The sequence below is a fragment of the Luteimonas sp. RIT-PG2_3 genome, assembly GCF_054902115.1.
The window spans coordinates 1-57,671 of sequence record NZ_JBUBPF010000003.1; the positions used below are offsets into that span (position 1 = coordinate 1).

43 protein-coding genes (1 of these 43 running past the window's edge) are annotated in these 57,671 nt (G+C 67.5%); 16 read left to right on the forward strand and 27 right to left on the reverse strand.

Annotated features, from left to right (window positions below):
- Positions 1 to 263 precede the first annotated feature (263 nt).
- Positions 264 to 923, forward strand: a complete 660-nt coding sequence (locus ACYX7E_RS05005; RefSeq protein ID WP_462079473.1) for a thiopurine S-methyltransferase — start codon at positions 264 to 266, stop codon at positions 921 to 923.
- Between the two features lie 78 nt (positions 924 to 1,001).
- On the opposite strand, the gene ACYX7E_RS05010 is transcribed toward ACYX7E_RS05005, so the two are convergent.
- The 10 genes from ACYX7E_RS05010 to bfr all read right to left on the reverse strand — a co-directional run bounded on the left by ACYX7E_RS05010 (position 1,002) and on the right by bfr (position 16,987).
- Entirely contained in the window at positions 1,002 to 2,513 is a 1,512-nt protein-coding gene (locus ACYX7E_RS05010; protein ID WP_462079474.1) for a serine hydrolase domain-containing protein, read from the reverse strand.
- Between the two features lie 151 nt (positions 2,514 to 2,664).
- A complete protein-coding gene (locus ACYX7E_RS05015) occupies positions 2,665 to 4,008 on the reverse strand; it encodes an amidohydrolase family protein (protein ID WP_462079475.1) in 1,344 nt (447 codons plus the stop codon).
- Positions 4,005 to 5,396: an amidohydrolase gene (locus ACYX7E_RS05020; protein ID WP_462079861.1), complete on the reverse strand. Its 1,392-nt coding sequence runs from the start codon at positions 5,394 to 5,396 to the stop codon at positions 4,005 to 4,007. The genes ACYX7E_RS05015 and ACYX7E_RS05020 overlap by 4 nt, the downstream gene beginning before the upstream one ends.
- 26 nt (positions 5,397 to 5,422) lie before the next feature.
- Positions 5,423 to 6,958 (reverse strand): serine hydrolase domain-containing protein, encoded by a 1,536-nt coding sequence (locus ACYX7E_RS05025; protein WP_462079476.1) that lies wholly within the window; start codon positions 6,956 to 6,958, stop codon positions 5,423 to 5,425.
- A 61-nt stretch (positions 6,959 to 7,019) separates the two neighbouring features.
- Positions 7,020 to 8,825: a serine hydrolase domain-containing protein gene (locus tag ACYX7E_RS05030; protein WP_462079477.1), complete on the reverse strand. Its 1,806-nt coding sequence runs from the start codon at positions 8,823 to 8,825 to the stop codon at positions 7,020 to 7,022.
- Positions 8,826 to 8,847: 22 nt separating this feature from the next.
- A complete protein-coding gene (locus tag ACYX7E_RS05035) occupies positions 8,848 to 10,719 on the reverse strand; it encodes a CocE/NonD family hydrolase (protein ID WP_462079478.1) in 1,872 nt (623 codons plus the stop codon).
- 153 nt (positions 10,720 to 10,872) lie between these two features.
- Positions 10,873 to 12,483 (reverse strand): M20/M25/M40 family metallo-hydrolase, encoded by a 1,611-nt coding sequence (locus tag ACYX7E_RS05040; RefSeq protein ID WP_462079479.1) that lies wholly within the window; start codon positions 12,481 to 12,483, stop codon positions 10,873 to 10,875.
- Between the two features lie 178 nt (positions 12,484 to 12,661).
- The gene (locus ACYX7E_RS05045; protein ID WP_462079480.1) at positions 12,662 to 13,714 is read right to left on the reverse strand and encodes a hypothetical protein; all 1,053 of its coding nucleotides are present in this window, start codon (positions 13,712 to 13,714) and stop codon (positions 12,662 to 12,664) included.
- Between the two features lie 205 nt (positions 13,715 to 13,919).
- Positions 13,920 to 15,452: a serine hydrolase domain-containing protein gene (locus ACYX7E_RS05050; RefSeq protein ID WP_462079481.1), complete on the reverse strand. Its 1,533-nt coding sequence runs from the start codon at positions 15,450 to 15,452 to the stop codon at positions 13,920 to 13,922.
- 1,037 nt (positions 15,453 to 16,489) lie between these two features.
- Positions 16,490 to 16,987, reverse strand: coding sequence for a bacterioferritin (gene bfr / locus ACYX7E_RS05055; RefSeq protein WP_462079482.1), 498 nt, complete (start codon positions 16,985 to 16,987; stop codon positions 16,490 to 16,492).
- Between the two features lie 255 nt (positions 16,988 to 17,242).
- Here bfr and ACYX7E_RS05060 point away from each other — a divergent pair, with 255 nt between their 5' ends.
- Together ACYX7E_RS05060 and ACYX7E_RS05065 are read left to right on the forward strand one after the other, a co-directional pair.
- Positions 17,243 to 19,741 carry a penicillin acylase family protein gene (locus ACYX7E_RS05060; RefSeq protein WP_462079483.1) on the forward strand — a complete coding sequence of 833 codons (2,499 nt, stop codon included), beginning with the start codon at positions 17,243 to 17,245 and terminating at the stop codon, positions 19,739 to 19,741.
- A 190-nt stretch (positions 19,742 to 19,931) separates the two neighbouring features.
- Positions 19,932 to 20,636 carry a PP2C family protein-serine/threonine phosphatase gene (locus ACYX7E_RS05065; RefSeq protein WP_462079484.1) on the forward strand — a complete coding sequence of 235 codons (705 nt, stop codon included), beginning with the start codon at positions 19,932 to 19,934 and terminating at the stop codon, positions 20,634 to 20,636.
- 219 nt (positions 20,637 to 20,855) lie between these two features.
- Here ACYX7E_RS05065 and ACYX7E_RS05070 read toward each other — a convergent pair whose 3' ends face one another.
- The 7 genes from ACYX7E_RS05070 to prmB all read right to left on the reverse strand — a co-directional run bounded on the left by ACYX7E_RS05070 (position 20,856) and on the right by prmB (position 28,870).
- Positions 20,856 to 21,572 (reverse strand): phosphoribosylanthranilate isomerase, encoded by a 717-nt coding sequence (locus ACYX7E_RS05070; RefSeq protein WP_462079862.1) that lies wholly within the window; start codon positions 21,570 to 21,572, stop codon positions 20,856 to 20,858.
- A 2-nt stretch (positions 21,573 to 21,574) separates the two neighbouring features.
- A complete protein-coding gene (truA, locus tag ACYX7E_RS05075; protein WP_462079485.1) occupies positions 21,575 to 22,363 on the reverse strand; it encodes a tRNA pseudouridine(38-40) synthase TruA in 789 nt (262 codons plus the stop codon).
- A gap of 5 nt (positions 22,364 to 22,368) precedes the next feature.
- A complete protein-coding gene (locus ACYX7E_RS05080; RefSeq protein ID WP_462079486.1) occupies positions 22,369 to 24,504 on the reverse strand; it encodes a FimV/HubP family polar landmark protein in 2,136 nt (711 codons plus the stop codon).
- Between the two features lie 49 nt (positions 24,505 to 24,553).
- A complete protein-coding gene (locus ACYX7E_RS05085; protein ID WP_462079487.1) occupies positions 24,554 to 25,582 on the reverse strand; it encodes an aspartate-semialdehyde dehydrogenase in 1,029 nt (342 codons plus the stop codon).
- A 144-nt stretch (positions 25,583 to 25,726) separates the two neighbouring features.
- Complete coding sequence (locus ACYX7E_RS05090; RefSeq protein WP_462079488.1) at positions 25,727 to 26,794, reverse strand: 2-hydroxyacid dehydrogenase; 1,068 nt, start codon at positions 26,792 to 26,794, stop codon at positions 25,727 to 25,729.
- Positions 26,787 to 27,902, reverse strand: a complete 1,116-nt coding sequence (gene aroC / locus ACYX7E_RS05095) for a chorismate synthase (protein WP_462079489.1) — start codon at positions 27,900 to 27,902, stop codon at positions 26,787 to 26,789. The genes ACYX7E_RS05090 and aroC overlap by 8 nt, the downstream gene beginning before the upstream one ends.
- Positions 27,899 to 28,870 carry a 50S ribosomal protein L3 N(5)-glutamine methyltransferase gene (gene prmB, locus ACYX7E_RS05100; RefSeq protein WP_462079490.1) on the reverse strand — a complete coding sequence of 324 codons (972 nt, stop codon included), beginning with the start codon at positions 28,868 to 28,870 and terminating at the stop codon, positions 27,899 to 27,901. The genes aroC and prmB overlap by 4 nt, the downstream gene beginning before the upstream one ends.
- Positions 28,871 to 29,030: 160 nt before the next feature.
- On the opposite strand from prmB, the gene ACYX7E_RS05105 reads away from it, so the two are divergent.
- Both ACYX7E_RS05105 and asd read left to right on the forward strand, forming a co-directional pair.
- Positions 29,031 to 29,672: an SCO family protein gene (locus ACYX7E_RS05105; protein ID WP_462079491.1), complete on the forward strand. Its 642-nt coding sequence runs from the start codon at positions 29,031 to 29,033 to the stop codon at positions 29,670 to 29,672.
- A 10-nt stretch (positions 29,673 to 29,682) separates the two neighbouring features.
- Positions 29,683 to 30,525 (forward strand): archaetidylserine decarboxylase, encoded by an 843-nt coding sequence (asd, locus tag ACYX7E_RS05110; RefSeq protein ID WP_462079492.1) that lies wholly within the window; start codon positions 29,683 to 29,685, stop codon positions 30,523 to 30,525.
- Positions 30,526 to 30,571: 46 nt separating this feature from the next.
- Here asd and ACYX7E_RS05115 read toward each other — a convergent pair whose 3' ends face one another.
- Positions 30,572 to 32,143, reverse strand: a complete 1,572-nt coding sequence (locus ACYX7E_RS05115; RefSeq protein ID WP_462079493.1) for a lytic transglycosylase domain-containing protein — start codon at positions 32,141 to 32,143, stop codon at positions 30,572 to 30,574.
- 223 nt (positions 32,144 to 32,366) lie between these two features.
- Here ACYX7E_RS05115 and ACYX7E_RS05120 point away from each other — a divergent pair, with 223 nt between their 5' ends.
- The 3 genes from ACYX7E_RS05120 (at position 32,367) to ACYX7E_RS05130 (ending at position 35,449) form a co-directional block, all read left to right on the forward strand.
- Positions 32,367 to 33,881, forward strand: a complete 1,515-nt coding sequence (locus tag ACYX7E_RS05120; protein ID WP_462079494.1) for a helicase HerA-like domain-containing protein — start codon at positions 32,367 to 32,369, stop codon at positions 33,879 to 33,881.
- Positions 33,882 to 33,885: 4 nt separating this feature from the next.
- Positions 33,886 to 34,392: a transcription elongation factor GreB gene (gene greB / locus ACYX7E_RS05125; RefSeq protein WP_462079495.1), complete on the forward strand. Its 507-nt coding sequence runs from the start codon at positions 33,886 to 33,888 to the stop codon at positions 34,390 to 34,392.
- Between the two features lie 130 nt (positions 34,393 to 34,522).
- Entirely contained in the window at positions 34,523 to 35,449 is a 927-nt protein-coding gene (locus ACYX7E_RS05130) for a siderophore-interacting protein (protein WP_462079496.1), read from the forward strand.
- Between the two features lie 53 nt (positions 35,450 to 35,502).
- Here the strand turns inward: ACYX7E_RS05130 and rimO are convergent, their stop codons facing one another.
- A complete protein-coding gene (rimO, locus tag ACYX7E_RS05135) occupies positions 35,503 to 36,912 on the reverse strand; it encodes a 30S ribosomal protein S12 methylthiotransferase RimO (RefSeq protein ID WP_462079497.1) in 1,410 nt (469 codons plus the stop codon).
- A gap of 260 nt (positions 36,913 to 37,172) precedes the next feature.
- Between rimO and ACYX7E_RS05140 the strand changes: the two genes are divergently transcribed.
- Entirely contained in the window at positions 37,173 to 37,844 is a 672-nt protein-coding gene (locus ACYX7E_RS05140) for a dienelactone hydrolase family protein (protein ID WP_462079498.1), read from the forward strand.
- Positions 37,845 to 38,009: 165 nt separating this feature from the next.
- On the forward strand, positions 38,010 to 38,441 hold the full coding sequence (locus tag ACYX7E_RS05145) for an HIT family protein (RefSeq protein ID WP_462079499.1): 432 nt from the start codon (positions 38,010 to 38,012) through the stop codon (positions 38,439 to 38,441).
- A gap of 126 nt (positions 38,442 to 38,567) precedes the next feature.
- Here ACYX7E_RS05145 and dcd read toward each other — a convergent pair whose 3' ends face one another.
- Positions 38,568 to 39,158: a dCTP deaminase gene (gene dcd, locus ACYX7E_RS05150; protein WP_462079500.1), complete on the reverse strand. Its 591-nt coding sequence runs from the start codon at positions 39,156 to 39,158 to the stop codon at positions 38,568 to 38,570.
- Between the two features lie 135 nt (positions 39,159 to 39,293).
- Complete coding sequence (gene apbC, locus ACYX7E_RS05155; RefSeq protein ID WP_462079501.1) at positions 39,294 to 40,142, reverse strand: iron-sulfur cluster carrier protein ApbC; 849 nt, start codon at positions 40,140 to 40,142, stop codon at positions 39,294 to 39,296.
- Positions 40,143 to 40,474: 332 nt separating this feature from the next.
- On the opposite strand from apbC, the gene ACYX7E_RS05160 reads away from it, so the two are divergent.
- From ACYX7E_RS05160 to rnfB, 5 genes are all read left to right on the forward strand, one after another.
- The gene (locus ACYX7E_RS05160) at positions 40,475 to 43,258 is read left to right on the forward strand and encodes a TonB-dependent receptor plug domain-containing protein (protein WP_462079502.1); all 2,784 of its coding nucleotides are present in this window, start codon (positions 40,475 to 40,477) and stop codon (positions 43,256 to 43,258) included.
- Positions 43,259 to 43,360: 102 nt separating this feature from the next.
- Entirely contained in the window at positions 43,361 to 45,352 is a 1,992-nt protein-coding gene (locus ACYX7E_RS05165) for a S9 family peptidase (protein ID WP_462079503.1), read from the forward strand.
- Positions 45,353 to 45,615: 263 nt separating this feature from the next.
- Complete coding sequence (locus ACYX7E_RS05170; RefSeq protein ID WP_462079504.1) at positions 45,616 to 46,050, forward strand: DUF2147 domain-containing protein; 435 nt, start codon at positions 45,616 to 45,618, stop codon at positions 46,048 to 46,050.
- 188 nt (positions 46,051 to 46,238) lie between these two features.
- Positions 46,239 to 48,329, forward strand: coding sequence for a methionine--tRNA ligase (gene metG, locus ACYX7E_RS05175; protein ID WP_462079505.1), 2,091 nt, complete (start codon positions 46,239 to 46,241; stop codon positions 48,327 to 48,329).
- Between the two features lie 10 nt (positions 48,330 to 48,339).
- A complete protein-coding gene (gene rnfB / locus ACYX7E_RS05180) occupies positions 48,340 to 48,762 on the forward strand; it encodes an Rnf electron transport complex subunit RnfB (RefSeq protein ID WP_462079506.1) in 423 nt (140 codons plus the stop codon).
- Between the two features lie 205 nt (positions 48,763 to 48,967).
- Here the strand turns inward: rnfB and ACYX7E_RS05185 are convergent, their stop codons facing one another.
- The 6 genes from ACYX7E_RS05185 to ACYX7E_RS05210 all read right to left on the reverse strand — a co-directional run bounded on the left by ACYX7E_RS05185 (position 48,968) and on the right by ACYX7E_RS05210 (position 56,647).
- On the reverse strand, positions 48,968 to 49,990 hold the full coding sequence (locus ACYX7E_RS05185; RefSeq protein WP_462079507.1) for a TraB/GumN family protein: 1,023 nt from the start codon (positions 49,988 to 49,990) through the stop codon (positions 48,968 to 48,970).
- Between the two features lies 1 nt (position 49,991).
- Positions 49,992 to 50,948, reverse strand: coding sequence for a DUF1684 domain-containing protein (locus ACYX7E_RS05190; protein WP_462079508.1), 957 nt, complete (start codon positions 50,946 to 50,948; stop codon positions 49,992 to 49,994).
- Between the two features lies 1 nt (position 50,949).
- Entirely contained in the window at positions 50,950 to 52,803 is a 1,854-nt protein-coding gene (gene mutL / locus ACYX7E_RS05195; protein WP_462079509.1) for a DNA mismatch repair endonuclease MutL, read from the reverse strand.
- 118 nt (positions 52,804 to 52,921) lie between these two features.
- Positions 52,922 to 54,478: an N-acetylmuramoyl-L-alanine amidase gene (locus ACYX7E_RS05200; RefSeq protein WP_462079510.1), complete on the reverse strand. Its 1,557-nt coding sequence runs from the start codon at positions 54,476 to 54,478 to the stop codon at positions 52,922 to 52,924.
- A 115-nt stretch (positions 54,479 to 54,593) separates the two neighbouring features.
- Positions 54,594 to 55,055, reverse strand: a complete 462-nt coding sequence (gene tsaE, locus ACYX7E_RS05205) for a tRNA (adenosine(37)-N6)-threonylcarbamoyltransferase complex ATPase subunit type 1 TsaE (RefSeq protein ID WP_462079511.1) — start codon at positions 55,053 to 55,055, stop codon at positions 54,594 to 54,596.
- 26 nt (positions 55,056 to 55,081) lie between these two features.
- The gene (locus ACYX7E_RS05210) at positions 55,082 to 56,647 is read right to left on the reverse strand and encodes an NAD(P)H-hydrate dehydratase (protein ID WP_462079512.1); all 1,566 of its coding nucleotides are present in this window, start codon (positions 56,645 to 56,647) and stop codon (positions 55,082 to 55,084) included.
- Between the two features lie 26 nt (positions 56,648 to 56,673).
- Between ACYX7E_RS05210 and queG the strand changes: the two genes are divergently transcribed.
- Positions 56,674 to 57,671, forward strand: the 5' portion of a protein-coding gene (gene queG, locus ACYX7E_RS05215) for a tRNA epoxyqueuosine(34) reductase QueG (protein ID WP_462079513.1). It continues 103 nt past the right edge of the window; the window shows 998 of its 1,101 coding nt (coding positions 1–998); its start codon is at positions 56,674 to 56,676; the stop codon falls past the right edge of the window.

The window sequence follows — 57,671 nt, forward strand, 5'->3', positions numbered from 1 at the left end:
GGCAGAAGGTGGATGGACTGGATGTCCAGTAGTTCTCCATCCCGGCGCGCTGCGGCGCGTTCGTGATCGCATTCGCCACATGCTATGGAGGCGCGGCAGAAGGTGGATGGACTGGATGTCCAGTAGTTCTCCGTCCCGGCGCGCTGCAGCGCATTCGTCATCGCGGCTAGCACGCGCCACGTTGCCACGATGACCGCCGGCCGATCGGACCGGATCGACCGGACGGCGTCTACGCATCGGACTGAATACAATGGAGCGTTCTGATGGAACAGGGTTTCTGGCACCAGCGTTGGGAGACAGGCCGCATCGGCTTCCACCAGGACCGGCCCTCGCCCCTGCTGGACAAGCACTGGCCGGCCCTTGCCCTGCCTGCCGGCAGCCGCGTGTTCGTGCCGCTGTGCGGGAAGTCGCTGGACATGGCCTGGCTGGCCGAACAGGGACATGCGGTGCTGGGCATCGAACTGTCGGAACTCGCGATCCGGCAGTTCTTCGATGAGCGCGGACTGTCGCCCGCGACGCACGCATCAGCGTCCGGCGTCCATTTCGTCGCCGGCCCCTATGAACTGATCTGCGGCGACGCCTTCGCCCTGCCGGACACGGTGCTGGCCGGCTGTGCCGGCGTCTACGACCGCGCCGCGCTGATCGCGCTGCCGCCACCGATGCGCGCCACCTATGTCGACACCGCCTGGCATCGCCTGCGGCCGGGCTGCCGCGGCCTGCTGATCACGCTGGAATACCCGCAGGCGCAGAAGGACGGTCCACCGTTCTCGGTGGAGGCGCCGGAAGTGCGAGAGCGATTCGCCGCCGACTGGACGGTCGACCTGCTCGAACGCCGTGACATCCTCGATCGCGAACCGGGCTTTGTCGCCGAAGGCGTCACCGCCTTGTCAACCTGCGCCTGGCGACTGGATCGACGCGACTGAGCGCGACCGCATCGGCCGCGTTTGCCGGGCGTAGTGCGCGGGACATCCGCGCCCCTGCCGGGCGACCTGCCGGCGCGATCATTCCTTGCGCAGGTGCACCCAGTACGTCATCGCCTCGCCGCGTGGCGGGTGCATCAGCTCGGAGTTGACCTCGAGCCCGCCTTCGAGCACGCCCGGGCGCTGCTTGAGCAGGAACTTCAGCCTGTAGGGCCAGTTGCGGTTCGCATCGGGCGTACCGATGTCACCGATCGTCGTGCCCTCCAGCCAGCCGTTCTCGAAGCTGGGCTTGTCGAGCAGGGTCATGGGCTGCTCGCCCAGCCTGGCGCGCACCTCGCCGGTTGCGAGCACCTGCAGCGTCAGCGGGACCTCGGCGACATGCGTGTGCACCGCGCCACGCCAGGTGCCCGCCAGGTCCGAGACCGGCGCCTGCTGCTTGTCGACCCGGGGCAGGCTGGCGGCGAACGAGCCCGGCGCCAGCGCCTGCTGGATGCCGTTGGCGATCTCGTCGACCTTGATCTTGTTGCGTTCGGGGCCGTACCAGCTGTTGTTGGCCAGTACCACCACGACCAGGCCCGCCGACGGCACGACCTGCAGCACCGTCGCTACGCCGGGCATGCCGCCGTACTTGCTGATCAGGCCGGGAAACGTCGCCAGCGTGTCGATGCCGGCGTCGGAAATGATCCTGGCCTGGCCGGGAATCCGTTGCTTCAGGTGGAACATGCCGAACAGCGCCAGGTCGTGCGCGCTCGAGTAGACATCGCCGGAACCGGGCGTCGGGATCCGGTAGAACGGGATCGGCTTGCCGTCGACCTCGTAGCGGATCGCCTGGTACGGCGCGAGTCCCGGACCGATATCGACCGAGGTATGCGTCATGCCCAGCTTCAGGAACACCTCGTTGCGCATGAAATCCGCGAACGTCTGCCCCGACACCCGCTCGACGCTGTAGCCGAGCAATCCGTATCCGAGGTTGGAATAGATCGAGCGCTCATCCGGCAACGCGATCAGGTTGCCGTAGCGCAGGATGGTCTCGTCCATCGTCGGCAGCGGGTACGGCTCGTCGGTAAAGAAGAACTGCGAATGCACCGGCACGCCCGCGGTATGCGATGCGACCCGTCGCACGGTCGCATCGCGGGCATCGCCGACGCGCGCGGTCAGCTTGGCGTCGCCGAGATAATCGTTGATCGGGCGATCCAGGTCGATCTTGCCCTGCTCGACCAGCACCATGATGGCGGTCATCGTCATCGGCTTGCTGACCGACGCCAGCGAGTACAGCGTATGCGCGTTGGCCGGGATCCGTCGTTCGCGGTCCGCCCAGCCGAAGCCCTCTTCCCAGAGAATGCGTCCGTGCTGGGCCACGGCCACCGCCACCGACGCGGTGCCCGTCTCGCGCATGCGCCGGACGATATCCTCGCGCAGCAGCGCGACCTTGCCGGCGTCGATCCTGCCGGCGTCGAGCGTGGCTGCCTCGAGCGCGCCTGCCTCGAGCGTGCTGCCATGGCCCGCGCCAGGCGCGGCGGCCTGCAAGGCAACAGGCAGGCAGCAGAGCGCGGCAAGCACGAGCAGGAGCGGGAGTGGGAACTGTCTGGTCATGTCTCGATTCCATGGACGTCGCGACAACGACGCCCGGCAAGAAAGGGAAGGTCCAACGTGGACCGGCAGATGCCTGGAGCTGGAACATGGAACGCTGTGACGGCGGACGATGACGCGGCATTCTCGCCGGCGCGGCCGTCCGAGCGTCGCCCTAGTTGGAGCTGGCCTGACCGGAACTGCCCTGCGCCGAAGCCCCCTGGGACGCACGCTCACGCAGATCGCCGGTGCGATCCGGATGCGCGGGATCCCGGTAGCGTTCGCGCAGCAGGCTCTGCCGGGTCTGCAGCGACATCGGCTTTCCGGCGATGAACACCGCCTGCGGTCGGCTCGACAACTGCAACGGATCGCCATTCCAGATCACTACGTCGGCGATCTTTCCCGCCTCCAGCGAGCCAAGGTCGCGCTCGACGCCGTAGATGCGCGCCGGATACAGCGTGATCGCCTTCAGCGCCTGTTCCCAGTCCAGTCCATGCGCGACCGCGTTGCCCGCGTATTGCGCCAGCCGTCGCGAGTTGTGCGGCACGCTGGCGCTGCTGCGCGACAACGGTGCGATCAGCACCATGACGCCGGCCGCCGACAGCCTTGCGGCGGACAGCTGGGTAGACGCCAACTGGTCGAAATCGAGCGGCAGGTTGTCGTAGCTGTCGAGGATCACCGGAATGCCCGCCGCGGCAAGACCGGCCGCGACCTTCCAGGCTTCGTTGCCGTGCAGCAGGCTCATCCGCACGCGTGGATAGCGCTGCTTCAACGCGACGACCTCGAGGATGTCGCTGCGCCGCTGCGCCCGCACCACCACCGGCACGTCGCCACGCACGATCCGGCCGACCACGCGCATGTCCTCAACATTGAGGCCGGCGAAGGCGGCCGGCGATCCGTTTTGGCGGGTGGCTTCGGCCAGCACGCGCTCGACCAGCGCCCGGCTGGCGCCGCGCGCGCCGCCGGCGAGTTGCGCGCCGCGCGCGCCGAGTTCCATGTACGCCGCCGCCTGCTCGACGAAGACCGGCGCATCCGGGTTGCCCAGGTCGATCAGCGCCGCGAAGCCGGCAAACAGCGATCGCGCGGCGGACGGGAATGTCGCCGCCCGCGTAATGCCGCGCTGGCGTGCCGTGGCCAGCAGCATCGAATCGGGATTGACGCCGGCAGCGACTTCGAACGCCGCCGCATCCGGCCCTGTGGCCGCCGACTGGTCCTGCGGCGACAGCACCCACTCCACTTCGGACAGCCCGAGCATGCTCCAGGGATCGAACAGGCCCGGCGTCACCCACGCGCCCGTGGCGTCGACGACCTGCGCGTCGGCAGGCACCGGGACTGTCTCCCCGACCGCGACGATCCTGCCGTTGTCGAGCAGCACGGTGGCGCGCGGCAACGTCCCCGCGGGGCCGGCGGTGCTGACCTTGCCGCCAACAATCGCGATCATCTGCGCCCAACCGGCCTGCGGCAGCACCAGCGCCAGCGCCAGCGCCAGCGATGCGCGACACACCTGCGCGCGGCTCATTGCAGGTCCTCGCGTTCGGACAGGCCCAGCTCGAAATCGTCGAGCGGCAGGCGCACCGGGTCGGTGCGGCTGTAGGCCAGCGCACCATCGATGTAGACCTTTTCGGCGCGTGTGTAGATCGAGAACGGATGCCCGTCCCACAGCACCACGTCGCCCATTTTTCCCGACTCGAGCGTGCCGACGCGGTCGTCGATGCGCAGCAGCCTGGCGGGATTGAGCGACAGCCACTCCCACGCCTTGGCATCGTCGATGGTAAGCCCCATCGCGCGACCGTCCGCCAATGCGGACGCAACTTCCTGGTTGAGATGCTGGATGCCGATCGCATGGTCGGAATGGATCATCACGCACGCGCCCGCATGCTGGGTCATCGGCAGGTTTTCCGGCACCGCATCCAGCGACTCCATCGTGTAACCCCACCAGTCCGACCACAGCGCGGCGCAGACGCCCTCGCGCGCGAGCAGGTCGGCGATCTTGTAGGCCTCGGGGGCATGGTGGAATGCACCGATGCGGAAACCGAAGTCGCTGGCCAGCGTCATCATCAGGGCCATCTCGTCGGCACGGTGGCAGTGGACATGCACGACGACCTCACCGCGCAGGATGCCCAGCAACGTCTGCAGGCCCAGCTCGCCACCGACCAGGGTCCAGTCGATGTCGGCGGCATCGCGCTGCCCATCGCGCCAGCGCTGCGCTTCGATGAACGCCGAACGCACCAGCTTGAAGTTGCCCATCCGCGTGGTCGGTGCGACGCCGAGGCTGCCCCAGCCACGTCCCAGGTTGTAGGTGGTCTTGGGATTCTCGCCGCAGGCCATCTTGACGCCCGGCGCGGCGCCGGGAAACTTCATCTCGGCGACGCTGCGCGCGCCGACGTTCTTGATGACGACGGTGCGTCCGCCGATCAGGTTGGCCGACCCCGGCAGGATCTGCATCGCCGTGACGCCTCCGGCGAGTGCGCGCGAGAAGCCCGGATCCTGCGGCCAGATCGCATCCTCGACGCGCACGCCGGGCTGGATCGGCCCGCTGGTTTCGTTGATGTCGCCGTGGCCGCGCACCGACGGCGACGGCGCCGCCCCCAGATGACTGTGCACGTCGATGATGCCGGGCGTGACCCACTTGCCGCGGCCATCGATGATCTGCGCGCCGGCAGGTGCCGCCACGACCGCGCCGATCTCGGCGATCCGCCCGTCCACCAGCAGCACGCTGCCCGGCCGCAGCATGCCACCGCGGCCGTCGAACACGGTGGCATCGCGGATCAACACCGGGCCGCTGCGCGCTGGCGCATAACGCGTACGCACGTCCAGCGGAACGCCTGCGCGGGCGGCTGCACTGGCACCGGACCCTGGCCTTGCCGCAACGGCGGGCAGCGCCGACACCATGCACACCAGGCCCATCATCAACCACCGCGCGATACGGGGCATCACTGGCGACTCAACTCGATCCAGTGCGTCAGCGCATTGCCGACGCGGGGTTCGTCGCTGCCCATCGCTTCGGCCGCGCCGTTCATGACCTCTCCGCGCAGCTTCAGCGACAGCGCGACGGTATAGCGCTGACGCTCGGTATCGGGGGTACCGATGCGTGCATTCAGGCTGCCATGGAACACGTCGCCTTCCAGATAAGGCTTGTCCACCAGGGTCGGTAACTGGTCGGCGAACACCGCATGCACATCACCGCTGGGCAGGAACCGCAGCTCCACCGGGACGTCGCCGACATAGGTCGACAGCGTGCCCTTCCACGTGCCCAGCAGTTGCGGGGTCATGACGAACGCGGGCGGACTCCACGGCTTGCGCGGCACACCGGTCCAGCCCGGCAACAGTGTGGCGACGACCTTGTCGGCGACCTGGAACGGCAGGTCGTTGCGCGAATTGCTCAGGACCACGACGGCCAGGCCCTGGTCCGGAAACAACTGCATCTGCGTCGAGACCCCGCCCATGCCGCCGCTGTGTTCGACGAGGCGATGGCCGCCGACCGTGCGGACCGCGAACCCGACGCTGTAGCCGCTGTCGGCCCAGCCATCCGAGGTGCGCCGATGCATCTCGTCGATCGAGGCGTCGCTGAGGATCGCGCGCTGGTCCGGCAGGTGCGCCTTGAGGTTGAACATACCGTAGCGGACGAGGTCGTGCGCGCTCGAGAACACCGCCGACGCGCCGGGATGATCGAAGTCGTAGAACGGGATCGGCAGGCCATCGGGGCCATAGCGGGTCGCCGTGAAGGCCCCGAGGCCCGGGCCGATATCGACCGAGGTCCGCGTCAGGCCGAGCGGGACGAACACCTCACGCCGCATGTAGTCGGCGTAACGCTGGCCGGAGACACGCTCGATGATGTAGTCGAGGATGCCGTAGCCGAGGTTGGAGTAGGCATAGCGCTCGCCGGGCGCGGCGATCAGGTTGCCATAGCGGAGGATGGTCTCGTCCATCGACGGTCGCGCGTACGGCTCGTCGGCGTAGAAGAACTGGGCATGCAGCGGCAAGCCGGAGGTGTGGTTGGCGACGCGCCGCACGGTCGCTTGGCGCGCATCGCCGACCCGCGCGCGCAGTTTCGCGCTGCCCAGGTAGTCGTTCGCGGGCCTGTCGAGATCGATCTTGCCCGCCTGCACCAGGGTCATCAGCCCGGTGCCGGTGATCGGCTTGGAGATCGACGCCAGCGAGTACATCGTGTGTTCGTCGGCCAGCCTGCGTTGTTCGCGGTCGGCCCAGCCGAAACCCTCCTCCCACAGGATCCTGCCGTCCTTGGCGACCGCGACGGAGATCGAGGGCACCGACTGGCGGACGAGCTCCTCGCGGATGAACTGGCGGACATCCTCGAAGCGGTCCGCCGCGAGGGCCGGCCCGGCCCAGCCGCAGGCGCACAACAGCAGTGCCAGCGCGCCGGTCGCGCGCGAGGCACGCGAGCTGCCACGGTGGACGCCGGAGGAACGCGCCGGGTGCGCCATGTCAAAAGCGTGTTGCTGGATCACGGGTGGCTCCGGTCAAGGTCATGCTGGATCGATGGCGGGCATCTCCCGGGGTGCGCGCCGGTCATGGCGCCACCCGCGTCAATGCGATGCTGCGGACCCGCGGGCTGTGCATGCGGACGCGATCGGCCCGGCCCTGCGCATCGATGTCGAAGGTGAACGCATAGGGCACGCTACCGCTGCGCAGCGTCGTCGCGGCAGAGTCGAACCTGCCGGCGGTGACCTGCACCAGTACGATCGGTGCGTCGTGCCACAGCAGGCGCGCCACCAGGCGGCCATCCTCGACCGCGAAGGTGTACGTGACGTCGAGCTCATCGCTGTGATACGCGCCGGTCAGCGGCTGCCATGCGGCGGCATCGCCGCGCATGGGCGGCACGCGCCGGTAGCGCGTGGCCGCGCCCGCGACCGGCACGCGCTCCAGCGCCGCGACCGCGGCAGACCCGCCGTCGACGGCCGTCGTCGCGCGGAAGAATTCGCCCGGCCGCTTTCCGGTATCGAAGCTGCCATCGTCGCGCAGGGTCAGCACCTGCCCGGCCTTGTCGCCGATCTGGCGCATGCGCAGCGCGGCGCCATCGCGTTCGAGTACGAGCGCGGGCCGGGTCTCGGCCACGTAGATGCCCGTCAGCCGCTCCAGCATTGTCGCGGCCGGCGCGCGCAGCGCTGCCGGGCCTGCCGGCGCGCTGGCGGGAGGCACCGGTGGCAGGTAGAGATCGGCGACCGCCATCGCGACCTCGACCACCTCGACATCGGAATTGCTCAGCACCGCGATGCCGAGGTCATGCGCGGGATAGTAGACGAAGTAGGACATGACATTGACGTCCACGCCCATGTGGCTGATCGCCTCACGTCCTCCCTGCGGCAGATCGAACAGACCAAAGCCGTAATGCAGCGGACTGCCGTCGCGCAGGGTGCCGCCGCGCGTGACCATCCCGATCAGCGCCTTGTCGCCGACGCGGGGATGCCCGAAGTTGCCCGACCACGCCGCAAGATCCTCGATCGTGGTCAACAGGCCATCCGGGCCGGCGCCGCCGGCCGAGCTGCGCATGCGCTTCCAGCCGCCGCCGGCCAGCTTGTCGTAGTGGAACGCCCTGCCCGGGGTCACCTCGCAGCAGTCGTCGATGAAACCTGTGTTCACCATCCGCAGTGGCGCGAACATCCGCTGCGACGTGAACTCGCGCAGCGTCTTGCCGCTGACGGCATGGACGATCTCGGCCATCAGCGTGTAGGCGGTGTTGCCGTACAGGAAATCCGTGCCGGGTGCGAAGTTCAGTTCGCGCTGGCGGGCGATGACCTGACGCAACTGCGCCTGCGTCACCAGGTCGCGCAGGTCGCGACCGCTGAGCAGGATCAGTTCGTACTGTTCGCGCAGTCCGTTGGTATGGTGGACCAGGTCGCGGGTCGTGATCGCCTGGCCCAGATCGGGAAACCAGGGCAGGTAGCGACGGATATCGGCATCGAGGTCGACCTTGCCGTCCTGCACCAGCAGCGCGATCGCGAAGGCGGTGAACTGCTTGGAGACGCTGGAGACATAGAACGGCGTGCGCGGGGTGATCGGCGCGCCGGTTTCCAGGTCGGCCACGCCAAAGCCCTTGGCATAGACGATGCGCCCCGCCCGGTAGACGCCCACCGCGGCACCGGGCTGCCCCGGTGTCACGTGCCTGGCCATCAACGCTTCGATGGCGGCCGCCTGCGTGTCCGCGTTCGGACCCTCGTCCAACGCGGTGCCGACCGCAGCGCCCGCCGCCGAAGCCTGGACCGGCAGGGCCGCCAGCACGGTCACCATCCACAGCAGCGCGCAGGCGTCAAGGGCACGCCTGCACAGCCACCCGCGACGTGGACAGGTGCGGTCGATCATGGCGGTCGCTGGCATCGCGCGTGTCTCCTCGCCCGGGTCAGCGCGGGATGATCGGCAGCACGATGTGCGACGGATAGTTGCGCGCGTGGTGGATGGTCTGCGTGGCCTTCACCATCTGCGCATCCTCGCCGAACGTGTGCCCCGTGTTGGGATTGCGGTCGAAACGCGGGAAGTTGCTGCTGGAGATGTCCACGCGGATGCGATGCCCCTGCTTGAACAGGTTGCTGGTCGCCACCAGGTCGATCGTGTACTCGTAAACCTTGCCCGGCTCGATCAGCCGGGGCTGCTTCAGCGATTCGCGATAGCGCGCGCGGATGATGCCGTCGGCCAGGTTGTAGGCCTTGCCATCGGGATGCACGTCGATGAGTTTCGCGGTGAAGTCGGTGTCGGGCGCCGTCGAGGCCGCGTACAGGGTCATCGTGATCGGACCAGTGACTTCGGTATCGCGTTGCAGCGGTTCGGTCGAGAACACCAGCACGTCCTGGCGCGACGACAGGTCGCCCTGCTCGGCCGGGCCCGCGCCCAGCGGCACCGGCAGCAGGTTGCCGCCACGCGTCGGCACCGGGTTCGCCGGATCGTAGACGTAGGTGTCGGCGCCTTCGTTGGCCGGCGCGCGCGTGTCCAGGCGTCCGTTGCCCTGCGCGGTATTGGCCTTGCCGTCGCTGTGCAGGTAGTACTTGGTGTACTGCGCGCGTGCCAGCGGCCAGTCCTGCTCGGAGCGCCAGACGTTCTCGCCCATGACGAACAGACGCACCGGCGGCTCGCGCAGGAAGCCGGTGTCCTCGCCCTTGAGCCAATGGTCGAACCAGCGCACCTGCATCTGCTCGATGCCGCCCTTGGCATCGGGACCGAAGTCCAGCGCCGGCGTCCAGTCGCGGCTGACGAAGTGGTTCCACGGGCCGATGACCAGCTTCTGGCCCTGACGCGCCTTCTCGCTGTAGGCCCCGTCGCGCATGCCGGTATAGCTCGCCAGCGTGCCACCCAGGAACGCGTCGTACCAGCCGCCGATGTTCAGCGCCGGCACGTCGATCTCGGGGATGCGCGCCTCGGCATTGAGGTTGTCCCAGTAGCTGTCCTCGCTGGGATGCGCGATCCAGTCGCGCCAGTACGGCAGGTCGTAGCCGAACGCGGTATCCATGTCCTTCAACGGCAGGTGGTTGCGCATGCGCTCCCAATCGAAACCGGTCTGCCCGGTGCGTCCGGCCATGTAGAACGCCCAGTCGATGCGCGAGGCCAGCTGGAACGCGCCACCGGAGTAGGCCACGCTCTTGTAGTAGTTGAACGGCGAGACCATCGGGATCAGCGCCACCAGCGACGGCGAGCGCAGGTGCGCCGACAGCCACTGCACCGACGCGCCATAGGAACTGCCGACCATGCCGATCTTGCCGCTCGACCAGGGCTGGCTGCCGACCCATTGCTGGGTGTCGTAGCCGTCGGCAAGCTCGGCCGCATACGGGTAGTAATGCCCTTCGGAATCGTAGCGCCCGCGCACGTCCTGGTTGACCACGGCATAACCGCGCTTGATCCATTCGGTCGCGCCGGCCAGACCACCCGAACCATTGCCGTACGCGCCGCGTGTCAGCACCACCGGATAGCGGCCGGGCTTGGCCGGACGATAGATGTCGGTCGACAGCCGCACGCCATCGCGCATCGGCACCATGACGTTGTATTGCGCGATGACCTCGGGATCCTTTTCCGGCGCGGTCTGCGCGCTGGCGGGCTGCGGGGCGCCGGGCGCGACAGGCGCGGTCTGCGCCTGCGCCGTGGAGGCGACGGACGCAATCGCCAGGACGGCGGCGCAGGCGTATCGCAATGGGGCGGCCCGGAGGGCGACGGACGGTCCGGCTGCGACGATCGCATCGAACGACGCAGCAGGCTGGCGGAAATGGCGGGCGCTGGAGTGGTTCATGTTCGGTCTCGGTGCGGTTGCCGGCCGGGGGCGGTGGCTGGAACGATCCGGTCAGACCGGATCAGCGCCCATGGCTGGCGATGTGGATGGAAAACCGGGTAGCGACCTGCGTGCAGCATGCGATGCAGGTCGCGGCGTGCGGATCGCGTTGGCTCAGTCTGCGTCGTCCTCGATTGCGAAGGGATCGGTGGCTTTCGGCGTGCGCGGCAGCGGCATGCGCGGCAGCGGCTCGTCGCTGTCGGCGGCACGCAGCAGCATCGTCGCCAGGATCACCGCTGCCTGCTTCATGTCTTCGATGCGCAGGTGGTCGTAGCTGTCCAGGCTGGTGTGGTGGATGCGGCTGTCGTAGTCCAGCGGGTCCTGGATGAACTGGAAGCCGGGAATGCCGACCGCCTGCATGACCACATGGTCGGTGCCGCCGGTCGGTGCCGCCGCCACCTGGGTGGCGCCCATGCTGGCGAACGGCGCCAGCCACTGCTGGAAGATCGGCACCACCGCGATGTTGCCTTCGGTATGGATGCCGCGGATCTTGCCCGAGCCATTGTCGAGGTTGAAGTACGCCGACAGCGCCCGATAGCCCGGGCCCGGCGTGATCGGCCAGCGCGCATCCCAGGTGTAGTAGGGATTGACGGTCTTGAGGTCCGGATTGGTTTCCGGCGGACGGCTGGCCAGATGCTTCTCGACATAGTCCAGCGAGCCGAGGATGCCCTGCTCCTCGCCCGACCACAGCGCGAACCGGATCGTGCGCTTGGGCTTGACGCCCAGCGTGCTCAGGATGCGCGCCGCCTCCATGATCACCGCGCTGCCGGCGGCATTGTCCTGCGCGCCGTCGGACGCAACCCAGCTGTCGAGGTGCGCGCCGGCCATGACATAGCCGGCCTTCGCATCGCGTCCGGGAATGTCGGCGATGATGTTGTAGGCCTTGCTGTCCTCGTCGTGGAAGCGCACGGCGCTGTTGATCTCCAGCGTCGGCGCGAGGCCGGAGACGTAGAGCCTGGCGATCTGGCGGTAGTCCTCGGCGGCCAGTTCCACGCCCGGCAGGCGTGCGGTCTGCCCGACCTGGTAGCCGTAGCCCTCGCCTTGCACCAGGCCGCCATCGCGACGGGCCTTCCTCGCCCAGGCCACGGCGCCCTCGGCAGCCAGGAAGGCGTCGCGTCGCGCGTCGAAGGTCGCCTGGCGGACGCGTTTGGCCAGGGCCGTCGGCGTGACCACACCGCGCGGCTGCTCGTAGGTATCGAGTCCGGCGAGCTCGTCGCCTGCGATGCGCTTGAAGGCAGGCTCGGCAGGTTCGGACCCGGTGTCCGGGCGCGTCACCAGCACGATCTTGCCACGCAGCTGTCCCCGCCATTTGTCGAAATCGCGATCGCGCACCATCGGCGCCACGATCACCGGCGCATTCAAGGCGCCCTGCGTGGCTGGCGTCCATGCGATCGGGATCGCGCGGTACTGGATCGCCCTCGGGGTCAGCAGGCGCACGCTGGAGCGTTCGATGGACCAGCCGCGACCGAACTCGAAACCGTCGGCATGGACGTTCTTCAGGCCCCAGTCGCGATAGCGCTGCTGGGTCCAGCGTTCGGCTTCGCGCATCTGCGGTGAATTGGTCAGGCGACCACCGATGCGATCGGTCAGGTGCGAGGCCGTCTCGGGCAGTTCGCTGTGGTTGAAGCCTTCATCGACGATGCGATTGACGATCAGCAGATCGTCGGCGATGGCGACGCCGGGCAGTATGGCGGACAGCAGGAACACGGAAAGCAGGCGACGCATGTGGGATCTCCATGGAGGGCGCGGGGCGCCGATGTCCGTGCGCCGCCGACCGGCGGCGGCGCACGTCTGGAACACGGAGGGATGGAGGGACGTGCTCGGCATCGGCGGGTCGCGTCCCTGCCTGACCGTCACCAGACGTTCCATCGATCCGCTGTTGCGGTGAACGCCGGGCCCGCGCTTACTCCGGCTTGTAGGTCATGACGACAAAGCTGTCGGGGTGGTAGGTCTCGGTGGTCTTGCCCTCGGCGTCCGGCGCCGAACTGGTGAACGCGGCGTTGACCACGTACAGGCGACCGTCGCGATCGTCCATCGTCATCATCCGCGCGCCCATGTGGGTGCCGACCGTGCCCAGCAACTTGAAATCGTTGGCGCCGTTCTGGCCGATGACGCTCAGGGTGCCGTCATAGTTGGACGTGACGATGCGGTGGCGCTGCTCGTCGACCGCGAAGCCATCGAGGCTGGCGCCGATCGGGAACGTCGTGATCATGCGGCCGGTGTCCGCATCGAGCGCGAAGAACATCGGCTTGACGCTGCCGCATGCGCCCAGCACGCGGTTGGTGCTGGCCTGGTAGCGCACCTTGGAGACGGTGCATCCGACCTCCCAGCGTGCCTTCTCTTCCAACGTATTGGCGTCGAGCACCAGCACGATGCTGTCCCGGCGTGCGGGCGCGAACAGGCGACCCTTGCCGTCCGTGGCCGGGTCGTCCATCTTGCGGAACGGGAACACCGTGGTCTTGAGCAGCTTGCCGGTCGCGGCGTCGAGCGTGAACCAGGTCGATTCCTTCGGGCGACCGCCGACGATGGCGTGGATCTGCTTGGTGTAGGGATCGTAGATGGCGCTGTTGAGGCCACCATCCTTGGCCAGCGGATCGCGCGAGATCGGCCGAAGGGTCTTGAGGTCGACCGTCAACAGCGAGCCGTCGTCCATCGCGATGTAGCCGCGGTTGTACTGCGGCAACAACAGCGGGCCGTTGGCCCCCACCGAGTTCTCGACGGTGGTGATGACCTTGTTGGTATCGACGTCGTACACGGTCAGGCCATCGGCCAGGCGCGCCATGAACAGCCGGCTGGTGCCGGGCTGCATCTTGATGTAGTCGTAACCGGTGTCGGTGCTCGGCAGCGTCGTGGAGCTCTGCTGGGTGTACAGCAGGTCTCCCGCGACAGCCGGGGCTGCGACGACCGCGCAGGCGATGGCCGAAAGCGCCGACAACAGGAGCGGGCGGAGTGTCATGTATTGATCCTTGTCTGGTGCATTGCTGGAACCCGATGGCGACGGCTGGATCCGGATGGAATGCCGGCCAGCAGGCGGGGATGAAGAGACGCGGTCTTTCGAGAGCGGTAGTGGCGGGACGAAGGGCAGCCGGAGAAGTCGCCGGGCGACCCGGACGAGGCCGCGACCTGTTGGCGTCGCGGCCCTGCCCGGCACGTCCGGGAGATCAGCCGCCGTCGGCCACCTTCTGCAGGTCCGCCCAATGCGGCAGGCCGAAGATCCAGAAGCCGTCGAATACCGAGACCGCCGTGGCGGAACCGTTGAGGCGATCGCCACGCAGCTTCAGGTACAGCGAGACGGTATGCGGCTGGCGCTTGGTGTCGGCGGTCTGGATCTGCGCCATCGTGCTGCCGGTCAGCTCGCCGTCCTTGAACGCGACGCGGTTGACCAGTGCTTCCTGCAGGAAGGTACTGCGATTGGGATAACGCGGCTCACCGCCGATGCGCACGTGGGTGTCGCCAGTCGGCAGCACCTTCAGTTCCATCGGCTGTTCGCCTTCGGGCGTCCGCACCGTGCCCTTCCAGGTGCCGACCAGCTCGGGCGCCGGCTTGAACGGCGTGGCGGCGGTGGCGGGCTTGGCCGGCTCCGGCGCAGCCTGGTGGTAGGACGGCAGCAGCGCCTTCAGGATCGCGGTCCGCAGGACGCCGCTGGCGGCGCCATCGGCATTGCCGAGCACGACGATGCCGGTGTTCTCTTCGGGAATCATCGCGAAGTTGGAGCTGACGCCCGAGGTCGAGCCGTTGTGGCCGATGTAGCGGTAGCCGTCTTCTTCCCAGACGATCCAGCCGAAGGCATAGCCCATGCCGTCCTTGGAGACGCCGGTCGGCTGTCCCTCGATGATCGCATCGCTGGTCAGCAGGTCGATGGAGCGGCTGCTGAGGATCTGCTTCTGACCGGGGACCCGGTTCTTCAGCACGAACATGCCGAATTTCGCGAGATCGTGCGCACTCGAGTACACCGAGGCCGATCCCGGCTCGGCCGAGACGTAGAACGGGATCGGGTTGCGGTCGAAGTCGTAGCGGACGGCCTGGAACTTCTCCAGCCCCGGCGCGAGGTTCACCGACGACCGCATCATGCCCAGCGGCTGGAACAGGTCCTGCAGCATGAAGTCGTCGTAGCTTTTACCCGAGACCTTCGAGATCAGGTGGCCCAAGGCGCCATAGCCGATGTTGGAATAGCGGTAGCGCTCGCCCGCGGGTGCGACCAGGATGCCGTAGCGACGGAGCTCCTCGCCCATCGACGGGGCATTGGCCACTTCATCGCCGTAGAAGAACTGGTCCGCACCCGGCAGGCCGGCAGTGTGGTTGGCGACGCGACGCACCGTGACCTGCCTGGGGTCGCCGATCATCGATGTCAGCGTGTCCTGGCCCAGGTACTGGTTGATCGGCGCATCGATGTCGACGCGGCCGGATTGCACCAGGGTCATCAGGCCGGTCGCCGTCATCGTCTTCGACAGCGAGGCCAGGCAGAACATGGTGTTGGCATCGGCGGCGACACCGTTCTCCTTGTCGGCCAGGCCGAAGCCCTCCTCCCACAGGATCTTGCCGTCGCGCCAGACGGCCACCGACATCGCCGGGATGTTGTTTTTCTGCATGTGCTCGCGGACCAGCGTGCGGGCATCGTCGAACCTGTCTGCCCAGGCCAGCGATGGCAGCAGGCAGAAGATCAGCAGGCCGGTGAATCTTGCAAGTGTGCGCATTGCGTGCGTTCCATGGTTCGAAGGGTGGACACCCGGCAGTGGTGGCTGCCTGGCGTGGTGGTGTGATGCAAACGCCCGGCAGGGAGCGCCTGCCGGCATCCGCGCAGCACCGGGGTGTTGTCGCGCGGCACGTCGTCGATGTCTGTTGCCGATGTCTGTTGCCGATGTCTGTCGCAGTGCGATCGCCGATGGCCAGGCGTCCGCTCCTGTTGGAGCAGGACAACCCGCGACGGACGATGGCGGCGATGTCGGCGCCTTCCCTAGCAGCCAGCCCCCGGACCGACCACCGGGAAAATACCCAAAATCCGAAACGTGATGACCAGACCCCAGTCAATCACGGTAATCGCAATGCCAAAATAGGTATCTACACCTGATAATCCCGCCGATTATGTGAACCGCCAAAACCGGCGCACAGCCCATCCACCTGCGCCCTCAACACAGGTGTTTTCACCTATCCCGGGATCGATGCCGCCGGTGATGGAATGCAGCGCATCCTTCCCCCTTGATGCGCGCACCTATCGGCAACGCCTGCGCACCGACAGCGTTGACACGTTATCGGATGAATTCGCATTTCGCGCTTGAATGCGAGTGGTTTTCGTTCCATTCCACGGCGCGCCTGCGTGGCGTTTCGTTGCCAGCAGCCGCTGGAAACGATCGCAGCACCAGCCATGCAGACAGGCCGAAAGGTCCAGATGCCTGCCGCTCCGGATCATGGATCTGTCGCGAAGGTCCCCGTCGGCGGGGAGAAAATCCGGCAGCGCCGCAGGCCTCCGATCGGGACCGGGACCAGGCAGCATTGTTATTATCTACGTGATATCAATAGATAATCTAGTCATAAAGTATTAGATATAAATCCGGCCTCCATGACCGCAGGCACTTGCCGGCGGCCCGGGCTGCCTTGTGGCCAGGCCGCTGGCGGCAGGCAAGGCCCGACCTCCCGCCCTGCTCTCGCCTGCGCGCCCTGTAGAACCCAGAAACGACATCGCCAGCGACGGGCGCTGGCGATGCGGCGGTGAAGCGGGTGGCTGGCGCTGGCCTCAGGCGGTACCTGCGTGGCCGCCGTCGCCCTCGCCCATCCGGCTCTGCTGGTAACGCTCCAGGCCGATCATCTTGATCAGGCGCAGTTGTTTCTCGAGCCAGTAGGTGTGGTCTTCTTCGGTGTCGCTGAGCTGGGTGCGCAGGACTTCACGGCTGACGTAGTCCTGGTGCTTCTCGCACAGCGCGATGCCATTGGCGAGGTTCTCGCGCACGGCGTACTCCAGGTCGAGATCCTTGCGCAGCATTTCCTCGACGGTCTTGCCCGGCTCGAACGCATCCGGGCGCATGTCCGGATCGCCTTCCAGGAACAGGATGCGGCGCAGCAATGCGTCGGCATGCTGGGTCTCTTCTTCCATCTCGTGGTTGATGCGCGCGTACAGCGCGTTCAATCCCAGGTCTTCGTAGCGACGCGAATGCAGGAAGTACTGGTCGCGCGCGGCCAGCTCGCCACGCAGCAGGAACTTCAGGTAGTCGACGACTTCGGGATGGCCTTTCATGGGATGGTTCCTGTGTTGTTGCGATGGCCGGGCCGCATAGCCTGACCACCTGATGTGTCGTCCCGGACCGGCCCGGCAATGCGGCTGGACGACGGGGAGCGGATCCGGTCTGGCGCCTTCGCTGCAACCCGGAACCGCATCGCAGTGGGCGCAGTATGCCGGGATCGAAAAAGCCGTGATCAGATGAGAATAGATGCATTTCGCATTCTCAAAGCGGCATCATGGCGGCAGGCACATGGAACGGACGACCCCGCGATGATCCGATGGTTGAAGCGTCTGGCGCTGCTGGTCGCGGCGCTGGTGCTGCTGGTCGTGCTGGGCGCCTGGTGGTTGCTGCGCGGCAGCCTGCCGACGCTCGATGGGGAGATCGCCCTGCCCGGACTGTCGGCGCCGGTGTCGATCCAGCGCGATGCCCGCGGCGTGGCCACCATCGATGCCGCCAACGAGATCGATGCGATGCGCGCAATGGGCTACTTGCATGCGCAGGAGCGCTATTTCGAGATGGACCTGCTGCGCCGGACCTCGGCAGGCGAACTGTCGGAACTGTTCGGCGACATCGCCCTCGATCTCGACAAGCGCCACCGGGTGCATCGCATGCGTGCACGTGTCGACGCGCAACTGCGCACGATCTCCAGCGACAAGCAGCCTGCGCTCGACGCCTACGTGGCTGGCGTCAATGCCGGGCTCGCCAGCCTGCGCGTGCGCCCCTGGCCCTATCTGCTGCTGCGGCAGACACCGCGCCCGTGGACGGCGGCCGATTCGGCCCTGGCCGGCTATGCGATGTACTTCGACCTGCAGGACGCCGGCAACACGCAGGAGCTGGCGTTGTGGCGGATCAAGCCGCAGCTGCCGCCCGCCCTGTTCGCATTGATCATGCGCGACGGCAGCGATTGGGATGCACCGCTGTACGGCGGTGCGCGCGGCGATGCCGTGCTGCCCACGGCCGACGAAGTGGACCTGCGCGCATTGCCAACGCCCGACATCGCCAACGCCAGCGGCCAGCCCACCGCCGCGCATGCCGACCGGCGCGACGACGCTCGCGACCGGCTGGCGTCGATCTCCGCACCACGCGCCGCCGATCATCGCAGCGGCAGCAACAATTTCGCAGTCTCGGGTGCGTTGACCGCCGACGGCCGCGCCATCGTTGCCGACGACATGCACCTCGGCCTGCGCGCACCCAACCTGTGGTTCCGCGCACGCCTGCGCTATGCCGATCCAGACGCCCCCGACGGCAGGGTCGACATCCAGGGCTTCACCCTGCCCGGCCTGCCTGCCGTCATCGTCGGCAGTTCCGGGCATGTCGCCTGGGGCTTCACCAACAGCTATGGCGACTATCTCGACTGGCGCCAGGAGATACCGTGCGCCGGCGAGCCGGCAGCCGCTGCGACGGCAGCGTCCCCTTCATCCGAAGCGCCGGCCTGCACACCGGTCACCCGCCATCGCGAATCGATCCTGGTCGCCGGTGCCGCGCCGGTCGCGTTCGACGTCCGCGAGACTGCATGGGGCCCGATCCTGCACGACCTGCCTGAAGGCAAGGCCCTGTCGCTGCGCTGGGCGGCGCAGTTGCCGGGTTCGCTGAACTTCGGCCTGTCCAACTTCGCCAAGGCCCGCGACCTCGCGCACGCCCTGCAGATCGCCGACCAGGCCGCGACACCGACGCAGAACCTGGTCATCGGCGACAGCGGCGGGCAGATCGCATGGCGCCTGCTCGGACCGCTGCCGACGCGGGCCGCCGGGTGCGCGACGCCGGCCCTGGTCGACGTGCCTGGGCGTGTCGACGCACAGGCTGCGTCCACGATGCCCACGGCCTGCCCGCCCTGGTCGATCAGCACCTCGGCCTCTCCGACGTTGCGCTCGCCGGACGTCGATCGCCTGTGGACGGCCAACGCCCGCGTCGTCGACGGCGCATTGCTGGCGCGGATCGGCGACGGCGGCTATGCCCTGGGCGCACGTGCGCGGCAGATCCGCGACGACCTGCAGGCCCGGCAACAGTTCAGCGAACGCGACCTGCTGACGATCCAGCTCGACGATCGCGCCGAGTTGCTGAGCCGCTGGCGGACGCTGCTGCAGGCCCGCGCCGAGGCGCAGCAGGGCGAGGCGCTGCCCGTCCTGGCCGCAGCCGCCCGCGACTGGAGCGGCCATGCCCGCATCGACTCGGTGGGATATCGCGTGGTCCGGGCCTGGCGGCTCGCGGTCAATGACCGCCTCCGCGATGGCCTGCTGGCACCGGCCCGCGCCGCACTCGGCGAGGACATCGAGATGCCGGAGCTGCAGCAGTTGGAAGGCATCGCCTGGCCGCTGGTGACCCAGCGCCCGGCGCACCTGTTGCCGCGCCGCTTCGACAGCTGGGAGGCGCTGTTCGAGGACGCCGCCGTCGAGGTCCGCGACGACCTGGCCGCACGCGGGCCCTTGTCGGAACGCACCTGGGGCGAGCACAACACGGCCGCGATCTGCCACCCGCTGGCCGCCGCGGTGCCGCTGCTCGGCAAGCGCTGGCTGTGCATGCCGACGGACCCGCTACCGGGCGACGGCATGATGGCGCGGGTCCAGGGCCCGGCCTTCGGCGCCTCGCAGCGCATGGTGGTCGCCCCCGGCCACGAGGCCGACGGCATCATCCACATGCCCGGCGGCCAGAGCGGCCACCCGCTGTCGCCGTTCTGGGCGGCCGGCCATGCCGACTGGGTGGCCGGCCGCGCCACGCCCTTCCTGCCCGGTGCCGAGCGCAACCGGCTGACGCTGACGCCGGGCCGCTAGCCCGCTCCCCGTGCGCCCCCGACACGGCCCGCAGACGGCCATTGCGCAGCGTGCCTGTGGAACCCGGGAACGGCCGACTTAACCGTGGTTGTCTGGACCGGTCTCCTGGATCACTGCACGCTGTCCTGTGCGCACCGCGTCCAACGTTCTGAGCTATGTCTCCCCCTCTTTCCGCACTTCCGGGCACCCCATGATCGAATTCGGGCACCTCACCCACGTGGGATTGCGTCGCGAACTCAATGAGGACACTTACTACGGCGACAGCGACCTCGGTCTCTGGCTGGTCGCCGATGGCATGGGTGGCCACGAGTACGGCGAAGTCGCAAGTGCGCTGGCCCGCGAGGCGATCGTGCGCGAGATCCGCCAGGGCACGTCGTTGGCGCAGGCGATCCGCATCGCCGACGAGGAGATCATCCGTGCGTCGCGTCACCGCAACGACTCGCTGCCGATGGGCACGACGGTCGTGGCCGCGCGCGTGACCGACAACCGCTTCGAGGTCGCCTGGGTCGGCGACAGCCGCGTCTACCTGTGGCGCGACGGCAAGCTGGCGCAGTTGTCGCAGGACCACAGCTACGTGCAGGAACTGATCGCGCAGGGCACGATCAGCGTCGACCAGGCGCGCAGCCATCCGCATCGCAACGTCGTCACCCAGGCACTGGGCGTCACCGATCCGGAATCGCTGAATGTCGAAACGATGTCCGGCGAACTCAGCCCCGGCACCCAGTTGCTGCTGTGTAGCGACGGCCTGACCGAGGAAGTCGACGACGGCAACATCTCGCGCGTGCTGGCGCATACCGAATGCAGCGCGCAGGAATGCGTGGATGGCCTTGTCGCCGCCGCGCTGGATGGTGGCGGCTCCGACAACGTCACCGTCGTACTGGTGCGCCGCCACTGAGTATCTGGCGTTGAAGCAGGCGGGGCCTGCTTGAACCATGAATCGATGGATGCCGGGATTGCGATGCGCCCGGCACGTCGTTGCGGATCCGGTCGCGATGCTGGTACGCGCGCAGTGGTGCCCTGTGGCATGACTGCAGGTCGTACAGATTCGTGGCCATGGGCACTGCTGCGGGATGACGGCTCCTCATTGCACGGGCGCGTGGCGACGCGTTCGTGATCATCTCAACGGCATGTCCCGCCGGGCGCGATCGGCGCGGCGCACGTGCTCGGCGAATGCGCGCATGCGCCCGGCATCCTTGATGCCCGGGGCGCGCTCGATGCCGCCCGCTTCAGTACCGCTGGCTTCAATGCCACTCGCTTCAATGCCGCTCGACACGTCCACGCCCCAGGGCCGCACCCTGCGGACCGCATCGAAGACATTGTCGGGATCCAGGCCACCCGCCAGGAACCACGGGCGGTCGATGCCCTGTGGAATCTGCGACCAGTCGAAGCGGTGACCGGTGCCGCCACCGGCCCCTGCCGCATGGCTGTCGAGCAGGAACGCCTGCGCACGCGGATGCGCGTCCAGCCTGGCCTGCACGGTCGCCGTATCGGCGCCGGCCATCGCGATCGCCTTCATCCACGGCAGTCGGAAGCCGGCACAGAAGGCATCGTCCTCGCTGCCATGGAACTGCAGCAGGTCGGGACGCACCGCGTCCACGATGGCGCGGACATCATCCTCCGGGTTGTCCATCAGCAGCACGACCGCCGCGACCGTGGCCGGCAGCTGCGACCGCAAGGCGACCGCCTGTGCGATGTCGACGCGGCGCTTGCTGCGCGCGGCGAACACGAAGCCGATCGCATCGACGTCCAGGGCCAGCGCCGCGTCGACATCCTCGGCACGGGTCAGACCACAGAACTTGATCCGGGTATGCCCGGAGGTGTCGTCGAACAGTTTCACAGGCAGACCTCATCGGGCAGGCCGCATTCGCGCGGATAACGCGGCCCCAGGAAGGTCAGGCCGGTCGGCGGCGCGGTGACGCCGGCCACCGTGCGGTCGCGGCCCGCCAGCAGCTCGGCCACCCAGGCCTGCGGGCGACGCGCGGTGCCGACCTCGATCAGGGTGCCGACGATGTTGCGGACCATATGGTGCAGGAACGCATTGGCTTGCACCTCCACCGCGACCTCATCGCCATCGCGCGTGACCGAGATGAACTGCAGATCGCGGCGCGCATGCGGGGCCTGGCATTGCACGCTGCGGAACGCCGAGAAATCGTGCTCGCCCAGCAAGGCCTGCGCGGCCGCATGCATCGCATCGGCATCCAGCGCCGGGCGATACCAGGTCAGGTACTGGCGGTGCAGCGCGGGGCGCATCGGACGGTTGAGGATGCGATAGCGATAACGACGGGCGCGCGCACCGAACCGCGCATGGAAGGCATCGTCCACCGGCACGCACCAGCGGATGCTGACCGACGGCGGCAGATGGGTCGTGGTGCCGAGCATCCATGCGCGCACGTCGCGCACGGCATCGCTGTCGAAATGCACCACCTGGCATTGCGCATGCACGCCGGCATCGGTGCGGCCGGCGCAGATCGTGGCGACCGGCGCGTTGGCCACCGTCGACAAGGCAGCTTCCAGCGCGGCCTGCACGGTATCGGCGGCACCCTCGCCCGGCTTGCTCAGGCGCTGCCAGCCGAAAAAGTCAGAACCGTCGTATTCGACGCCCAGTGCGTACCGCTGCGACATCGGGATCAGGCCAGCGTGCGCAACAGGCGTGCGGCATCGTCGCGCGACGATGCGTCGCCGGTCTCGGCGACTTCCTGCAGCAGGCTGCGCGCAGTGTCGACATCGCCAAGGTCGAGGTAGGCGCGCGCCAGTTCGATCCGCGCCTGGCCGGCAGGCTCGTCGCCGGCGAAGGCGTCCTGTGCTGCGGAGGCCGGCACATCATCCGCATGCGCGGCAAACGTCGGCACGCCATCGCGATAGACGGACTCTGGCGCGACCTCTGCGACCGGGGCGACCTCTGCGACCGGAGCGACTGGCGTTGCATCGATCGTCGGCGCGACCACGATCGCGACATGGCCGCTGCCCTGCCCGGCATGCCAGGTCGGCATCACCGGCAACGGTTCGGACTCAGGCTCGGGTTCTGACTCCCGTACCAGCGCAGGCGCAGGCACAAGCTCGGGCTCGGGCGCTGTCACGTGCCCGGAATCACGCTCTGGAGTGGCCAGAGGCTCAGGCGGCGTCAAGGACGCGGGCGCACGCGCGGCCGGCGTGGCGAACGAGGGTTCCACCTGGTCGACCAGGGGCGCAGGTGTCACCTCGTCGCGCTCGACATCGGCGGCCTCGTCGGCCGGCATCGCCGCAGCCAGTGCGGCGGTGTCGAACACCGGCTTGCGTTCGGTGGGAGCCGCACGGCGACGGCGCCACAGCACCAGCAGGGCCAGCACGACCAGGCCCGCCCCCAGCCAGATCCACGGCAGTCCGCTGACGGGCTGCGTTGTCCCGGGAGCGGCAGCCGGTGGTGCGGGCTCGGCGCTCTGCTGGTTCGTCCCTGCCAGCCGCTGCTGCGCGGCCGCAAGCTCGCTGTCCTTCATCGTGATCAACTGCGCCTGCTGCTGTTGCAGCTGCTCCAGCTCGGAGACGCGTGTCTTCAGCTCGGCCAACTCCGCTTCGCGGGCCGCCAGCGTCTCCTTGGTCTGCACCAGTTCCTGCTGTCGCAACATGTCGCCCTCGCCCCCGGCACTCAGGCCTGACCGTGTTCCCGCGCTGCGCTCGTTGCCGGCCACTGCCGGCACGATCGCAAGGCGCGCATCGTTTGTTCTGGTCGCCGCGGCCGGCACTGCGGTCGCCACGGCCGGACTCGCGCTGGGCGGGCCTGCGGTCGCCGCGTCTGCGGCCAGCACCGTCTCCGGCTGGGTCACCGGTCGCCTCGACTCGCGCCACTGGCTGACCTGCTGGCGTACCAGGGCGTCGGCCTCGGCGACGGAATGCACGTAGTCGTTGGCCGCAGGCACGCGCAGCACCGCGCCCTGGCGGATGCGGTTGATGTTGCCGCCGATGAAGGCATCGGGATTGGCCCGCAGCAGCGCCAGCATCGTCTGGTTGAGGCTGCGGTCCTCGTCGCGCGCCAGATCGCGTGCAATCTGCGACAGCGCCTGGCCGGAACGGACTTCGCGTGGCACCGGCGCGGCAGCGGCAGCGGTCGGCGCAGACGCGTCGACGCGTGCCGGCGCGGCGGGCGCCACCGGGACGCTCGGCCTGGGTGCCGGGGTCGCCACCGATGAGGGTGGTGGCGGCGCAGCGGCACTGGCCGTGCTGGGCGTGCTTGTCTCCGCTGGGGGTGGCGCGGACGATGGCGGTGGCGGCGCCACCGGCAGCGTCGGCTGACGCACGATGGTATTGGGCGCCGACACCTGCGGCGCCTGGATCTGCGGCTGCGACACCGCCGAGACGCTTTGCGGCGTGTCGATCAGGGCCGAGTACTCGCGGACCAGGCGACCTTGGCCCCAGTCCACTTCGACCAGGAAGCTCAGCAGCGACTGCTGCACTGGGGCCTGGCTGGTGATGCGCACGATCGGCTGACCGCGCGCATCGAGCGCCACGCTGAACTGCAGGTCCGACACCAGCCCCCTCGGCGGCTCAAGCCCGATCCGCGCGAAGGTCTCCGGCGAAGCCAGCCGGGCCTGCAGGTTCTCCAGTTCCGAAGGATCGCTGGACAGGATCGGGATCTCGGCCAGCAACGGCTGCCCGTGCTGCGACTTGACCTTGAGCTGGCCCAATCCCAACGCCAGCGCGGGGCCGGCCAGCAGGGCCAGCAGCAGGATCCACAGCAGGCGCACACTGGCCGACACCGTCCTTCCCCCAAGCTTCATGGATGCCTTCATCGCAGGGACTCTAGCGGGCATGCACCACGCTCCGCAACGCTGCGGTCCGTCAGCCTTCCGCCGCGACCAGCTCCGCCAGCTGCACCGCGTTCAATGCGGCGCCCTTGCGGATGTTGTCGGAGACGATCCACAGGTTCAGGCCACGCGGATGCGAGAAGTCCTCGCGGATGCGTCCGACATAGACCGCATCCGAACCCGACGCATGCGTGACCGGGGTCGGATAGCCGCCCGGCTTACGCTCATCGACGACTTCGACGCCCGGCGCGCTCGACAGCAGCTCGCGCGCCTGCTCGGGCGTGATCTTGTCGCGGGTCTCGATCGCTACCGCTTCGGAATGGCCGTAGAACACCGGCACGCGCACCGCAGTCGGATTGACCTGGATGTTGTCGTCGCCGAGGATCTTGCGGGTCTCCCAGACCAGCTTCATTTCTTCCTTGGTGAAGCCGTTGTCGAGGAACTCGTCGATCTGCGGGATCAGGTTGAACGCGATCTGCACCGGGAAGCGCTGCGGGTCGATTTCCTGGAAGCCCAGCAGCTGGCTGGTCTGCTTGCCCAGCTCTTCCATCGCCGAACGACCGCCGCCGGACACCGACTGGTACGTGGCCACGTTGATGCGCTCGATACCGTACTTGCGATGGATCGGCGCCAGTGCGACCAGCATCTGCATGGTCGAGCAGTTCGGGTTGGCGACGATCCCGCGCGGACGCTGGCGCAAGGCCTCGGGATTGACCTCGCTGACGACCAGCGGCACGTCGTCGTCGTAGCGGAACGCCGAACTGTTGTCGATCACCACCGCGCCAGCCGCGGCGAACTTCGGGCCGTATTCCTTGGAGATGCCGCCACCCGCGGAAAACAGCGCGATGTCGATGCCGGCCGGGTCGAAGGTGGCCAGGTCCTGCACCTCGATGTCGCGGTTGCCGAACTTGACGTTTTCACCGGCCGAGCGCGCGCTGGCCAGCGCGACCAGCGTGCCGATGGGGAACTTGCGCTCATGCAGGATGCTGAGCATGACTTCGCCGACAGCACCGGTGGCACCGACGACGGCAACATTGAAACGACGATCCTGGGACGTACTCATGGAGGAAGATCTCTGGGAATTTGACTGGGGGAGATGGGATGCCGACGGGCATCACGCGATCGGAGCACGGAGGCTTGAACGTGGAGACATGGGACGCAACGCTGCCGGATTCGGGGAACCGCCGGATGACGCGACCGGGGTTCCCTATCGTTTGGTCGCAATGATGTTGCCGATCGTCGGCGCGGTCGCGGCTGCGATCATCGGCGCGGCCGGTGCGGTCGTCGTGGCGGGCGCGGCAATCGCGCTGGCAGGTCGACCGGCATTTGGGCCGTGGCCCAGGGCCGCGATCAGGTTGTCGACCGCCAGGGCCACCATCGCGCGCCGGGTGGCCAGGCTGCCACTGGCGATATGCGGTGTCAGCACCACGTTGCGCAACGCAAGCAGGCGCGGGTTGATCGCCGGCTCGCCTTCGAAGACATCCAGGCCGGCCGCCGCCAGGCGGCCGCCGGCGAGCGCATCGGCCAGCGCGTCCTCGTCGATCAGGCCGCCCCGCGCGATGTTGACCAGCGTCGCCGTTGGCTTCATCTGCCCCAGGGCCGCAGCGTCGACCAGGTGGTGGTTCTGTGCCGAATACGGCAGCACCATGACCAGGTGGTCGGCGCGCGCCAGCAGCGTCGACAGGTCCACGTATGCCGCGCGGCATTCCTGCTCGATGTCGGCCGGCAGGCGGCTGCGGTTGTGGTACAGCACCGGCATGCCGAAACCACCCGCGCGCCGTGCGATGCCCTGCCCGATCCGGCCCATGCCGAGGATGCCCAGCGTGCTGCCATGCAGGTCCGCGCCCAGCAGCGACTTGAACGACCAGCCCTGCCACTGGCCGTCGCGCAGCCAGCGCTCGGCCTCGGTGATGCGGCGCGCGGTCGCCATCAGCAGCGCGAAGCCGAAATCGGCGGTGGTCTCGGTCAGGACGTCCGGGGTATTGGTCGCCACGATACCGTGCGCATGCAGGGCCGACACGTCGAGATTGTTGTAGCCCACGCCGACATTGGCGATCGCGCGCAGGCGCGGCGCGTCCGCGATCTCGGCCGCGCCGATGCGGTCGTTGAGCGTCACCAGCGCGCCATCGACATCGCGCAGCGCGGCGGCGATCTGCGCCGGGCTGCGGTTGCTGACCGCAGCGGTGGGGATCACATCGAAATACTGCTGCAGCCGTTCGACGACATCGTCGAACAGGGGCTGCGAAACCCAGACCTTTGGCCGGGTTTCAGCCATCGGCACGCCCCGGCGATGCCACGGCGGGAACGCGTGGCACGACCTCGCCGACGTCGCCGCACTGGGCGCGATGGCGCAACGCCTGGTCCATCAGCACCAGCGCCAGCATCGCCTCGCAGATCGGCGTGGCGCGGATGCCGACGCAGGGATCGTGGCGGCCGGTGGTGACCACTTCGATGACATTGCCGTCGACGTCGACGCCGTCGACAGGCAGGCGCAGGCTCGAGGTCGGCTTGAACGCGGTCTGCACGACGATCTGCTGGCCGGTGCTGATGCCACCGAGGATGCCGCCGGCATGGTTGGACAGGAAGCCCGCGGGCGTCATCTGGTCGCGATGGTCGCTGCCCTTCTGCACGACGCTGGCGAAACCATCGCCGATCTCGACGCCCTTGACGGCGTTGATCGACATCATCGCCGCGGCGAGTTCGCCATCGAGCTTGCCGTAGATCGGCTCGCCCCAGCCGGGCGGCACGTTGTCGGCGACGACGGTGACGCGGGCGCCGACCGAATCGCCGGACTTGCGCAGCGCGTCCATGTAGGTTTCCAGTTCGGCCACCTGTGCGGCGTCGCCCCAGAAGAACGGGTTGTCCTCGACCGCGCTCCAGTCGTGCGAACGCGGCAGCACGTCGCCGATCTGCGACATGAAGCCGCGCACGACCACGCCATGGCGCTCGGCCAGCCACTTCTTGGCGATGACACCGGCCGCGACCCGCATCGTGGTCTCGCGCGCCGAAGAGCGTCCGCCGCCGCGCGGATCGCGCAGACCGTACTTCTGCCAGTAGGCATAGTCGGCATGGCCCGGACGGAACTGGCGGGCGATATTGGCGTAGTCCTTGCTGCGCGCATCGGTATTGCGTACCAGCAACGCGATCGGCGTACCGGTGGTCCGGCCTTCGAACACGCCACTGAGGATCTCGACCGCGTCGGTCTCGCGCCGCGCCGAGGTATGCCGGGTACGACCGGTCGCGCGGCGCTCGAGGTCGTGCACGAATTCCTGTTCGGAGATCGCGATGCCGGGCGGGCAACCGTCGATGACGCAGCCGATCGCCGGGCCATGCGACTCGCCGAACGTGGTGACGCGCAGCAGGCGGCCGAAGCTGTTGCTCAAAACAGCGCTCCGGCGGCGGCCGTCTGCGCGGACGCAGTCTGGGCCGGCGTCGCCTCGCGGGCGGCGGCCAACTGGGTGATGCGTGCGTTGTGGGTGACCAGGTCGTGGCGCTCGACGACGAACACGCCCATCTGGCCGACCTTGAACTCGACCCAGAACAGCGGAAGCTCTGGCAGCAGGTTGACCAGCGCCTGCTCGGCCTCGCCGACTTCGCAGATCAGCAGGCCGTCCTCGGTCAGGTGCAGTGGCGCATCGCGCAGGATGCGCAGCACCAGGTCCAGGCCATCGTCGCCGGCACGCAAGCCGAGTTCGGGCTCGAACGAGTATTCCCTGGGCAGCGCATCGGTCTCGTCGTTGGTGACGTACGGCGGATTGCTGACGATCAGGTCGTAGTGCTCGCCCTGCAGATTGGAGAACAGATCGGACTGCACGAAACGGGTATTGCCGACATGCAGGCGCGTTTCATTCTCGCGCGCCAGCGACAGCGCGTCCTCGCTGAGGTCGGCGCCGTCGACATGCCAGTCGGGATTGTGGTGCGCCATCGCGATCGCGATGCAGCCCGAGCCTGTGCACATGTCCAGCGCGCGGCGCACTTCGCGGCCGCCCAGCCAGGGCTCGAAGCCCTGCAGGATCAGCTCGGCGATCGGCGAACGCGGCACCAGGGCGCGCGCATCGCTTTTGAAACTCAGTTCGGCGAACCAGGCCTCGCCGACCAGGTAGGCGGCCGGCTGGCGTTCCTCGATGCGGCGCAGGAACAGGCCCAGCACATCTTCTTTCTCCGCCAGCGTGACCCGCGCCTGCCCGTAGACCGGGCTCAGGTCGTGCGGCAGGTGCAGCGCATGCAGGGTCAGCTGCGTGGCTTCGTCGATGGCGTTGTCATAGCTGTGACCGAAGGTCAGCCCGGCCGCATTGAAGCGGCTGGCACCGTAACGGATCAGGTCGATGATCGTCTGCAGTTCGTCGGTCATGGCGTGGCGCGGGGGACGGCAAGGGCTGAACGGGCAACCGGACCCGCAAGTATAGGGCAATGCCAACGGGATTCAGCGCCCCGGGCGGGCGGCCCGGGTATCATGGCTGCAGTCCGGCTGCCGCAGCCGTTCAAGCACCAAAGGCACAGGTAAATCCTCAATGTTCAATCGCACTACCCTCATTGTCCTGCTGGTCGCGCTCTGCGGCGGCCTCGGCCTGCTCGCGGCGCAGCGCTTCTTCGACGCGCCCGAAGCCGGACAGCCGGCGCTGCAGTCGGTAACCCTGTTCCCCCAGGCCCGCACCCTGCCCGCGTTCGCGCTCCAGCAGTCCGATGGCACGCAACTGGTCCCCGGCGAGCTCAACGGGCACTGGACGGTGGTGTTCATCGGCTTCACGTTCTGCCCCGACGTCTGCCCGACCACGCTCGCCGAGCTTGCCCAGGCCCAGAAACAGTGGGAAGCGCTGCCCGAGTCCACCCGCCCGCGCGTGCTGTTCGTCTCGGTCGACCCCGAGCGCGACACGCCGGACCGGATCGGCGAGTACGCGCACGCCTTCCATCGCGACACCCTGGCCGCGACCGCGGACATCCCGTCGCTGGAAGCCTTCACCCGCTCGCTGTCGCTGGTGTTCGCGAAGGTGCCGCTGGGCGACGGCCCGAACCAGTACACCATCGACCACAGCGCCGCGATGGCCGTCCTCGACCCGCAGGGCCGGATGGCCGGCGTGGTCACCGGCAGCGCGCTGAAGCCGGCCGAGCTGGCCGCCGACCTGATCACCCTGACCGAGGCCGCGCGCCGATGAGCCTGCACCGATGAGCCTGGTCACCACGCTGACCTATGTGCTGCCACATCGACTGCTGTCGTCGCTGGCGCGCGCGCTCGCCTATTCGGACACCCCGCGCACCAAGCAGTGGCTGATCGATACCGTCACCCGCCGGTTCGGCGTCAACCTGGCCGAGGCCGCCGAACCCAACCCGCGCGCCTATGCCACGTTCAACGCCTTCTTCACCCGTGCGCTGAAGCCCGGCGCGCGCGTCGCCGATCCCGACCCGTCGGCCCTGCTGATGCCGGCCGACGGCAGGATCAGCCAGTGCGGCGCGATCGACAACGGCCGCATCTTCCAGGCCAAGGGACAGTCCTTCACCGCCGCCGAACTGCTCGGCGACGACGCCTCGGCGGCGCCGTTCGCCAACGGTCTGTTCGCGACCGTGTACCTGTCGCCCAAGGACTACCACCGCGTCCACATGCCGTGGAACGGCAGCCTGCGCGAGACCGTGCATGTGCCCGGACGGCTGTTCTCGGTCGGGCCGGACGCGGTCCGCAACGTGCCGCGCCTGTTTGCGCGCAACGAGCGGCTGGTCTGCCATTTCGATACCGAGTTCGGCCCGATGGCCATGGTCATGGTCGGCGCGCTGCTGGTCTCGGGCGTGGAAACGGTCTGGAGCGGCGAAGAGATCCCCGAATACGGCGACCGCATCACCCGCAAGGACTGGCGCAGCGAGGACATCGCGCTCGAGCGTTTCGAGGAGATGGCCCGCTTCAACTACGGCTCGACCGTCATCGTGCTGCTGCCGCCGGGCGTGGCCACGCTGGCCGGTGGCCTTGCGCCGGAAACGCCGGTGCGGCTGGGTCAGCGACTGGCTACCCGCCGCTGATCGCGGAAGTCGCCAGTTCAGTCAACTTCCGTGGGAAACATGCCTGTTACTTGGCGCAGCCCGCCAGCGTCAGCCGCTGTCCCTGCTGCAGCGCATAGCGCGGCGCCTTGAGTTCGTTGGCGGCCGCCAGCGCCTTGGTGTCGCACTGGTAGCGCTGCGCGATCATCACCAGGGTTTCGCCACGCGCGACGCGATGCTGGCGCGCCGGTGCCGGCGCGGCCGACGAGGCCGCCGGCAACGCAGGCGCCGCAGCCGCAGCCTGCACCACCGTGCTCTCGCTGCCGTCGGCCGCCACCTCGGTGACGCTCTGCAGGTCGCCGACGCGCACGATCGCGGTCTGCGGATCGCTGGCGACCAGTTGCCGCGCCAGGTCCGCGCGCGCGCCCTGCGCGCACCAGCGGTTGTACAGCCCGGTCATGCGCACCGTGCTGGTCAGGCGCGTGCCGGCCGGGATCAGGGCCTCGGCCTCGTAGCTCGGATTGAGGTTGCGCAGCACACGCATGTAACCGTCGCGGGTGCCGCTGTTGCCCAGGCAGATCGTCAGCTCGTAGATCGACGCCGGACGCGCCAGCGTGATCGTCGAAGGCCGCGCATCCACCTTCGGGAACGTCAGGCCGTACTCCTTCGGGTGCATGTACAGCCACGCCGCCGCGATGACCATCGGCACGTAGTCGCGGGTTTCCGGCGGAAACTGGTTGTAGACGTCCACGTCCCAGAAACTGCGGCCGTTGAACTGGTTGTAGACGCGGCGTGCGCGGCCCTCGCCGCCGTTGTAGGCGGCCAGCCACAGCTCGATGTTGTTGCCCAGCTCGGCGAAACGCTCGCTCAGGTACATCGCGGCGGCATCGGCGGACGCGCGCGGGTCGTAGCGCATGTCGAAGCCGTTGGCATCGCGGCCCAGGCCGAAGCGGCTGGCGGTCGCCGGCATGAACTGCAACGGTCCGGCGGCGCCTGCGCGCGAACGCGAATGCACGCGGCCGTTGGACTCCTTGGCCATGATCCCGAACAGCAGCGCCTCGGGCAGTCCGCGCTGCTTGAAGCCCGGCGACATCATGTGCTGCATGTACTGGTAGTTCTCGTGGCTGGTGATCAGCGCCACGCGCATATCGGTCAGCCAGCGCCGGATGCCTGCCTGCACCGCGGGATTCATCTGCACCATCTGCATGAAACGGCGGTCGTCAGCCGACAGCAGCGCCGCGGCCGAGGCCACGTCGGGGACGTCGCCGGTCGGCAGGTCGCTGCTGTCGTCGACCAGGGTAGCGTCGACATCCTCGTCCTCGCGGGTCGCCGAGGCGTCGGTCTGCGCCTTGAGCAGGCGCTTGTACGTGGTCAACAGCTGCGGCGTAGTGCAGCCGCGCAGCTTGCCGCAGTCGACGATGACGTCCTCCATGTCCTCGAGCGCCTGGTTGCTCTCGTCGACGCCGGACGGATTGCCGTTGCCGATCTGGATCAAGGCCTCGCGGTAGCGGGTCTCGGCCGCCTGCATGCGCTGGTTCAGCGCCTCGACCGCTGCAGAGGTGCGGCGCGACTGCGCCTGCGCGTCCGGCAGGGACACGACCGACAGGCAGGCAAGGGACAGAACGGACAGGACGACGGCAAAACGACGGTGGACGGGCATCGACAGGCTGACTTGGCTGCTGGGCAGGCAGGGTAGCCCCGCGACGGCGACGGCAGCAAGGGAAAGCCGGGGTCGGAGTTCAGTTTCGCCCAGCACGTCGCAGTGAACATCATGGTCGCGTGCGAAAAGACATGCTGTCCCGGTTTTTCTCGAGGGCCTGCCATCCATTGTCGGAGGTCAGGCCCTAGAATCGGAGCAGTCATTCATCCGGAAGATGCGCCCCATGGAATCGATCCTCGTCGGCAAGGCGATCACCACCCCCGACAGCAGCCAGGTCCACCTGCTCGCCAGGTTCGGCAACCGCCATGGGCTGGTCGCCGGCGCCACCGGCACCGGCAAGACCGTGACCCTGATGACGCTGGCCGAAGGCTTCTCGCAGATGGGCGTGCCGGTGTTCCTGGCCGACGTCAAGGGCGATGTCTCCGGGCTGGCGGTGGCCGGCACGCTGAACGACAAGCTGCAGCAGCGGATCGCGCAGATCGGCGTCGATGGCTACGTCTCCGAAGGCAGCCCGGTGGTCTTCTGGGATCTCTACGGCAGGCTCGGCCACCCGGTGCGCACCACGGTCAGCGAAATGGGCCCGACCCTGCTGTCGCGCATCCTCGAACTCAACGATACCCAGAGCGGCGTGCTCGACATCCTGTTCAAGCTCGCCGACGACCGCGGTCTGCTGCTGCTCGATCTCGACGACCTGCGTGCGCTGCTGAACCTGATCATCGAGGAACGCAAGGACATCTCGACCAGCTACGGCCTGGTCAGCGCGCAGTCGGTCGGCGCGATCCAGCGCGCCCTGCTGCGGCTGGAACAGGACGGCGGCACCCAGCTGTTCGGAGAGCCCGCGCTGGAGCTGTCGGACCTGATGCGCACCACGACCAACGGCCGCGGCGTCATCGGCCTGCTGGCCGCAGACCAGTTGATCCTGAAGCCGCGGCTGTATTCCAGCTTCCTGCTGTGGTTGCTGTCGGAACTGTTCGAGACCCTGCCCGAAGTCGGCGACCTCGACAAACCCAAGCTGGTCTTCATCTTCGACGAGGCCCACCTGCTGTTCGACGACGCGCCGGCCGCATTGCAGCAGCGCATCGAGCAGGTCGTGCGCATCATCCGTTCCAAGGGCGTGGGCGTGTACTTCTGCTCGCAGTTCCCCGACGACATCCCGACCAACATCCTCGGCCAGCTCGGCAACCGCGTGCAGCACGCCCTGCGCGCGTTCACTCCGCGCGACCAGAAGGCGGTCAAGACCGCGGCCGAGACCTTCGTGTCCAATCCCGGCCTCGATGTCGCGGCCACGCTGGCCAAGCTCGGCACCGGCGAGGCGCTGGTCTCGATGCTGCAGGACAAGGGCATTCCGATGCCGGTCGAACACACCCTGGTCGCGCCGCCACGTTGCCGCATGGGCGCGATCACCGACGCCGAACGCGCCCAGGTCCGTGCCGGCAGCCCGATCGGCGGCAAGTACGACAACGCGGTCAATCGGGAATCCGCGGCGGAACGGCTGGCGCAACGCACCCAGGACCTGCGCACGCAGGAGCAGCCCGCCCAGCCCGGTGCGTCCGCCACCGCCGGCAAGGCGGCCGGTGCCGGCGCCGAAGAGGAAGGCGGTATGGGCCGGATGCTCAACGAATGGCTGTTCGGCACCAAGCGACGCCAGGGCGTGGTCCAGGCGGCCGGCAAGCAGGCTGCGCGCACCATCACCAGCAGGATCGTGCGCAATATCCTCGGCAGCATCAAGATCAAGTAAGCGCATGGGTCGTTGGCGTCCCCCTGGGCAAGCAAGCACGGCACTGGTCACCGCCGGGGGTCATGCCCGGCTGAAGGCCGAACTCGATGCACTGTGGCGCCTGAAGCGCCCGGAGGTCGTGCGCGCGCTCGCCGCGGCTGCCGCCGAAGGCGACCGCTCGGAGAACGCCGAATACACCTATCGCAAGAAGCAGCTCGGCGAGATCGATCGCCGCGTGCGCTACCTCAGCAAACGGCTGGAAAGCCTGCGCGTCGTCGACAGCGTGCCGACCGATCCGGGCGCGGTGTTCTTCGGCGCCACCGTCGAAGTGGAGCACGCCGACAGCGGTGAATGCGCACGCTACCGCATCGTCGGTCCCGACGAGACCGATGCCCGGCTGGGCTGGATCAGCGTGGATTCGCCGCTGGCGCGCGCGATGCTGAAGAAGCGCGTCGACGACGAATTCGATGCCGAGCTGCCCGGCGGCCGCGCGAGTTTCATCATCGTCGACGTGCAGTACGCCAAAGACTGACAACGCCAAGCCGGCACACGCCGTTACAATGACGACTGCCCCTGCAGCCAGCCATCCGCGCCACGTCATCGCCAGGCCAGCCAACCCCATTTCTTCGGCTTGCCATGTCCACCATGGCTGGATGCACCCCATGGCCAAACCCAGCACGTATCGTCTGTTCCACGTCGAGGTCAAGGCACGCCACGACCTGTCGCCCTCGCTTGCACGCTTCGTGTTCGGCGCGCCCGACGTCGCCGGGATGGCCTGCCCGGGCCCCGATCAGCGGATCAAGGTGTTCTTCCCATTGCCGGGACAGATCGCACCGGCACCGCCGGAAGGCCCGGACTGGTACGCGCATTACCGCGCGATGGCGCCCACGCAACGGCCGCCGATGCGCACCTACACCATCAGCGCGCTGCGCGCCGCGCAGGCCGAGGTCGATGTCGACTTCGTGCTGCATGGCGACAGCGGCCCGGCCTCGAGCTGGGCGGTGCACGCCAAAGTCGGCGACCGCGTTGCCCTGCTGGCGCCGCGGCAGCAGCAGGACGACGAGACCGGCGGTTACGAATGGAAGCCGCCCACCGGCGTGCGCCGCGTACTGATCGTCGCCGACGAGACCGCGCTGCCGGCGGCCCTCGGCATCCTGCGCACGCTGGCCGCGATGCCCGCACCGCCCCAGGTCGACTGCCTGATCGAAGTGCCGCTGCAGGGCGATGCCGACGCGCTCGGCGCGCTCGACTTCGCCGCTCCGGCCGATGCGCGCGTGCAGTGGTTGCCGCGCGAGGGCCGCGCGCATGGCGAATGCCTGATGGCCTCGGTAGCCGCACTGTTCGTGCAGCATGCGCCTGCAGCGTCGCAGGACGCGGGCGCGGATCAGGAACAGGGCCCGGAACAGGATCCCCAGGACGACATGCCCTGGGAAACTGCGACCAGCGCCGGTGACGCGTTCTATGCCTGGATCGCCGGCGAATCCAGCGCGGTCATGGCCCTGCGCCGGCACCTGGTGCAGCAGGCCGGCATCGACAAGGGCCAGATCACCTTCATGGGCTACTGGCGCATCGGGCGCGCGCTGGAGTAACGCGCTTGAGTAAATCGCGGCGCAGCGACCGTGCGCCCCTTCGGAACGTGCAGTCAGTTCAGGACCGGCAGGCGCGTATCGCTGCCGTCGAAGCCGCTGTCGTTGTATTCGGTCTCGCCGTACAGGTCGTGCTCGTCACTGCCCATGATGCGGACATCGACGAATTCGCCCGGCTGCAGCCCGGCATCGCGGCCGTCCTGGATCTGCACGACGCCATCGATCTCCGGGGCGTCGGCCATCGACCGCGCGATCGCCAGCTCGCCATCGATCGCATCGACCAGGCAGCGCTGGACCGTGCCGACCTTGGCCTCGAGCCGCGCCGACGAAATCGCCGCCTGCACGTCCATGAAGCGCGCCAGCCGCTCCTGCTTGACCGCCTCGTCCACCGGGCCGGGCAAGGCATTGGCGCTGGCACCATCGACCGGCGAATAGGCGAATGCGCCGACGCGGTCCAGTTGCACGTCCTGCATGAAGTCCAGCAGCTCCTGGAACTCGGCCTCGGTCTCGCCGGGGAAACCGACGATGAAGGTGCTGCGGATCGTCAGTTCCGGGCAGATCTCGCGCCAGCGCGCGATGCGCTCGCGGATCTTGTCGACCGCGCCCGGCCGCTTCATCAGCTTGAGGATGCGCGGGCTGGCGTGCTGGAACGGAATGTCCAGGTACGGCAGCAGCTTGGGCACGCCGTTGCGGGTCTCGGCCATCAGCGGAATGATGTCGTCGACATGCGGATATGGATAGACGTAGTGCAGACGCGTCCACACGCCCAACTCCGACAGTCCCTCGCACAGCGCCTTCATCCGCGTCTGGTAGGCCTTGCCGCGCCATTCGCGCTCGGCGTAGCGGGTATCCACGCCATAGGCCGAGGTGTCCTGCGAAATCACCAGCAGCTCGCGCACGCCGCCACGGGTGACCAGGCGCTCGGCTTCGCGCAACACCTCGTCGACCGGGCGCGACACCAGGTCGCCGCGCATCGACGGGATGATGCAGAAGCTGCAACGGTGGTTGCAGCCTTCCGAAATCTTCAGGTAGGCGTAGTGCTTCGGCGTCAGCTTGATGCCGACATCGTCTTCTGCGATCCGTCTCGGCAGCAGGTCGATGAACGGGTCATGTTTGGGCGGCAGTGCCGTATGCACGGCGGACATCACGCTATCGTAGTCCTGCGGCCCGCTGATCGACAGCACGCCCGGGTGCGCCTCGCGGATCAGGTCGCCGCGCTTGCCCAGGCAGCCGGTGACGATGACCTTGCCGTTCTCGGCCATCGCTTCGCCGATGGCGTCCAGCGATTCGGTGACCGCCGAATCGATGAAGCCGCAGGTGTTGACCACCACCACGTCGGCATCGTCGTAGGTCGGCACGAGCTCGTAGCCCTCGACGCGCAACTGGGTCAGGATGCGTTCGGAATCGACCAGTGCCTTCGGGCAACCGAGACTGACGAAACCGACCTTGGGATTGGCTGCGGACATGCGGATCCGTGGCTGAAAGGGGATGAAAAGGAAGATCGAAGGCCACGCCCCGGCAATGGCCACGGGCGTTATCCTCGGGTTGGCCATCGCGGACCGGCGCCCTCAGCGGCCAGGCCGGCACGGCGGCCGAAGGTCGCGCAGTATACCGTTGCCCGGCCAACCGCTCCTGACCCGCACAGCTGACTTGTCCCGGCGCGATCCCGTCCCGCGCCGCCCGCTTCCCCGCTAAACTCCGGCCATCACTCTGCCGAGGTGACGCCATGGGCCGCGATATCGCCATTCCGACCCCGCTGGGACCGATCAATGCCTGGCGTGCCGACCCACCCAATGGGGCGGCGGCGTTCGGCGCGATCCTGGTGATCCAGGAGATCTTCGGCGTCAACGAACATATCCGCAGTGTCGCCAACCGCTACGCGACCCAGGGCTATACGGCGCTGGCACCCTCGCTGTTCGACCCGGTGCAGCGTCATGTCGAACTCGGCTACGACGAGGCCGGCTTCGCCGCCGGGCGCGCCCTGGTCACGGAACTGGGGACCGAGCGCGCCCTCCAGCAATTGGCGGCGGCCGTGGCCCTGCTGCGCGGCGAAGGCCACAAGGTGGCGGCGGTCGGATTCTGCTGGGGCGGCACCCTGGCCTTCCTCGCCAATACCCGGCTGGGCCTGCCCGCGGTCAGCTTCTATGGCGCGCGCACGCTGCCCTTCCTCGACGAGCCGCTGCAGGCACCGATGCGCTTCCACTTTGGCGAGGATGACGCCAGCATCCTGGCGGCCGACATCGCGCAGCACCAGCTCCTGCAGCCGAACGCCGAACTGCAGGTGTATCCGGGAGGCCATGCCTTCAATCGCGATGTCGATCCCGGCCACTACCACGCAGAGAGCGCATCGCAGGCGCGACGGGACACGCTGCGCTTCCTCGAATCCGCGCTCAGCTGATCCCTCATCAACAGGTAGGCCCGCGTGCGCTGGCTTACGACCGCAGGATCCGGCGCATGCGACCCGCGTACCCGCTCACCTACCTGGCCGCTTAACCGATCGCGCACAACCAGGCGTGCACAATCATCGGCAACCGGCACCCCGCGTGCAGCAACGGAGGACATCATGGGCAGGCAGGCACAACAGGCCACGCGCTACGCGCTGCATCCGCAGTTGGCCAACGATACGCATCCGCTGGCGAGCCTGGCGCTGTGCGACCTGCGGCTGATGGATGACGCTAACTATCCGTGGCTGGTGCTGGTGCCCCGGATCGTCGATGCGCGCGAACTGATCGAACTCGATGCCGACCAGCGCCGCACACTGACCGACGAGATCGACCAGGCCTCGCACCTGCTCAGCCGCACGTTCCAGCCGTTCAAGCTCAACGTTGCAGCGCTCGGCAACCTGGTGCCGCAGCTGCACGTGCATGTCATCGGCCGTTATGAAGACGACCCGGCCTGGCCGGCGCCGGTCTGGGGCCGCGTCGCCGCGCGCCCGTACTCGCCAGAAGCGCTGGTCGAGCGGATCACGCGACTGCAGGCCGGGCTGGCCGGCTGAGGCGATCGGCAGGCGATCAGCACGCGATGTGCCGGCCTGACTGGCACACGCTGGCCCGACGATGCAGGTCGGCCCGGCGCGGCAACGGGCAGGCAGATCCCGCCACGATCAAGACGCGAGGCGCCCTCAGGTCCGCGGCAGCGTCACGCCGGTCTGGCCCTGGTACTTGCCGCCGCGATCCTTGTACGAGGTTTCGCAGACGTCATCGGCGTCGGACTGGAAGAACAGCATCTGCGCCACGCCCTCGTTGGCGTAGATCCGTGCCGGCAGCGGCGTGGTGTTGCTGAACTCCAGCGTCACGTGGCCTTCCCACTCCGGCTCCAGCGGCGTCACGTTGACGATGATCCCGCAACGCGCATAGGTGCTCTTGCCCAGGCAGACCACCAGGGTGTCGCGCGGAATCCGGAAGTACTCCACCGTGCGCGCCAGCGCGAACGAGTTGGGCGGGATGATGCACTCGTCGGCCTCGATGTCGACGAAGCTGCCGGGATCGAAATGTTTGGGATCGACGATCGTCGAATTGATGTTGGTGAAGATCTTGAACTCGCGCGAGCAACGCACGTCGTAGCCGTAGCTCGACGTCCCGTAGCTGACGATGCGCTGGCCGCCCGCCCCGGTCTTGTCGGCAAACTTGACTTGCCCCGCCTCGAACGGCTCGATCATGCCGCCGGGCTGTTCCGACATCCGCCGGATCCAGCGATCGCTCTTGATGCTCATGTAGTGATTCCCTGCGGCCGACGCGGCCCGACCCACATTATTGCAGAGCCGGGCGACCCGGCGCTGCGCCGGCCGCCCATCGCGCACGCACCGACCGCGCGGCAAGGCCGATGATCGAACCGGCGGGACGGCCGATCAGACCACCGACAGCGAGATCGACATCGACGCGCGCGGCCGCTGCGCCAGCACCTCGGCCAGTCTGCGCGCCGTACTGCGGTAGGCCTGCGCAGCCGCCGACTCCGGCGCCGAGACCATGATCGGGATGCCGGCATCGCCCTGCTCCCGGATCGCGACCTCCAGCGGTAACGAGCCCAGCAATGGCACCCCATACTGCGCCGCCATCCGCTCGCCGCCGCCCTGGCCGAACAGATGCTCGACATGACCGCAGTTGGAACACACGTGCTGGGCCATGTTCTCGACCAGGCCCAGCACCGGCACCTCGACCTTCTCGAACATCTTCAGCGCCTTGCGCGCGTCCAGCGTTGCCAGCTCCTGCGGCGTGGTGACGATGACCGCCCCCGCGACCGGAATCTTCTGCGCCAGCGTCAGCTGGATGTCGCCGGTGCCCGGCGGCAGGTCGACGATCAGGTAGTCCAGCCCCTCATCGCCCCCCCACAGCGTGTCGTTGAGCAACTGGGTCAGCGCCGACGTCGCCATCGGCCCGCGCCAGATCATCGGCGTGTCCTGCTCGACCAGCAGTCCGATCGACATCGCCTCGATCCCGAACGCCCGCTTGGGCTCGATCGACTTGCCGTCCGGGCTGTCGGGCTTGCCCGAGATCCCCAGCATCATCGGGATGCTGGGCCCATAGATGTCCGCATCCAGCAAGCCGACCCGCGCCCCGTCGGCCGCCAGTGCCAGCGCCAGGTTCACGGAAGTCGTTGATTTTCCTACCCCTCCCTTCCCCGACCCGATCGCGATGATGTTGCGGATCCGCGGCAGGGGTTTGAGGTTGGGCTGGACGGCGTGGGGGACTGTTTTCATGGGGGAGCTTTATCCAAGGGCGGAATTCGGAGCTGACTCGGCGGCCATCGACGGGACTGACTTTTGCCTAGCTGAATAGGGAATCTCCCCCGACCAGCCGCAATTAAGTGTTTTTACGGTCGAAATTCGCGCCGGCAACGTGTGGCATTGAGGTTAACGTCATGTTAAGTTTTCGTGGTCGGCTCATTTGAAACCTATACGGGACGTGACCGATGGCTCTTTCAAAGGCAACAGCTGTTTTGAAATCACGCATTCCTTGTAGGGGATAACTTGAAATGACTGCACAAAATTATAAGCGTCACCAGGCGAGCAGACTCAGCACCGCCATCGTGATGGCCATGACGTTGTCGGCGGGAAGCGCCTTCGCGCAGGATTCGACACAGGCTGCCGAACAAGCCACGCAGACCGAAAACGCTCCGACCACCCGCGGTGCAACGAATCTCGACAAGGTGACCGTCACCGGTTCGCGCATCAAGCGCGCTGAAATCGAGGGCCCGGCGCCGGTCACGATCGTCACCGCCGCCGATATCGAGAAGCAAGGCTTCAATACGGTTTACGACGCACTCAATACGCTGAGCCAGTTCACCGGTAGCGTCCAGAACGAGCTGACGGCCGGTGGCTTCACCCAGAACGCGAGCTTCCTGAACCTGAGAGGCCTGGGACCGGGCTACCAGCTCATCCTCGTCAATGGACGCCGCGCGGCGGACTACCCCCTGCCTTACAACGGCCAGTCCAATGCAGTCAATCTTGCGAATATTCCTGCAGCCGCGATCGAGCGCATCGAAGTGCTCTCGGGTGGTGCATCCGCCATCTATGGCTCCGATGCCGTCGCAGGTGTCGTCAACGTCATCCTGAAGACCAACTACGAAGGCGACCTGGTCACCCTCCGTGGCGGTACCACGACCCGTGGCGGCGGTGACAGCGGTCGCGTCCAATGGATCGGCGGAAAGACCGGCGACAACTGGAGCGTGACCTACGCCGCGGAGCTCCTCGAGCGTGAAGCCATCTATGCGCGCCAGCGCGATTTCATGGATTCCTATCGCGACGACCCCTCTGTCGATCCCGCCGACGCCCTGCCGGTTGAAGGCGTTCGCTTCACGGTCAATCGCGGCGCGGGTGCGATCCGTGAGTGGCCCGATGGCCTTGCGGCGACCTGCGGCCGGTTCAGCCAGTTTGAAACCTATCGGACCACGTCGGCCCAGCCCGTCCCGAATGCTTGCGGCTATTTCGGCTATCCGGCAACGCAGTCCATCCGCAACTCGGACAGCTCAATCGCAGGCTACCTCTACGGAACCTACGACTTCGACGGCGGGATGCAGGCATGGACCCAGTTGGGCTTCAACAACAGCAAAGCCAAACTGGCGTCTGCGACGCGCTTCATCCAGAGCGGTGCAACGCTCGGGATCGGCAACTTCTATGATCCCAATTTCGGCGGAACCGTTGGCAATATCCTGCGCATCTTCACGCCCGAGGAAGTCGGCAACGTGGGCGCAGAGAACCGCTATGACGAACTGAGCTTCGATGTCGCCGCAGGCCTGCGTGGCACCTTCATCAACGACCGTTTCGACTGGGATGCCACTGTGTCCCACGCGCGTTACCGTGCCGATGATGAATTCAACTGGCCGGTCGCCAGCCGTGTTCGCGATTTCTTCTTTGGCCAAAGGCTGGGAACCACCGGAACCGGCCTGCCGATCTACAACCTGCGTACCGATCGTCTGCTGCGCCCGCTGACGCCGGCGGAAGTGCAGTCCTTCAGCGAGACCTACAGCAGCAAGGCCGACTCCGAAGTCACGCAGGCCTCGTTCAGTGTGAGCGGCGACCTGTTTGAACTTCCGGCAGGCGCGGTCGGCATGGCTGCCATCCTGGAAGCTGCACAGCAGGAGTACGACATTACGCCTGATGCCCGCATGCGGCTCGATTACACCGGCAATGATGCGCCGATGGGTCGCACCGCCACCGGCGGCGGCGGCGACCGCACCCGCTATGCACTCGGTGTCGAGTTCAGTATTCCGATCTTCGAGACCTTCCGGGCAAACATCGCGGGACGCCATGACAAGTACGACGACGCCAGTAGTGTCGACGGCGCCAGCACCTGGATGGCCGGGCTCGAGTGGCGTCCGGTGGACAGCCTGCTCCTGCGCGCAAGCCACAGCACCAGCTTCCGCGCACCCGACATGCACTACATCTTCGCCCAGCCTTCGGGCTTCTTCCTCAACTCGGCACTGGACGAGTACCGTTGCCGTCGTGACGGCTTGAATCCTCTGAGCAACGAGGATTGCGGCTCCGGTACGGATTATTCATATTCGTACAGCGGCCAGCGCGAAGGCAACATCAACCTGAAGGAAGAAACCGGAAAATCCACCACCATCGGCTTCGTCTGGGACATCGCCGATCGCATGTCGGTCAGCGTCGACTACTACCGGATCAAGCTGGAAGGAGCGGTCAAGGACATCGCGTTCAGCTATCTGAGCCGCAATGAAGCCGACTGCCGTCTTGGACAGACGCGCGACGGCAGCCCGGTGGACGTCAATTCGTCGGCATGCCAGTACTTCCGCAGCCTGATCGAGCGTGAAGGCATCAACCCGGCGCTGGGCGAAGACGAGTACGTGCTCACGTACAACTCGGTGCCCTTCAACCAGGCCATGCAGGAAACCACCGGCATCGATGCATCGTTCAAGTACGCGCTTGACACCGATCGCATGGGCGACTTCAACTTCGGCCTGAACTGGACCCACGTCCTCAAGCTTGAAGACCAGGAGTTCCCGGGCAGCGGCATCCGTAACATTCGCGATCACAAGCAGTTCTTCAACTTCCGCAGCCGCATCAACTGGACGGCAAGCTGGGAGCGCAACGACTGGGCAGCGACGGTGTATGGCTACCGCTGGGGCTCGTTGCCGAACTGGGAAGAGACCGGCCGCATCGGTTCCTACGTGATCTGGAATGCCAATGTCCAGAAGAAGCTGACCGAAAAGGCAACCCTGGGCCTGTACGTCAACAACGTGTTCGATGACCTGGCACCGGAAGACAACTCCTTCAATACGTATCCGTTCTTCTGGGGCGCCTACAGCCCCATCGGCCGCGAAGTCTTCGTGCAGTTCGATTACAAGTTCCGCTGACACTTGCTGGATCGATGATCCAAGGAGCCCAGCTTTGCTGGGCTTCTTTTTTCTCGCCAAACTTCCCCAACACCAAAGAAGCAAATCGTCAGGATAATTTCCATGAATCTAACAAAATGGCTTGTCCCGATCGCGCTCGTCGTTTCGTCGATGTCGCATGCAGCGTCAACGCAGCCGATCGAGGATTTCGTCAAGCACCCCACTTACAGCGGAGTAAAAATCTCGCCCAACGGCGACTATCTTGCGATCACCGTCGACCAGGGCGACCAGGATGTACTGACTGTGCTCAGGACATCCGATCTGCAAATCCTGAAGGTCAACCAGCTTCCGGACAAGAAGAGCGTAGGCAGCTTCTACTGGGTGAGCCCGGAGCGCCTGATGTTCAATGCTGTGCGCAAGATGGGTGGATTCGCACAGCCCTTCGCAACGGGCGAATGGTACGGCGTCAATGCGGACGGATCACAACCTCGTCCGCTGATCTTCTACGGCACCCGCGATGCCACCCAGCGCGGCAAATCGGTCAGCAATGAACGGTTCTCGCTGCTGGACACGCTCAAGGGCGACGACCAGTACGTGATCATGGAAGCACGCTCGCCCCGCTCATCGGAAGGCGCTGGCACCGAGGTCGTCAGGCTCGATGTTCTGAATGGTCGTCGCACCTCGATCCTGCGCGCCCCCAAAGAGAACTGCAGCATTGCCCTGGACGCCTCCAAGCTGCCGCGCTTCGCGGTCTGTTCGTCCAGCAAGAATGAGGAAGGCGAGTACGACGAGCGTACCGAACTGTACCGTCGTGACGACAGCCGCTGGACGCTGGTCAATGCCTCAAAATCCGACGGCAAGCACCTCTGGGTGGTCAATACGACCCTGGACGGTACCGTCTACGTGGAACAGAGCGACGACAAGAGCCCGGCCGCCGTCGGCACGCTGAACACCGAAACCGGCGAGTTCACCCAATTGTTCCAGGACGAGGTCGCCGACGTCTCCGACTACATCTGGTCCACCGACGAGAAGACCCTGATCGGCGTGGTGACCGAGGCCGGCGCGCCCAACGTCAAGCTGATCGACGAGAGCCATCCCGATGCCGAACTGTATGCATCGCTGGCCGCCTCGTTCCCGGGCCAGATGGTCGATTTCTCGAGCCATACCGAGGATGGCAAGAAGATCGTCGTCTCCGTCTACAGCGACAGCAACCCGGGGGAGCTGTATCTGTACGACCGTGACACCGGCAAGGCACGCTTCCTGATGCAGGGTCGCAAATGGCTCGACAAGGAGAAGATGGCCTCGGTCAAGCCTTTCGTGGTGACCACCCGCGACGGCAAATCCGTCTACGGCTACCTGACGATCCCGCATGGCTCCGATGGCAAGAACCTGCCACTGATCGTCAATCCGCATGGCGGCCCGATCGGTCCGCGCGACAACTGGGGCTTCAACTGGGAGACGCAGTTGCTGGCCAGCCGTGGCTACGCGGTGCTGCAAATGAACTACCGCGGTTCGGGCGGCTACGGGAAGGCGTTCCAGGATGCCGGCCATCGCCAATGGGGTGAAGGCATCCAGAACGACATCATCGACGCCACCAATTGGGCCATCCAGCAGGGCTATGCCGACAAGGAACGCATCTGCATCTATGGCGGCAGCTTCGGCGGCTACTCGTCGCTGATGGCGCCGATCCGCGCCCCCGGACTGTTCAAATGCACCTTCGGCTACGTCGGTGTCTATGACGTCGACATGATGTTCAAGCGTGGCGACATTCCGGAGCGCGAGTCGGGACTGCGATACCTCCGCAGGACGCACGGCAACAGTGCCGCGGAATGGACACAGAACTCTCCGGCCCGCCGCGCTGCCGAGGTCAAGATCCCGGTCTATCTGGCTGCGGGCGCACGCGACGTGCGTACTCCGCCGGAGCAGACCGAGCTGATGAACAGGGCGCTGATCGCCGCGGGCAATCCGCCCGAAGGCATGATCATCCAGTCTGGCGAAATGCACGGGTTCTACGATGTCGCCAATCGCGTCAAGTTGTACACCGAGATGTTGAAATTCTTCGATCGCCATATCGGTGGCACGGTCACGGTCTCTCCGCCCAGCAAGGCGGACTGACCAGCAAGCCAGAAGGCCCGGCCAACGTCGGGCCTTCTTCTTGCGCGCTTCCGTCCGGCCTGAACGCGGCACGCCCCATGTCTCGCACGAACGACACGTGCCGCGCTTAACGACCGGCTCAGGCTGAATGCACCGGTCCGCACGCCGCGTGAACCGCCGGAGCGATAGCACTTCCCATTCGCACCGATTGCGCTATAAGCAGGTTTCCACGGCTCGTCGCATGACGGCGCGCCCTGCAGACGAATAAATGGGAGGAGTACGACATGCAATTGAACCGAGTTCTCGTCGCCACGGCGGCGATCATGCTGGCATCGCCACTGGTGTCGGCTACCAGTCCAGTGGATGGACGCTGGACCACGCTGGACGACGAAACCGGACGCGCCATGTCCGTGGTCGAGGTCAGCACCACCAACAACGTCCTGACCGCGCGCGTCGTCGAGACGCTCAACACGCCCAATGCGACCTGCAGCGCCTGCTCCGGCTCGCAGCGGGGCAAGCCGATCGTCGGCATGCGCGTGTTGTGGGACCTGAAGCCGACCGCCGATGGCTGGGGCAACGGCAGCGGGTTCAAGCCGTCCACCGGCGACAGCTTCAAGGCCAAGAGCGTCAAGCTGTCGGCGGACGGGAAGACCCTGGAAGTCACCGGCTGCAAGATGTCGGTGCTGTGCAGGACCGCCAAGTGGTCGCGCGCCGGCTGAACGAGCCGACGTCATGATCGCGCTTCAGGGCCCGGCATTGCCGGGCCTTGTCGTTTCTGGAAGACGGCCCCCGCCGCGCCAGCGCGAACGCTTGCTCTGTCGGCGCGCCGCCGTCCTTGCAGGCCCTCGGGATGGCCCCTCCACCCCGCATGCGATAATCCCGCTCCCCTGTTGCTGCAGTCCCGCCCATGTCCCGCCCCGCGCTCGTCACCAACGCCCTTCCCTATGCCAACGGTCCGCTGCACCTGGGCCACCTGGTCGGCTATATCCAGGCCGACATCTGGGTCAGGGCCCGGCGCATGGCCGGCGACACAGTGCACTACGTCTGCGCCGACGACACCCATGGCACGCCGATCATGCTGGCTGCCGAGAAGGCCGGCACCACGCCGGAGGCGTTCATCGCCACCATGCAGGCCGGCCATGAGCGCGACTTCGCCGATTTCAGCGTGGCATTCGACCACTACGATTCGACCCACTCGCCGGGCAACCGTGCGCTGACCGAGGCGATCTACGCCAGGCTGGTCGAGAACGGCCACATCTCGCAGCGCTCGGTCGAGCAGTTCTACGATCCCGAAAAGGGCATGTTCCTGCCCGACCGCTACATCAAGGGCATCTGTCCCAACTGCGGCACGCCCGACCAGTACGGCGACAACTGCGAGCATTGCGGTGCCACCTATTCGCCGACGGACCTCAAGGAGCCTCGCTCGGTGCTGTCGGGCGCGACGCCGGAACTGCGCGAGTCGCTGCACTTCTTCTTCGAGGTCGGCCGCTTCGACGGCTTCCTGCGGCAATGGCTGGCCAGCGACGTCAGCGTGCCGGGCGTCAAGGCCAAACTGCAGGAATGGCTGGACGGCGAAGGCGGGCTGCGCGCCTGGGACATCTCCCGCGACGCGCCCTACTTCGGCTTCGAGATCCCGGGCCATCCGGGCAAGTTCCTGTACGTCTGGCTGGATGCGCCGATCGGCTACCTCAGCAGCTTCCAGGCCCTGTGCCAGCGCGAAGGCCTGGACTTCGACAGTTTCCTCTCCGCCGGCAGCCAGGCGGAAATGCACCACTTCATCGGCAAGGACATCGTCAATTTCCACGGCCTGTTCTGGCCAGCGGTACTGCACGGCTCGGGCATGCGCGCGCCGACGCGGCTGCACGTCAACGGCTACCTGACGGTGGAAGGCGCGAAAATGTCGAAGTCGCGCGGCACCTTCATCATGGCGCGCACCTATCTGGAGCAGGGACTGCATCCCGAGGCGCTGCGCTATTACTTCGCGGCCAAGTCCTCCGGCGGCGTGGACGACCTGGACCTGAACCTCGGCGATTTCGTCGCGCGCGTGAATGCCGACCTGGTCGGCAAGCTGGTCAACCTGGCCAGCCGCTGCGCAGGCTTCATCGACAAGCGCTTCAACGGCCAACTGGCCGATGCGCTGCCCGATCCGGCGATGCATGCGCGCTTCGTGGACGCGCTGCCGGGCATCCGCGCCAGCTACGAACGCAACGATCCGGCCAGCGTGCTGCGCGCGGTGATGACGTTGGCCGACGAGGCCAACCGATACATCGACGATCACAAGCCCTGGGTCATCGCCAAGCAGGAAGGCGCGGACGCGCAGTTGCAGGCGGTCTGTACGCAGGGGTTGAACCTGTTCCGGCTGCTCGCCGGCATGCTGCGCCCGGTGCTGCCGGGCATCGTCGGCCATGTCGAGACGTTCCTGGACGCACCGCTGGCCCGCTGGTCCGACCTCGAAGCGCCGTTGCTCGGCCACGCGATCAAGCCGTACGCGCCGCTGTTCACGCGCATCGATCCCAAGCAGATCGATGCGATGGTCGAAGCGTCGCGCGACACGCTCGCGGCCTCGGCGACCCCGGGCGCCGTGGTCCAGGCGCCGATCGCGAAAGCCAAACAGGCCGCTGCGCCCAAGACCGCCACCGCGGCGACCGCTAGCACGCCTGCGGACGGCCTCATCGGCATCGATGATTTCGCAAAGCTCGATCTGCGCATCGGCAAGGTCCTCGCCTGCTCGTTCGTCGAGGGCTCGGACAAGCTGCTGCGTTTCGAACTCGACGCCGGCGATCTCGGCCAGCGGCAGATCTTCTCGGGCATCCGCGCCAGCTATGGCGAGCCGGAGACCCTGGTCGGCCGCCATGTCGTGTTCATCGCCAACCTCGCACCGCGCAAGATGCGCTTCGGCGTCAGCGAGGGCATGATCCTGTCGGCCGGTTTCGATGGCGGCAGCCTGGCCCTGCTCGATGTCGACAGCAGCGCACTGCCCGGCATGCCGGTGAAGTGACGACCGCGGCATGAATGCCGTGCCTGCCCCGTCGCTGGTCGAACGCCTCGACCGGCTGTTGCCGCAGACCCAGTGCGGGCAATGCGGTTACGACGGCTGCCGTCCCTATGCGCAAGCCATGGCCGACGGCGAGGCCGGCACCGATCATTGTCCACCCGGCGGCGACCACGGCGCGCGGACCCTGGCGCGTCTGCTCGGCATTGCCTCCAGGCCCTATGACCGCACCCGCGGATTGCAGAAGCCCGATCTTGTCGTACGCGTCGTCGAAGCCGACTGCATCGGCTGCACCAAGTGCATCCAGGCCTGTCCGGTCGATGCCATCATCGGCGCCGCCAAGCTGATGCACACGGTGATCGCGCCGCTGTGCACCGGCTGCGAGCTGTGCATTCCGGCGTGCCCGGTGGATTGCATTGAGATCGCGTCGCCCTCGTGATGCCGGGCTTCCCCCTCGACCGACAGCCGTAAGAACCTGTTTACGATCTGTCGCGAGCGCCGGCAGCTGGCGTGTGGTGGAGCGCAGAAAGCGCAGTGTATGTGCGGATACATGAGCAACCGAGCACCGCACGCGCGCCAGATGGCAGGCGCAGTAAGATCGTAAACAGGTTCTAAAGACACGGCCGAGCGGCGCTGCAGCTCCCTCAGCGTGCCGGCAGTTGGGCCGGCACCGCCTTGCAGGCCGAGCAGATGCGCTCGACGTCATAGCCCTTCGCGCGCAGCTTTTCGACCACGCCATCCTCGCCCAGCAGGTGCAGGGCTCCGACCACGATCAGGCTGTCGTCGTTGCCGGGCTGGCGCAGCCGGGCCTCGATCTTCGGGAGCCACGCATCGTTGCGGTCCACGTTGATGCGCTGGTAAAGCTTCGGGAACTGCCGGCGCATTTCCACCGCCAGTTCCTTCCACAGATAGGCTTCATCGCCATTGCGCCAGGCGTTGTGCAGCTTTTCGATCTCGGCCTGGCCTTCGGTCGAGGTTCTCAGCGACTCCTGCAGGAACTGCAGTTGCTCCTCCAGGTCCATGCCGTCAAGGAAGGCGATCTGTTGCTGTGCGGTCTCGAAGCCGGCGGTCGGCTTGCCGGCCTGCTGCGCCCTGGCGGCAAAGTGCGCGTCCAGTCCCAGCGCCGGATCGAGGCCGAACTTGGTCAACTCGGTGACGGTCACCATCAGGCCCACGAACCAGGGCTCGAACATCTGCAGCACCTCCGGTGAGATCTGCATCTTCTGCAGTTGTCCCGCGTTCTCGGTGGTCCATGCCTCGAGCAGCGCGATCGTCTCCGGCGTCAGGCTGCTGTTGAGGCGCGTGCCATCGGTGCGCATACCGGCCTGCGCCATCGACATGCCGGTCTCGGGCGAGCCCAGCTCTTCCGGCGGCACCTCGAACACCACGTGGCGCGCATCGGCGAACGCGGCCTCGACGTCCTGCGACAAGGGATAGTCGCTGGGCTTCAACAGGTGGAAGGACCCGAGCAGATAGATCGAATTGTCGTCGTCGGAGACTTTCCACAACAGCGGGACCGGACGGCCATCGGACGTCGGGGAGGCGACCGGTGTCGCAGCTGCAGTCGCGGGCTGGTCGGCCTGCACCGCACCGGCGAATGCCACGATGGTCGCGAGCCCGAGAAACGGGGCCAGCAGTCTGCGCGAGGGGCGCCAGTTCAGTTGCATGTCATTCCTTTGAAGTCTTGGTGGGCTTGGCATAGGTCTTCTCGCCTGCGGTGATCGCGAGGTCGAGACGGTTCTCCGGCGGCGGCAACGGACAGGTCGCGAAATCGGTGAACGCACAGGGTGGGTTGTAGGCACGGTTGAAATCCAGCATCACGCGGCCCTCGGCGTCGGCGGCATCGACGTCGAGGTAACGGCCGGCGCTGTAGCTGCCCTGCCCGCTGGTGCGATCGGCCAGGATCACGAACAGGCGACCTTCACCGTCATCGAGCGCTTCCAGCCGGTAGTCGACGCCGTCGCGCGTGAACACCAGCACGCCTGGATTGCGGGACTGTTCCAGGATGCCGACGATGTTGGCGATCTCGATGGTCTTGCCCGGCGGATGCGCGACGAATCGTCCCGGGATGCGCCAGCCGCTGTCCACAGGCCAGAACGCCAGCCCGGCAAAGCTGCGGCGCGCCTCGGCGTCGGCATGACGGATCCGCAAGGCCTTGCGGTCGCCGCGCTCGATCAGCGACAGCTCGCCCTTGCCCTCGTCGAAGCCGATCAGGGTCGGCGACGGTGTCTTGTCGGATGCCAGCAGGCCACGTCCCTTCAGCGCCACGCCGTCCCGCGTCACCGCGACGCCGCGCTCGGGAGTGAAGTAGACCTGCCCGCGTTGCTGCTGGACCAGGCCCAACGCATCGGGGCCCTTGGCGATGCGGATGCCGCTGCGCTCGCCGCTGCCGACGTAATGCGCGTCGAGCGACAGCCAGTGCAGGCCCACCAGCGTCGTCCAGCCATCGTCGCCGACCAGACTGTCATGACGGTGTTGGCGCCACTGCGCATTGTCGGCCAGGAACTGCGGATCCTCTTCCGCCTTCGGACTCGACGCCGGCATCTCCTGCGAAGGCTGGCAGGACGACAGCGCGCCAACCGCCAGCACGACGCAGCACGCGATCAACCAGCGCGATGACCGCATGTCATCGTCCCCGCAGGAACCAGCGATCGATGTCGGGCAGCGAGAAATGCGCCCAGGTCGGCCGGCCATGGTTGCACTGGCCTGAACGCTCGGTCACTTCCATCTGCCGCAGCAGCGCGTTCATCTCCGGAATCGTCAACCGGCGGTTGGCACGGATCGCACCGTGGCAGGCCATCGTCGACAACAGTTCGTCGCGGGCCGCGCGGATGCGGCGGCTCTCGCCGTGCTCGCGCAGGTCGGCCAGCACATCGCGCAGCAAGGCCTCGGTATCGCCTTCGGCCAGCAGCGCCGGCACGCTGCGCAGCAACAGCGACTGCGGACCGCTGCGCGAGACTTCGAAACCCAGGTCCAGCAGGGTCGTGGTCTCGCGCTCGGCGACATCGGCCTCGCGCTCGGACACGGCCACGGTCTGCGGCACCAGCAGCGGCTGCGTGCGCAGGCCGTCGCTGTCGTGCGCGTTCTTCAGGCGCTCATAGCCGATGCGTTCGTGCGCGGCGTGCATGTCGACGACGATCAGACCGTCGGCGGTTTCGCTGAGCACGTAGATGCCATGCAGCTGCGCGACCGCGAATCCCAGCGGTGGCACGCCATGCGCGGCATCGTCCCGCGGCAGCGCCGGCATCGGCCGCGGCGAGTCGACGCCCCCGTCGCTGGTCGTCGCTGGCGAGGCATACAGGGCCGCATAGGCGGCGCGTGCTTCCTCGACCTGCAGGTGCAGGTTGGATTGTGGCATCGGACGCGACCACACCGATGCGCCGGCATCGCCGCCGCCGAAGGCACCGGGCAGGCCCGACATGCCTGACATGCCGGACGAGGGACGCTCGATCGCACTGGCAACCGCGCCAGCACGCGTCTCCGACAAGGCATCGTGCAGCGTGCGGAACACGAAATCGTGGATCAGCCGCGCGTCGCGGAACCGTACCTCGTGCTTGGCCGGGTGCACGTTGACGTCGACGCGCGTCGGGTCGAGCTCCAGGAACAGCACGTAGGCAGGCTGCCGACCATGGAACAGCACGTCGGCATAGGCCTGCTTGACCGCATGCGCGACGCTGCGGTCGCGCACCGCGCGGCCGTTGACGTACAGGTACTGCTGATCGGCGCTGGCACGCGAATAGGTCGGCAGCGCGATCCAGCCCGACAGCCGCAGGCCGGCCGCGGCATGGTCGACGCGCAACGACTGCTTGGCGAAATCCGCACCCAGCGTCTCGGCCAGCCGTTCGCCGGAAAACAGTTCGATGCTGCCGCCATCGGAGAATCCGCGATAACGCCGGGACGGCTTGCCGTTGTGCGACACGCGCAATTCCACTTCCGGCCGCGACAATGCCAGCGAGCGCAGCCATTCCTCGATATGCCCCAGCTCGGTACGCTCGGCACGCAGGAACTTGCGCCGCGCCGGTACGTTGTAGAACAGGTCGCGCACTTCCACGGTGGTGCCGACCGGGTGCTGGCGCGGCGCGATCTCTCCGACGCGTCCTCCATCGACCTGCAGCGCCGAACCGTGCGCATCCTGTTCGCGCCGCGAGCTGAGCTGGAACCGGCTGACCGAGGCGATCGACGGCAGCGCTTCGCCCCGGAACCCCAGCGTCGCCACCGCTTCCAGGTCGTCCAGCGAGGCGATCTTGCTGGTGGCATGGCGCGAGATCGCCAGCGGCAACTCTTCGGCCGGCATGCCGCTGCCATCGTCGCGGATGCGGATCAGGCGGACGCCGCCCTCTTCGAGTTCGATGTCGACGCGACGCGCGCCGGCATCGAGGGCGTTCTCGACCAGTTCCTTGACCACGGATGCCGGCCGCTCGACGACTTCGCCGGCAGCGATCTGGTTGATCAGGGTATCGGGGAGCTGACGAATGGCCAAGCGTGTCTCGATGCGTCTGCGGCATCGCCATCGGAATCAGCCACGATGATAACGAACTTGCCCGCGCTTCCGCGGCAGACGCGCGATGCCGGTCAGGCCGGCGTCGGAAACACGTTGTTCAGGGACTTCCGCCGGCGCCGACGACCGGCTGCACCGCAGCGGTCTGAGCCTGCTGGCCCGCGGCCGCGCGCGCGGCGAACAGCGTGCCCGGCGGCGGCTGGTTGGTGAAGAACGCGCTGATGCCGTTCAGGATGGCCGCGGCGAGCCGGCGCTGGTGCGCAGGATCCTTGAGCCGCTTTTCCTCGTCGACATTGGAAATGAAGCCGGTCTCGACCAGCATCGCCGGCATGTCGGCATTGCGCAGCACTTCGAAGTTTGCGTACTCGACCTGCGCCTTGTGGGTCTTGCCGACGCCGCGCAGGCCGCCGAGCACATGCTGGGCCGCATCCTGCGAGGCCTTCATGTGGCCGCTCTGTGCCAGGTCGAGCAGTACGTTCGACAGCGTGTCCTTCTCCAGCCGCACGCCGCCGACCAGGTCGGAGGTGTTCTCGCGATCAGCGAGCCAGCGCGCATGTTGCGACGACGCGCCACGCGTCGACAGCGTATAGACCGACGAGCCGAAGGCACTGCGGTTGGGCGCGGCATCGGCGTGGATCGACACGAACATGTCCGCCTTCGCCGAGCGCGCACGGCGCGCACGCTGCGGGCGTTCGACATAGACATCGTTGTCGCGGATCAGGTGCGCGCGCATGCCCGGGGTCGCGTTGATCTGGCTGGCCAGTTCCTTCGCGATCGCGAGCACGACATGTTTTTCGTAGGTCCCGCTGGGGCCGATGGCGCCCGGATCCTGTCCGCCGTGACCGGCATCGATCGCGACGACCAGCGGGCGCATACCCGGCTGCATCGCACGCACCGGCGCTGCGGCCACCGGTGCCGGGGCGGCGGCGGCCACGTCGGCCTGTGCGACCGGACCCGGGGCTGCCTGCTGGCTGGCCGTCGGCGTCGGCGGGGATGCGGGAGCAGCGGCCACCGAGGTCGGGGCTGTAGCCGTCGGCGCACGCGCGACAGGCGCCTGCGCCGAAGGCATGCCCGCGACCAGGCGCGACGTGGCGTCCGCGGAGGCCTTGGCAGGATCAGGTACGGGTTGCGCTGCAACGGGCGGCGCGGCTGTCGGAGACGTGGCACTCGGGGACGATGCCGTCGGCGTCGCCGTGGCGGCCGTCGTGGTCTGCTGGGTCGCCGCAGCGATCCGTGCGATCGGATCGGCCGCACCGTCGCCCGGCCATTCGATGACCAGCCGGGTGCCGCCGGGCGCCGCTTCGTAACGGGGCTTCAGCGCGACGATCGAACTGGCGAGGTCGAACACGATCCGGGTCGTGCCGGGAACGGGCTGGCCGCTGCGCACCGACCTGATGACGCCGGCGCCGGCCGGCGCCTTCAGGCTGGCGGCGAGCTTGCTGTCGGGAATGTCGATGACCAGCCGGTGCGGATTGGCCAGCGTGATGACCTTGTACTCGACCTGGGCGTTCAACTGGACCTCGGCCCGGGTGCCGGTGGGCCCGACACTGACGCGCAAGTCCTTGATTTCAGACGCGTGCGCGAGATTCCAGCACAGCGCGGCGATCAACGCCAAGCCGAGCAGGATCTGCTGGAAATTGATTCCCCTGATACGCATGACGCGTAGTCAATCACCAAAATCCAGCGTTTGCAATCATTTTTCCCTTATAAATCCGCCACCTGCCGAACCTTCCTATAAGAAAGGTTCATCAAGGGGCAGCAAACGGCCACCTTCAGCCTGCTGAAGACGCCAGCGACGCCAGCCAGCGATGACCCAATGCGCTGACCGCCTGCAGGTGCGCCGAGCGCCCTGCCCCGTCGACGGCCAGGGCCACGCGCAGGTCCGCGGACGGCAATCCGCCGCGCTCGGCCCGCTCCGGCCATTCAACCAGCCACAGCGCCGGCTCGATGTCGTCCAGGCCCAGGAATTCCAGCTCGCCGGCATCGCCGATCCGGTACAGGTCCAGGTGCAAGGCTTCGCCGCCCGACGCCAGCGGATAGCGCTCGACCAGCGTATAGGTCGGACTGCGCACCGGCCCGGTCACGCCCAACGCGCGCAGCCAGGCACGCGCCAGCGTCGACTTGCCTGCCCCCAGGTCGCCCTGCAGGTGCACCATCGCCGCGCCAGGCTGGGTCCGGGCCAGGGCCTGCGCCAGGGACGCGGTGGCGTCCTCATCGGCGAGGTGCATCGCCATCAGGCCCGTGTGTCCGCCGTGGCCGCTCATGCCCCAACCCCTGCACATGCCCCGCCCGCTGCATTGCCCAACCGTCCATTGGCAAGGCGGCGCATCGGCGCGAACAGATCGGCCGGCAGCAGGCCGCGCTCACCGTGTTCGTGAACCGCGACGTCGCCGGCCATGGCATGCAGCAACGCCCCCGCGCTGGCCGCCTCGAACGGCGCCAGGCCCTGCGCACGCAATGCGGCAATGCATCCCGTCAGCACGTCGCCCATGCCGCCGACCGACATGCCGGGGTTGCCCGCCGCGATGACGCGTGGCAACTCGCCTGGCGCCGCGACCAGCGTGCCCGCGCCCTTGAGTACGACCACGCAATCGAAGATCTCGCACAGCAGGCGCACGGCGGCGTAACGGTTCGCCTGCACTTCGGCACTGCTGATGCCCAGCAGCCGCGCAGCCTCGCCCGGGTGCGGCGTGACGATCGAATCCGCCGGCAGCGACTGCGCCCGCAAGGACAGCAGGTTCAACGCATCCGCATCGACGACGAGCGGCTTTCCCGACTGCATGACCTGCGACTGCAGGGCCTGCGACCAGGCCGACTGTCCCAACCCGGGGCCCAGTGCGACCACGTCGCTGCGGACCAGCAGCGGATGCAGCTCCTGCGGCGAGTCCACCGCATGCGCCATCAATTCCGGACGTCGCGCCAGCGCGGCGGGCACATGCGTCGCGCGCGTGGCCAGACTGACCAGCCCGGCGCCACAGCGCAGTGCGGACTCGCCCGACAGCAGGATCGCGCCGCCCATGCCGTGCTCGCCGCCGACGCACAGCACGCGGCCGAACATGCCCTTGTGGGCGTTGCGCGGACGCGTCCCGAACCACGCCGGCAGGTCTGCTGGCAGCAGCATCCGCGCATGCACCGGGGTGGCCTCGATCAAGGCCGGCGAGACCTCGAGCGTTGCAACCGACAGCGCGCCGACATGATCGAGCGCAGCCCCCGTGCGCAGGCCGGCGTGTTCGACGATGAACTGCAGCGTCCGGGCCGCCTGCACGACGCGTCCCGGCGCACTACCGCGATCGGCATCGAGGCCGCTGGGTACATCGAGCGAGAACACCGGTACCGACGCGTGGTTGACCGCATCGATCAGGGCCGCCGTCGCGTCATCCGGCGCGCGCGCCAGCCCGATGCCGAACAGCGCATCGACGATCAGGTCGGCGGTGGGCAAGCTGCCGCGGAACTCGGCGACACCGCCGCCGGCGCCTTCGTAGGCATCGGCGGCATGCCGCGCCAGCTCGCCGCGCGGCGGGTGCGCGGCCAAGCGGACCACCTGCACATCGCGACCGGACTGCTGGGCGTGGCGCGCCAGCACGTAGCCGTCGCCGCCGTTGTTGCCGGGACCGCAGACGACGACGATCCGATGCGCCTGCGGCCAGTGCTGCAACACTTCGCGCCAGGCCGCCTGCCCCGCGCGCGCCATCAGCGCGAACGCGTCTCCGGGCAACCGGGCGTTGGCGCTGAGCTCGAGCGCGCGCACCGCGGCGCTGTCGTACAACGCGATGCCTGGCGGTACAGGCGGCAGAGGGTTCGCGGGGGGGGAGCGAGGGGGATTCATGGCCGGGATTCTATACTTCACGCGCCATGTCGCCCCCTCACGCCACCGCCCCCGCCGTTGCTGCCCCGCAGGGCACCGACCGCACACCTGCCGCCCTGGCCGCGCGGATCAAGACGCTGGCGCGCGGGCTGGGCTTCCAGCGTTGCGGCATCGCCGGGATCGAGCTGCACGACGACGAAGCCCACCTGAAAACCTGGCTGGCCGAGGGCCTGTACGGGACGATGGACTGGATGGCGCGCCATGGCGACATGCGCTCGCGCCCGCAAGAGCTGATCCCGGGAACGCTGCGCGTGATCTCGGTGGGCCTGGACTACGGTCGCAACGACGACGACAGCGCCTGGCAGACCCTGGCCGACGGCGAGCGCGCCTATGTCGCGCGTTATGCGCTGGGCCGCGACTACCACAAGCTGATGCGCGCACGGCTGCAGAAGCTGGCCGAACGCATCGGCGACGAGATCGGACCGTATGGCTATCGCGTCTTCGTGGATTCGGCCCCGGTGCTGGAACGCGCACTGGCGCGCAACGCCGGCCTGGGCTGGATCGGCAAGCACACCTGCCTGATCGACAAGGACGGCGGGTCGTGGTTTTTCCTCGGCGAAATCTATGTCGACCTGCCGCTGCCGATCGACCCGCCCGCCAGTGCGCATTGCGGGACCTGCGTGCGCTGCATCGATGTCTGCCCGACCCAGGCCATCGTCGCGCCGCACCGGCTCGATGCGCGCCGCTGCATTTCCTACCTGACGATCGAGCACGAAGGCGCGATTCCCGAAGCGTTGCGCGAGCCGATCGGCAACCGCATCTTCGGATGCGACGACTGCCAGCTGGTCTGCCCCTGGAACAAGTTCGCCAAGCGCCATGACGAACCCGACTTCCGCGCACGCAACGCGCTCGATACCGCCACGCTGCCGCAGCTGTTCGCGTGGAGCGAAGAGGAGTTCCTGCGCCGGACCGAAGGTTCGGCGATCCGCCGCAGCGGTCATCCGCGCTGGTTGCGCAACATCGCGACCGCGCTCGGCAACGCACC

What these genes read in the sequence shown, in the direction of transcription:
- ACYX7E_RS05060 (WP_462079483.1), top strand. Translation starts at nt 17,243, where the DNA reads ATGATCCGATGGTTGAAGCGTCTGGCGCTGCTGGTCGCGGCGCTGGTG.
- ACYX7E_RS05185 (WP_462079507.1), bottom strand. Translation starts at nt 49,990, where the DNA reads ATGCAACTGAACTGGCGCCCCTCGCGCAGACTGCTGGCCCCGTTTCTC.
- metG (WP_462079505.1), top strand. Translation starts at nt 46,239, where the DNA reads ATGTCCCGCCCCGCGCTCGTCACCAACGCCCTTCCCTATGCCAACGGT.
- bfr (WP_462079482.1), bottom strand. Translation starts at nt 16,987, where the DNA reads ATGAAAGGCCATCCCGAAGTCGTCGACTACCTGAAGTTCCTGCTGCGT.
- ACYX7E_RS05045 (WP_462079480.1), bottom strand. Translation starts at nt 13,714, where the DNA reads ATGACACTCCGCCCGCTCCTGTTGTCGGCGCTTTCGGCCATCGCCTGC.
- ACYX7E_RS05005 (WP_462079473.1), top strand. Translation starts at nt 264, where the DNA reads ATGGAACAGGGTTTCTGGCACCAGCGTTGGGAGACAGGCCGCATCGGC.
- ACYX7E_RS05140 (WP_462079498.1), top strand. Translation starts at nt 37,173, where the DNA reads ATGGGCCGCGATATCGCCATTCCGACCCCGCTGGGACCGATCAATGCC.
- ACYX7E_RS05190 (WP_462079508.1), bottom strand. Translation starts at nt 50,948, where the DNA reads ATGCGGTCATCGCGCTGGTTGATCGCGTGCTGCGTCGTGCTGGCGGTT.
- ACYX7E_RS05080 (WP_462079486.1), bottom strand. Translation starts at nt 24,504, where the DNA reads ATGAAGGCATCCATGAAGCTTGGGGGAAGGACGGTGTCGGCCAGTGTG.
- ACYX7E_RS05050 (WP_462079481.1), bottom strand. Translation starts at nt 15,452, where the DNA reads ATGCGCACACTTGCAAGATTCACCGGCCTGCTGATCTTCTGCCTGCTG.
- rimO (WP_462079497.1), bottom strand. Translation starts at nt 36,912, where the DNA reads ATGTCCGCAGCCAATCCCAAGGTCGGTTTCGTCAGTCTCGGTTGCCCG.
- truA (WP_462079485.1), bottom strand. Translation starts at nt 22,363, where the DNA reads ATGTCGCAGCGGTACGCACTGGGCGTCGAATACGACGGTTCTGACTTT.
- ACYX7E_RS05085 (WP_462079487.1), bottom strand. Translation starts at nt 25,582, where the DNA reads ATGAGTACGTCCCAGGATCGTCGTTTCAATGTTGCCGTCGTCGGTGCC.
- ACYX7E_RS05010 (WP_462079474.1), bottom strand. Translation starts at nt 2,513, where the DNA reads ATGACCAGACAGTTCCCACTCCCGCTCCTGCTCGTGCTTGCCGCGCTC.
- ACYX7E_RS05065 (WP_462079484.1), top strand. Translation starts at nt 19,932, where the DNA reads ATGATCGAATTCGGGCACCTCACCCACGTGGGATTGCGTCGCGAACTC.
- rnfB (WP_462079506.1), top strand. Translation starts at nt 48,340, where the DNA reads ATGAATGCCGTGCCTGCCCCGTCGCTGGTCGAACGCCTCGACCGGCTG.
- ACYX7E_RS05145 (WP_462079499.1), top strand. Translation starts at nt 38,010, where the DNA reads ATGGGCAGGCAGGCACAACAGGCCACGCGCTACGCGCTGCATCCGCAG.
- asd (WP_462079492.1), top strand. Translation starts at nt 29,683, where the DNA reads ATGAGCCTGGTCACCACGCTGACCTATGTGCTGCCACATCGACTGCTG.
- ACYX7E_RS05105 (WP_462079491.1), top strand. Translation starts at nt 29,031, where the DNA reads ATGTTCAATCGCACTACCCTCATTGTCCTGCTGGTCGCGCTCTGCGGC.
- tsaE (WP_462079511.1), bottom strand. Translation starts at nt 55,055, where the DNA reads ATGGCGATGCACCTCGCCGATGAGGACGCCACCGCGTCCCTGGCGCAG.
- greB (WP_462079495.1), top strand. Translation starts at nt 33,886, where the DNA reads ATGGGTCGTTGGCGTCCCCCTGGGCAAGCAAGCACGGCACTGGTCACC.
- ACYX7E_RS05115 (WP_462079493.1), bottom strand. Translation starts at nt 32,143, where the DNA reads ATGCCCGTCCACCGTCGTTTTGCCGTCGTCCTGTCCGTTCTGTCCCTT.
- ACYX7E_RS05210 (WP_462079512.1), bottom strand. Translation starts at nt 56,647, where the DNA reads ATGAATCCCCCTCGCTCCCCCCCCGCGAACCCTCTGCCGCCTGTACCG.
- ACYX7E_RS05165 (WP_462079503.1), top strand. Translation starts at nt 43,361, where the DNA reads ATGAATCTAACAAAATGGCTTGTCCCGATCGCGCTCGTCGTTTCGTCG.
- ACYX7E_RS05170 (WP_462079504.1), top strand. Translation starts at nt 45,616, where the DNA reads ATGCAATTGAACCGAGTTCTCGTCGCCACGGCGGCGATCATGCTGGCA.
- ACYX7E_RS05130 (WP_462079496.1), top strand. Translation starts at nt 34,523, where the DNA reads ATGGCCAAACCCAGCACGTATCGTCTGTTCCACGTCGAGGTCAAGGCA.
- ACYX7E_RS05120 (WP_462079494.1), top strand. Translation starts at nt 32,367, where the DNA reads ATGGAATCGATCCTCGTCGGCAAGGCGATCACCACCCCCGACAGCAGC.
- ACYX7E_RS05200 (WP_462079510.1), bottom strand. Translation starts at nt 54,478, where the DNA reads ATGCGTATCAGGGGAATCAATTTCCAGCAGATCCTGCTCGGCTTGGCG.
- ACYX7E_RS05015 (WP_462079475.1), bottom strand. Translation starts at nt 4,008, where the DNA reads ATGAGCCGCGCGCAGGTGTGTCGCGCATCGCTGGCGCTGGCGCTGGCG.
- ACYX7E_RS05040 (WP_462079479.1), bottom strand. Translation starts at nt 12,483, where the DNA reads ATGCGTCGCCTGCTTTCCGTGTTCCTGCTGTCCGCCATACTGCCCGGC.
- ACYX7E_RS05020 (WP_462079861.1), bottom strand. Translation starts at nt 5,396, where the DNA reads ATGGGCCTGGTGTGCATGGTGTCGGCGCTGCCCGCCGTTGCGGCAAGG.
- ACYX7E_RS05090 (WP_462079488.1), bottom strand. Translation starts at nt 26,794, where the DNA reads ATGGCTGAAACCCGGCCAAAGGTCTGGGTTTCGCAGCCCCTGTTCGAC.
- ACYX7E_RS05160 (WP_462079502.1), top strand. Translation starts at nt 40,475, where the DNA reads ATGGCCATGACGTTGTCGGCGGGAAGCGCCTTCGCGCAGGATTCGACA.
- ACYX7E_RS05030 (WP_462079477.1), bottom strand. Translation starts at nt 8,825, where the DNA reads ATGCCAGCGACCGCCATGATCGACCGCACCTGTCCACGTCGCGGGTGG.
- ACYX7E_RS05035 (WP_462079478.1), bottom strand. Translation starts at nt 10,719, where the DNA reads ATGAACCACTCCAGCGCCCGCCATTTCCGCCAGCCTGCTGCGTCGTTC.
- prmB (WP_462079490.1), bottom strand. Translation starts at nt 28,870, where the DNA reads ATGACCGACGAACTGCAGACGATCATCGACCTGATCCGTTACGGTGCC.
- dcd (WP_462079500.1), bottom strand. Translation starts at nt 39,158, where the DNA reads ATGAGCATCAAGAGCGATCGCTGGATCCGGCGGATGTCGGAACAGCCC.
- apbC (WP_462079501.1), bottom strand. Translation starts at nt 40,142, where the DNA reads ATGAAAACAGTCCCCCACGCCGTCCAGCCCAACCTCAAACCCCTGCCG.